Raw genomic sequence first — 57,671 nt, forward strand, 5'->3', positions numbered from 1 at the left:
CCAGCAGGTAACCTCCGAGACGACGCTTGACCTCGACTATTTCTCTGAGCGGAGCCTGATCACCCAGCATGCTGTAGATGCCTTCCACCAGGATAATCGCTTCGCGCGCGCGGTCGCCGAGCCGGACCATGCGCCGCTCCAGATCAGCGACATCGTTATGGCGAAAGCGGATGATCTCTGCACCACCCAGCTTGCAAGCGTCGTAGATGCTCGCGTGGCAATCGGCGTCAAGCAACACCACTTCGCGCGCGCTCGCCAGGGTCCCGATGACACCCAGATTGGCGACATAACCTGTGGAGAACACAATGACGGAACGCCGCCCGAGAAAATCGACAAGTTCCTCCTCCAGCGCGCTGTGTCCGGCGTAACTGCCATTGGCCATACGAGAACCGGTGGTGCCGGTCCCTTCAAGCTCCAGCGAGCGCTGCGCCGCCTTGATGCCGTCGGGATCGAATGTCAGCCCGAGATAATTATTGGTACCCGCCAGTATGACTCTCTTCCCCTGGATACTGCCCTCTGTCGGGGAGTACATCTCGTCGATGCGAATTCCAAAAGGATGCGAATCCGAGAGGCTGGCGCGTTCCGCCGCCAGTTTGCCGAACTTGTCAAACAGTCCCATCGGCATGCTCCATCAAGTTGAGAATCGCGTGGGACAGCTGTGCAGGCGTTCGCACATCCATCAGGATGTTGAGGTGGATCGAGATGTCGAATTCGTCCTCCAGCTCCATCAGCATGTCCATCACCTTTATCGACTCCATCCCCAGGTCCTGGGCCAAATCGGTATCCGGGTAGATTGGCGTCCCGGGAGGTGCAAGCCGCCCGATGAGCATTATCACCCGTTCGAGTATCGCTTCTTGTGTGATCATCGTGGGTTTCCTTGAGTTCAGTGGCTCTTTGCCCGCTCAGAACATGTGATTGCGCAACGCTTGCCTTAACAGTATCTGCGGCTCCCAGCCCAATGACGCGCTGATGCGCGCATTGCTGCAGGTCCAGTCCGGGTGCATCAGTTCATTGACTTTGCCGGGGGTCAGCATGGGTGCCCGGCGGGTGAACCGGGACAGCACCAGGTTCGCTCGTGCAAGGCCTTTCAGTACCCCGGCAGGCACTGCGGCTTGCCGTACCGGCGCATGGCGGATATCGCAAGCGATGCCGGCCAGGCTTGCCCAGTCGTACCCTTGCACCTGGCCATCACACAACTCAAAGGTCTGCGATTGCACGACAGGTGCGTCCAACCACTGCATGACGGCACTGACCAAATCGTCCACATGCAGAAAGCTGAACTGTGAATCGTCTCGACCGAGGGTTACCAGCCAGCCGCGCAAGAGCCAGTCGAACAGCGGACGCAACTCGCGGTCACCGGGACCGTATACGGCGGTCGGCCTGAAAATACACACGGGAATCGCTCCGGCAGCGGCCTTTACCTGGCGTTCGCCTTCGAATTTGGAAGCGGCGTACCAGGACAATGTCGGATGGCGCGCCGCAAGGGACGAGATCAGCAGAAAACGCTCGCAACTGCCGTTAAGGCGTGTCGCCTCCATCAAGTGTTTGCTGCCCTGCACGTTGACCGAGTCGAAATCCCGGGCAGCCCGGCCCCTGACCTTGCCAGCGCAGTGAATAACCGCATCTGCGCCCCGGGTAAGCTCGGCAAGGGCCGGCTCATCTTCCAGTGTTCCCTTGATCCACTTCGTTCCATCCTCTGCCGTACCGCTCCCGGAGCGAGCCAACGCTCGTACCTCCACGCCTCGGGCAACAAGTCGTTCGCGCAGGACGCTGCCGATGAAGCCAGTGGCGCCAGTCAGCGCAACCACGCGAGCGCTCACGTCGTCTCCAGTGCCGGACAGGGAAGAACAGCGTTGGCCTGGGCCATGAACCGTTCGAGGGCTTCGGCGCGAGAGGGTTTGCCCGAAGAGGTTCGTGGCAATGAATGAGGTGGCACAAGGTGTACGTCGGCAGCAAGGCCGAACTCACTGATGATCTTGGCCAGCAGTGTCCGGACCAATTGCTCGCGGATTTCCGGCTCACGGACCCGGCATTGAACCTGGACCACGACCTGAGGCTCATCATCGCCGGGCACGACAAACACGATGGCATCGCCAGGCCTCAGATCGGGTTCGGACTCCACCAGGTATTCGATATCCTGCGGCCAGATGTTTCGGCCCCGGACTATGAGCAAATCCTTGCGCCGGCCAGTGATATGCAGCTCGCCCCCGGACAGATAGCCCAGGTCACCGGTGTCGAGCCAGCCATCTTTCAAGGCTGCCTGGGTATTTTGGGGATCATTGAAATAACCCGACATGACGCTGGGCCCCCAGACGAATATCTGGCCTACCTCGCGCTCTGCGACCACTCGCCCCGCCGCGTTGCGAATTTCCACGCGATGCCCTGGCAATGGCGCACCACAATTGGTAAACGCACAGCTTCCCGGATCATCGGCAGCACATTTCTGCGCCCTGAGCTGATGTTCCAATGCCTGGCGAGCGACATGATCCACCAGCACCCCTGCCCCGCGGCGGGCGAAGCAGACGGCCAGGGTGCTCTCCGCCAGACCGTAGCAAGGCGTGAATGCAGCCGCATTGAATCCCGTGTCGAGAAAACAATCCGCGAAACGGCGTAACACCGATGCCCGAATGGGCTCCGCCCCAATCCCCGCGACACGCCAGCAGGAGAGATCCAATACGGCTTTATCCGGGTCCCGGACTCGCCGGGTGCAGAGGTCATAGCCAAACGGCGGGGCAACCGAAACATTCACCCGATTCTGGCTTATCAGTTTGAGCCATTGCCCGGGTCGCGTGGCGAAATCCCGGGTGTGCAAGTAGTCGACTGTCAATTGTGCCGCCATGGGCGCCAGGACAAAGCCCACCAGCCCCATGTCATGATAAAAGGGCAGCCATGACGCACATCGGTCCCCCGGACGAACGCCGATACCGTTCACGACGATGCCTCTGATGTTGGCCATCACCGCACGCTGGGTAATGATCACGCCACGAGGAAATCGGGTGCTGCCGGATGTGTATTGCAGGTAGGCGATGTCCTCCGGCAACACGCGGGGAAGCGTCTGCACGGGAGGCAAAGCGCTCAATTGCTGGACAGTCCCGACGAACGCCTGAAGCGAGGTCCCCAGCGCTTCCCGTGCATAGGGAAGCCATTCCTCCTGTCCGAGGACGGCTGCCGGCGTGCAATTGGCGAACAGTCCTTTCAGCTTTTCCACGTAGGAATGATGGCTTCCCAAACTGGATGGCACCAAAAGAGGAACGGCGATCAGGCCCGCGTATTGGCAAGCGAAAAACGACTCGATAAAGCTTTGGTGCGTATCGGCGATGAGTGCGACCCGATCACCCTTCTTCAACTTGAGCCCAAGTAGACGTTTAGCCAGCGCGACAGCATTGCTTTTGAGCTCAGCGTATTCAACCGCAGCAATCAAGTGGCAATGCCTGTCGTAGAAGTTCATCCCGGTCTGACCAGACGCGGCATAATCGAGTGCTTCCACTAGCGTGGAAAAGTCCGCGAGACGTTGAGTGAGTGCCTGTTTTGCAACGGTTGCAGACATAAGGAAACACCCATCCATTTAGCCCGAGTAAGGATAAGTCAAATAGCGGGTCGACCCCCTGCGCCAGTAAAACACTTGTCGTTTTACTGCCCCGTTGCCGTTTCCATGGAGTCCAAGCTCCAGGGATAACCGGCTCGCAGAAGATCTTTCGGCTTTTTCAAGTATTTACAAAGCCTAACGCAATACTAATCGGCATCTGGGTGATCGCAAATTTTTTCCCGGATGAGCGACGACCGGCGAACATCGCATGTAGCTGTAGCACCTCGTTCTCAAATGCGACAGCCATCGAAAAGTACAGGGTATTTAAGCCTTGGAGGCGCATTCACGCCAATATTTAGATCACGCGCGCCCGACGCCAAAAGTTCAGCTACGCTCTGACGGCAAATCCGAAGAGAAGCTAGTTCAACTGCTACCGACTTTTGGGCCAACGATGATCAATAAGAAGTTGCCAATCATTACGCGACCCGTCCTTACACGTTTGGAACTCAAGACATTCATCAGCTTCCCCGGCACTCTTTATCGCAACGATCCTTGCTGGATCGAGCCGATCCATTACGAGCGCCAGGAACTCCTTTCCAAAAAGAACCCGGCGTCGTCCCATTTAACGTGGCAGGCGTGGCTGGCCTGGTCGGGAACGGAAGTCGTGGGGCGTATCACGGCACAGATCGACAGCCTTCACCGGCAATTGCACGGCAATGATTCCGGGCACTTCGGGATGTTTGAAGCCGTGGATGACCCGGCCGTAGTCGACAGCCTGTTCGCGGCAGCTGAGGCCTGGTTGCGCGAACGTGGCGCCGCGCGTATCACCGGTCCGTTCAATCTGACCATTAACCAGGAAAGCGGGTTATTGGTGGAAGGATTCGATCATCCCCCCTCTGCGATGATGGGACACGGACAGCCCTACTATGATCAAAGGCTCACCGCCATCGGCTATCGGCAAGCCACGGACCTGCTGGCCTACTGGATGCGCACCGACCAATTGCACTTTCCGCCGGCCTTGTCGGCGATGATGGCGCGCGAGCGAAAGCGCGTGGTGGTCAGGCCTCTGGACACCCGTCAGTTCCGGCGCGACATGCGCATCCTGCGTGAAATATTCAATGACGCCTGGAGCCGTAATTGGGGGTTTGTACCTTTCACCGAATCCGAATTTTTCGAGCTTGGCAGCCAGTTGAGGTTGTTGGTCCCCAAAGACCTGTTGTACATCGCTGAAGTCGATGGCGACCCCTGCGCTTTTATCGTGGCCATCCCTAACATCAACGAGGCGATCGCCTCTCTCAAAGGACAATTGCTGCCCTTTGGCTGGCTGCGGCTGTTGTGGCGGCTTTATGGCAAGGGCACGCGCACCGCACGCGTGCCCCTGATGGGCGTCAAGCAGCGTTACCAGTTCAGCCGCTTGGGACCAACACTCGCCCTGCTGTTGATCGAAGCGCTCAAGCCACCCTTCGTCAAACGGGGCATTGAAGCGTTGGAGATGTCCTGGATCCTGGAGTCAAACGCGGTGATGCGCAAAATCCTCGTCCAGATCGGTGCCACCCCTTACAAGCGCTACCGGATCTATGAAAAGCACATCTGAGGCGAAACAATTCACTGCGCTGGTGCTGGCAGCGGACAGGGGCTCGGCCGATCCGGTTGCTGCAATGGCCGGGACCAGCTGCAAGGCCTTGGTGCCGGTGGCCGGAATACCCATGGTCTGTCGGGTGGTCGGGGCGTTGCAGGACAGCGAGTGGATTGATCGAATCGTACTGGTAGGTCCTGCGCAAAACTTACTCGCGCAAGATGCCTCAATGACGCAACTGCTCGACAGCGCCGGTGTCGGTTGGCTGGAACCCGCCAACTCGCCCAGTGTTAGCGCCGCACAAGCCCTGGCGCTTCAGCCCGCAGACAGACCGGTGTTGGTGACAACCGCGGACCACGCACTGCTTTGCCGGGAGATGGTCGACTACTTTCTACAGCACGCGGCCTCGGGGGGGCATGATTTTGTGGTGGCGGTGACGCCCCTGGACACGGTTCTGGCGCGCTTTCCAGGCACCCGGCGCACCGGCATCCGGCTGCGCGGCGGCCCGTATTGCGGCAGCAATTTGTTTGCGTTCATGACCGAGGACGCCCGCCGGCTCGCCAGCTTCTGGCAACGGGTCGAACAGGACCGCAAAAACCCTCGACGCGTCATTGCCGGTGCGCTGGGCTTTACAGGCGTTTTGCGCTACCTGATGGGCCGGTTGACCCTGGAACAAGCGCTACAACAGCTTTCCAGCAAGTTGGGGGTGAGTATCGGCGCGGTGATCATGCCCTTTGCGGAGGCCGCTATCGATGTCGATTCGCCGCTGGATTATCAAATGGTGGAGCGGTTTCATGCGCAGAAAAATCAGTCGATACCGAGCGGTTCCTGATGGATCTGGATGGCAACGCTCCGCGGTTTCGCGAGCGTTGGCAGGGTCCGGATTATGTTTCTGATCGAACGCTATGTGATCGCCGAGATCCGTCGACCGGTGTTGGTGATGGTCAGCATCCTGGTGTTCATCTTTGCCAGTTATTCCGCAGAGCGCTACCTGTCTGACGCGGTACAGGGAACCCTCGCTTTGCAGGCCGTGCTGCAAATGGTGTTCTACAAGGTACTGATTGCGCTGGAAATGCTGGTGCCGGTGGCGTTGTATGCCTCGGTGACCCTGGCGGTCGGGCGCCTGTGCCACGATTCCGAAATCATTGCGATATCGGCCTCGGGGGCAAACCCGCTGCGCATCTATCGGGCTGTCCTGTTATTGGCAATACCGATCTCGCTGGCGGTGGCCATGCTCTCGCTTTACGGGCGCCCCTGGGCCTATACGCAGGCCTATGTACTGGAACAGCAGTCGCGAACAGATCTGGACGTCAATCATCTGCAAGCGCAACGCTTCAACCTGAATAACGAAAACGGCAGGATGATTCTGGCAGAGCGGATCGATCGCACCGATGGCCGGCTCCACGATGTACTGATCTATGACCCGGGCGACTCGAAAACCCGTGTGTTTCGTTCCGCACAAGCGCGCATTCTGGATCCCGATCCAGACGATCCGGTCGTGGAACTGACGCAAGGCCATTCCTACTTGCTCAAGCACAGCACCTCAAAGGATATTTCAGAAAAATTCGAGCACATGCGGCTGCACTTGCTGCCCATCGAAAGGGCTGCCGAAGGTAAGCGCAAGGCGGCTCCCAACCAGGTGCTGGAGGCTTCCAGCGCACCGTTGGACAAGGCCGAACTGCAGTGGCGCCAGACGCGGGGCGTGAGCGCGACCATCCTTGCATTACTCGCCATTCCGTTGAGCCGCACCCGGCCCAGACAGGGACGATTCGCCACCCTGCTGCCCGTAACAGCCGCGTTCGCCCTGATTTATTACGCAGCGGACATCTGCAAGACAATGGTGGGCAACAGCACCTTGCCCCTGTACCCGGGGTTGTGGATCGTGCCGCTGTTGATGAGTCTGGCGCTGCTGATTTTCCTGGCGCGGGATCTGGCACTCTTTCGGTTCGGCCTGCGATGAAAATCCTCGATCGCTACATCACCCGTCATGTGTTCTTCGGTTTCGCCGCTGCCGCAGCGCTGTTGCTGCCGTTGTTCACCACCCTCGACCTGGTGGGCGAACTCGATGATGTGACTGCTGACGGCTACCGATTGAGCCAGGCCATCGAAGTCGTCTTCATGACCCTGCCCCGTCGTATCGTCGAGCTTGGCCCGTTCATCGCCCTGCTCGGCGGCATTGCCGCGCTCGGGCAGTTGGCCGCCACCCGGGAACTGACTGTCATGCGCGCCACTGGCCTGTCGATTGCCCGCATCGGGTTCACGGCGACGCTGGCCGGGCTCGCGCTGGCGTTGGCATGGGCGGCGCTGGATGAATGGGTGGCCTCTCCCCTGCAGCAAAATGGCCTGGAGTTGCGCAACGAAGCCATGTCCGCCGGTGCTCAGGCCAGCAACGACCAGGGAAGCGTCTGGGCTCGCCAGGACGACCAAATCGTGCGGGTGGGCAATCTTCAGCACAAACGGCTGCCGGTCAATATCGAAATCTTCCGGTTCGACAACGACCACTCACTGGTGTCCTACCTCTTTGCAGAGTCGGCGGACATACAGGACGCAGGCCAATGGCGTTTGAACAACGTCCAGGTCAAACAGTGGGATCAGGGCACCGAAACGACACAGCAACTCGATCATATGGTTTGGCATTCGATTTTTGGCGGAGCGCGACTGGGCGACATTACCCTGCCGACTGAAAGCCTGTCCGTGCGCCAACTCTATCGTTACATCGCCTACCTCAAAGGCTCGGGCCAGCCCTCGGCGCAATATGAAATGGCGATGTGGCAAAAACTCGGGCGGCCGATCCTGACCCTGGCGATGATCCTGTTCGCCATCCCGTTTGCCTTCGCACAACCGCGCTCACCCAACCTGGGGGCGCGGCTGGCGTTGGGTGCGCTGGTCGGGTTAATGGTCTATGTAAGTAATCAGATCATCGTAAACCTTGGTCTTCTGCTAAAGATGAACACACTGATCACTACCTTGGGGCCGGCACTGGTCTTGCTCGCGGTGGCGATCGGGATGGTGGGTTACATGGACCGGGGCAGTCGCTGAGACTGCCCACGCTATTTCAATGAACAGGGCGCTGAACAATGAAGACTCTCGTATACCTGATCTGTAGCAGCCCGGTGCGTCTGTGGGGCCTCACCTCCAGAGAACGAGTGGGCCGTATGCTCGCAAAGTTTCCCGACGCCCACCTCTGCGATGCAGGCGAGCCATTGCCGGCACAAGGCGAGGTCGTGCTGCTGCGCGAAGATTACCTTTACGATGATCGGGTGTTGCGGGGGTTGTTGAAAACGCCTGAGGTCGCCCTGCAAGACCCCAAGACCGGCGCCATCGTCGCCGCCCATGCCAGCGTGGAGCGACTCGCGCACCTGCCCAGCCTGGATACCGACGCCGTCGCCGGATTGCGTAAAGTGGTTCCCGCTACCGTGGCCACCGCCATGCAGACCCAACTGCGCAAGTTCGATCCTCCGTGGGTCGCGCAAATCACCGACAGCAATCAAGCGCACCTTGAAAAGTCGCTGTTCAACGGATCCTACAAAGGTGTCACCGACTTCATAACCCGAGCGATCTGGCCTGTCCCGGCGCGCTGGGCCACCGTCTGGTGCGTGCGGCTTGGGCTCAGCCCCAACCAGGTCACGGCAGCCAGCTATGTGCTGGCTATTCTGGCGGGTGTGCTGTTCTGGCACGGGCATTTCGGTGCGGGCCTGGTGGCCGGCTGGCTGATGACGTTTCTCGATACGGTCGACGGCAAACTGGCACGTGTCACTGTCACCTCCACCCGCTTCGGCAATATTTTCGACCATGGCCTGGACCTGATTCACCCGCCGCTCTGGTATATCGCCTGGGGAATGGGCTATGCGGCGACCTGGGACTCGGACATTCCGCTCAACCCCGTGCTCTGGGCCATTTTCCTGGGCTATGTCGCAGGTCGGTTGTGCGAAGGTGCGTTCAAGTTCGCCGCGCCCTTTTCAATGTTTCTGTGGCGCCCGTTCGACTCGCTCAACAGGCTTGTCACTGCGCGGCGTAATCCCAATCTACTGATACTGACCTGCTTGTGGGCGGTGGATGCCCATGACACTGGATTGATTTGGGTGGCCGTCTGGACCTGTGTTTCGACACTGGTGCTGGGGGTTCGCACAGTGTCCGCCATTGTCTTGAAACACCGGGGCCACCCGCCGCAGCCCTGGCTCAGCCGAATCGACATGGCCGCCGAGCGCGACCGCTTGATCGTGCGGATGTTTGCGCCACGCTCGGGTCTCAATGATGCGTGACGCTTGTCCGCGGCCGCAGAAAATCGGCATCTTGCTCAACCCTTGCAGCGGCACCCTGCGACGTGCCTTGCCCAGGTTTCGTCTGCTCGCCCGCGACGTCCCCGGCGCCTCTGTGCTCGAAGCCACCTCGGCCGATGAGATCGCCGATGCCGTGTGCGACTTCCAGCTCCAGGAGAGTGACCTGCTGGTCGTTGTGGGTGGCGACGGGACCTTGCAGGCCGCGATCTCCTTTCTGCTGAGCCAAGAACCTGCGTGCCTGCCAACCGTACTGGTCATTCCGGGTGGCACCACCAATATGAGCGCGATCGATCTGGGGGCGCGCCTGAGCGCCGAAAAGGCCTTGACGGGCTTATCCGCTTGGCTCGCCGGCGATGCAACCGCCGCAAAAGTCGTATCGCGTGCTGCGCTTCGCGTTGATAGCGGGTTGCAACATGCGGCGCAATTCGGAATGTTCTTCGGCGTCGGCGCAGTCGTGAACGGCGTGCGTTACTACCATCGAACGCTGCGGCCCAAGCGCGTACCCGGGGCGCTGGGGCCGACACTGGCCTTGGGTCGAATGCTGTTTTCTGCGCTGCACAACCTGCCACACGACCTGTTTTGCGCGTTGCCCGCCCGCCTGGGCACTCATCGTGGTGTCTGGGAACGTGACTGGCTGGTGGTGTTTGCCACCACCCTGGACCGTCTTCTTGCCGGAAGCAGACCCTATTGGGGCACCGAACCGCAGCCCATACATCTGACCGCCATCGCGCATCGGCCCCGGCGCCTGGCCCTGGTCCTGCCGCTCTTGCTCTGGGGCCGGGCCGTCTCGCTGATCAAGGAGCAAGATGGCTACTTCAGCCACAATTTCACCCGGATGGATCTCGGTGGCGCTGACGAATACGTGCTCGACGGTGAAATTTTTCCAGCACAAGGCACGATCACCCTGGCCGCCACGGCCCCGATCCGCTTCATGACCTTTTAGGACCCCTGAGAGCCGATGCGAGCCTTTGATTGCCTACCGCCGCCCGTGGCCTTGCTCGAACAGGTCAGGGCGCAATGCACGCAGCCGATGCCCGCTGATCTGGACGGCATCGCCCAGGCCGTGCATGCACGCCTGGGCGGTGCATTGGTTGGGTTGCTGGTCTACGGTTCTTGTCTGCGCAATGGCGATCTGAGTGATGGCATGGTCGATTTGTATGCGCTGGTTGACAGTTACGCGCGCGCTCATCCCAAACGCTTGCAGCAACTGGCCAATGCATGGCTTCCGCCTACGGTAGTCGTCATCAGCGCTGCAACGCCCGATGGCCGGATGCTCCACGCAAAATGCGCCATTCTCTCGCTGCAGGACTTCGAGACAGGCACTCGTTCGTGGTTCCAAAGCTACCTCTGGGGCCGTTTCGCCCAACCGTGCCGACTGGTTTATTTCAAGGACGGGGAAACGCAAAGGCGTATCCACTTTGCGTTGGCTCAAGCGGTGATGACGCTGCTGGGACGCTGCATCGCTCATTTACCGGATCAATTCGACAGTTTTACGCTTTGGGAACAATCCCTGTCGCTGACCTACCGGACCGAGTTGCGCCCGGAATCAGCCGATCGGCCCAGGCAGCTGGTCAGGCATGACATGAATTATTACTCGCGCATCACTCAAGCCGCAGCGCCTGCGGTGAAGCAAATGGCCGTCTGTGCGCACGCAACGGATCGCTATCGCAACCTCTGTCCGCCGGCAGCACGCCGCCGTCATGAGCGACTGTGGAAGTTGCGGCGGATTCAGGGACGAACCTTGAACGTGGCACGCTTGGTCAAATCGTTTTTCACCTTCGAAAACGGTGTCGACTACCTTGTCTGGAAGCTGGAGCGTCACTTGGGTGAGCCCATCGTCGTGACTCATCGGTTGCGTCGTTTTCCTCTGGTCTTTGGCTGGCCCCTGCTCTGGCGCCTGCTCAAAAGCCGCCGGCTACGCTAAGAAATGCGCCTTGCCGACTCGAACAACAGAGGGCGACCATGGATAGAGACAACGTACGCGTCAGCACCCCACCCACCAAGCGCAAACATCGCCCCAGCGTGGCGCTCGGTTTGTGGATCATCAAGCGCCTGGAAAAGAACATCCTGCGAAACTCCACGGTGGGCGACAGCCCTTTCTTCGAGCCCCGACAGTTTGCCTGGGTGACGGAGCTGGAAGCGAACTGGCCAAGCATTCTCAAGGAGCTCGAAGTCGTCCTGGATGACCGCGACCGGTTGCCCAATTTTCAAGACATTTCTAAAGATCAACGCAACATTACCCAGGACGACAAGTGGAAAACTTATTTCCTCTACGGCTATGGCTACAAGATGGACAAGAACTGCGCCCGCTGCCCTGACACCACGAGAATCGTCGAAGCCATACCGGGCATGTTTACCGCGTTCTTTTCGATCCTGGCCCCGGGCAAACATATTCCCCTGCACCGAGGCCCTTACAACGGGCTGCTGCGCGTGCACCTGGGGCTGGTGGTGCCTGAGCCCCGGGAACGATGCCGAATCCAGGTCGGCGATCAGATCCGCCATTGGGAAAGTGGCAAATGCCTGATATTCGATGACACCTACCGGCATCAAGTCTGGAACGATACGACCGGGACTCGCGTGGTTCTGTTTCTCGACGTCGAACGACCGCTCAATGCGCGGGGTACGTTGCTCAACAGGATTGTGCTCCGGCTGATTCGCTGGTCGCCGTTCATTCAGGACGCGCGCCGCAACCACCGTGCCTGGGAGCGTGGTCTTGAACCATAGCGACGCCCACGGGTCCCTCAGTAAGCACCCAGCACGCCCCGGCACAGAGGATTTCCAACAACGATGACCAGTCTTCTGCATATCTCCGACACGCATTTCGGCACGGAACTGCCCCTCGTCATGCAAGCCTTTGAATCGCACGTCAAGGCGCATGGCGCCGATCTGGTGCTGTTTTCAGGGGACATTACGCAACGCGCCAGACGCGCTCAGTTCGCCTCGGCGCAGGCATTCATCCAGCGCATCAAGGATTACGGAATACCTCAGGTGCTGACGATTCCCGGAAATCACGATATCCCCCTGTATAACCTGCTCGCGCGCGTGTTTTCACCCTATGGGAATTATCACCGGTACATCGACAGCAATCTGGCACCCATTTTCGAAAATGACGATGCATTGATCATCGGCTTGAACACAACGCATCCTTCACGGCGCAAGGCAGGCAAGGTCACTGCCCGACAAGTCGAGGAAGTGGCTGAGCGACTGCAGAGGTGCGATCGGCAAAAGTTGCGCATCGTTGTCGCTCATCAACCGTTCGGCGCTATCGTCGCGTCCGACCGGCGCAATTTGCAGATCGGTGCACGGGCTGCACTGGAGCGTTGGGCTTCGTCAGGGCTCGATGTGGTGATGGGAGGGCATATCCATCTGCCCTATGTGCTGGCACTCAGCACGCAATATGCCGGGCTGTCCAAGGAAATCTGGGGGGTGCAGGCCGGCACCACGCTCTCGTCACGCCTGCGTGGCAATGCCCCTAACTCATTCAATCGAATCCATCTGGATAAACTGACAAGGCAAGTTAACGTTGAGCGCTGGGAATACTCTTCCTTGCAAAGCGCATTCGAGCGCTGCGAAGAAATTCGCTGCGACTGTCTGTTGCCCGGGGTTGCGAGCGCAAATTAACGGGGTTGCGTCACCGTCAGGAACTCTCCTTCGCTTCCTCAGCGAGGGAGAAGGCCGTGCAATATTTGCGGCCCGCCCAAAACTCGACCATTGCCTGCGCAGCCTGGAGGTCGGCGGGAAAGTCCAGCTCATTCCAGTCCAGTCCTTCGATGGATTGCGCGAACACCTGCCCTGTCGTCGCTGCGAGGTAATTGATAATGCTCAAGTACCACATTTGCAGGGCTTCGGGACGGCGCATACTTTCTTCCAGCGCATTGCGAAACAACGGTCCTCCGCCCGCCTGGAAATGCATCATGCCGATGGATTCCCCGTCGACCTTATCGAGCGCAATCTGCTTGCTGACAGCACTGATCCGTTCACCGGCGAGCTGGATCTTCATATCGTCGCTGTCATAAGCCGACTTCTTGTCGATCGCGAGTGTAATCGGTCTGACAGGCGCCTCCAGCAGCCTCTCCAGCACCGGCTGTTCGAACAACGTATCGCCATTGAGCAAGATGAAATCATCATGCATGACATGGCGAGCCATCCAGCAACTGGCCAGATTGTCGGCGACCTCGAAGAACGGATTGTAGATCGTCGAGATGACGCCCGGCCCATAGCGCTCGTTCAGAACCTGTTCAACCTGGCCTGCCCCGTAGCCAATCACGGCGGTGATCCGGCTTATTCCGGCAGCCAACAACGCATCAATCTGCCATTCAATGACCCGCAGCCCGCCGACTTCGATCAGGCATTTGGGAGAATTCGCTGTATATGGAAGTAGCCGTCGTCCTTGTCCGGCACTCAAAATAATTGCGGTTGTACGGGTGCGTTGTTCGAATAACCCCATATTTCCAGGCTCCCCAAGTCCAGGATCTGAACCACTAGCACCCTTCGATCAGTGAGGGCGTGCTTGGTAGACTAGATCAATGATTGGACTGAGGACGCCCGCCCATCGGCTCAATTCAATCAGTATCGCGACGAAGTTTTATTCTCGACGCCTCGGATTTTCGCTCTATGCTTCTGAAAACCAATTTTCGGAGGAAACGCCCATGCGCTTGGAGGGTTCAGTACAGCCATCCTCAAGCATTGACACCCTCGACCCCATCGTCGAAACGAACAGTGGGCAACCCGTGGCGATTCCCCGCATCGAGCCGATAGTCCTGGCGGCCAGGGCCGGCGCACCGCAAGCCCCCGCCGTGCGTATATTCCTTGGGACCGAGCCTGCGCAGTACCGTGCCGAACGCATTTTTGTCTTTGCGCTGGCGCAAGTGCGAAACCCGGATCGGCGCTACGAAATTTACCGCATGACTGGCCTGCCCGGTTTCGATCAGACCGGCTGGCGTACCGGTTTCACTAATTATCGCTTCGCTATTCCGGACCTGGCCGGGCGCCACGGCCGCGCGTTGTACAACGACGTCGATCAGCTCTACACCGCCGACCCGGCCGAGCTGTTCGACCAACCGATGGGTGAACACGGCTATCTGGCGCTCGCGCCCAGAGAAACGGCAGTCATGCTCATCGATTGCGAGCGGATGCAGCGTTGCTGGAATATGAAAGCAGCCACCACGATCAGTAAGAAAAAGCTGCATGCGGCTGCGTCAGACATTCCGGGGAACTTCGGAATACTGGATGCCATCTGGCACGCCCGGGACCTGGAATACAAACACGGCGAATCCCGGTTGTTGCATTACACGACGCTGCATCTACAACCCTGGCGACCACTGCCTGCCCAATACAGCTATCAAATCCATCCCTATGCCGAAATTTTCCTCAGCCTTGAAGAAGCGGCAGACGCAACCGGGTATGAGCTCTACACGGCAGCCGAACCCAGTCCGCGATTCTTCCAGCTCAAGCGCGAAGCCACTGCACAACCGGCGCTGATGCCAGAGGATGTCATGCTGCGCAGCCGTAACCTGCAGTGTGCGAAGTTCGGGCTGATCGGGCCGTGGCAACAAACGCCGGCATTCGGCCCTGCTGTGCGGCAACTCGATGTGGAACAGCTGCGCCAGGTCGATTTACCTGCTCAGGATTTCATCGCTGCGCATGATCTTGAAAAGCTGGCGCCGGAAGACCTGCCCTGGGTCGTGGATCGCCTGTTCGCACTGGCCACGCGAATGCTCTACGTCAAGGCCAGGCTCAGTGGCGATGGCTCGATGATCAGTTCTGTCAGCGGTTGGCGCCGGCTTCTGCGACGTATCGCGCGGCGTTATCCCGATCGGTGCTGGCAGCTCGACTGCGTCGATGAAAAGGGGCACACGCAGCGCTTCGTCGCTGACTATGCGCTGCGGCTCAAGACCGCCGAAAGTCCTAAGGTATGGGTGCTGCTGAGCAATCATGCCGGTGACAATGCGCAGCTGATTGCCATGGCGGACGCCTTGGGCTGGCCTTACGAATGCAAACGGATCACCGTTCCACCGCGTTCTTATCTGCTCGACGCCCTGCTGGGAAGCAAGCTGCCCAGACGGCCAATTCCTGGCCTGAACGCACCTTGGCCAGACCTGGTCTTCAGTTCGGGGCGACGCAGCGCCCAGATTGCCCAATGGATCAAACATCGCTCCAAAGGCACGACACAACTGGTGCATGTCGGACGTGCCCAGGTTCCGTTGTGGCGATTCGACCTGGTCCTGTCCACCCCGCAATATGGGTTGGCCCTGGCGGATAACGTTGTCGACCTCCCTGCGCCATACATGAACCCGCGTGCTCTCGATCAGGCGCAACTGGAGCAATGGCGACAGCGATTCGCTGCACTGCCGCGCCCCTGGATCGCCGTACTCGTGGGAGCCAGCGCTTCCCCCTATTGCATGGACTCGGATGCACTGATTCGACTCGGCCGGGAAGCCAATGCAACGGTCAAAACCATGGGTGGCTCGATTTTGTTATCGACCAGCCCGCGCTCATCCGCAACGACCACCGATACCTTGCTGTCGGTCATTGACGTTCCATGCTGGTCGTATCGATTCGGTGAGACCCAAGACAATCCTTATCCTGCGTTTCTGGCCCTGGCCGATGGTTTTATCGTCACCGGCGACAGCCTTTCGATGCTGACGGAAGCTTGCATGACCGGACGCCCGGTCGCGGTTTTTCCGTTGCCGATCCAACGCAACCGCAAAGCCCGACTTCGCCACGCACTGGAACAGCGCCTGGGAGTGATTGACCGGACAACGGGGGTGCGTGGCACGCCCAAGCAGCAGGAGGGATTCAGCAGGTTCTATTTCAAACTCGTGTCGGGTGGCTTGATCAGGCGGGAACGCCAATTCGAACAGGCGCACCTCGCACTCGGCGTCATGCCCTTGTCACAAGGCCCTCTGCAGCCGCCGCTGCTGTCTCCACCAATGCTGCAAAGCGCCCGCGAACGAGCGATCAACGCCATTCGCGGCTTGATCATTGGCGAGCGGCCGTCTGGTCAAGGCCACTGAAGCGGAGGCAATTGTCCAATCACCCCCGCCTACGCAACCACTGCATAAACCCCTTCTTCTCGATGGCCTTCGGTTCTTCCTGGGTCATGGTGTGGGCGATCTGCAAGCGGAAATCCAGCAACGCCTTCATCGCTTCACCGATGTCATGGCGGGCCTCAACGCACGGCCTGAAGAATTCCTTGTCGATCCGGTACAGGTTGCAGAACGTCAGTGCGGCAAATTCCGCTGGCAGCGCCGTACCCGAGACGATCCCGCCTTCGCCAATCACTTCGCCGGGGCCCATGCGCCCGGCTTCGAACTTCACACCGGCGCGGCTCAAGGCCACCGTCACTACGCCCGATTCGATGATGTACAAGTGATCGCTGACCTGGTTGGCCGGCAAAATCACTTCACCTGGCTGAAAAATCTGCCGGGTCATGGCCTGGCTGACGTCGTCTTTTTCTTCCTCACTCAACGTTGTCGCGAAGATGCTCGCGTTATCCAGCAAGCCCCGGGCTTTTGATTGCACCGGGGGCAAACTGGTTTCGACAGTCGACAGCCAGTTGATACCGGCCGCCTGCAAATGCCGATACGCCAAATCGTAGAGCTGGTTGCGCACATTGCGCTTCTGATCCATCGACACCACGAAGCCGCTGACTTCGTACTCCACGCCATTGCTACCGGTACTCTTGATCGTCACTTTCGGTGCCGGTTTGGTCAACAGGATGCGGCAGCCTTGCGCCGCGCGTTCAAGGGCATCGAACACCCGGTTCGGGCGCACAAGGGGGCTGATCAGCAAGCTGATCGAGACCCCGAACATATCGCTGGGCCGACTGAAATTGGTGATCTTGGCCTTGGCCGCCATCGAGTTGGGGATCACGATCATGTTGCCCTGAGAGGTTTGCAGGAACGTGGCACGCCAGTCGATATCGGTGACCCGGCCTTCGGTGCCGTCGATGGCGATCCAGTCATCGATTTGATAAGGCTTGGTGGTGTTCAGGACGATCCCGGAGAACACATCGCTGAGGGTGCTTTGCAGGGCCAGACCGACAATGATCGCCAAGGCGCCGGACGTTGCCAGTACGCCCTTGACCGGCAGATTGAGCACATACGCCAGGGCGGCGATGACCGCTACCAGGAAAATCACTGCGCCGAGAAGATCCTGGAGCAAGCGCCCGGTGTGCCCTACCCGGTACATCATCACCGCACCGATGATGACTGTCAGGGTGCGTGCGCCGAACAACCACCACATGATCTGCAGCACGGTGGTCGCGAACTGCAGCGTCGCGTCATCGACCGCAGGCCCCGGCTCCCATGGGCTCAAGCCTTGATGGAACAACAGCGCGCTGTACAAGGTAAAAATCACCACCCGCGCAAGTACTTTCCAGTTGTACCGGTGGGAACCGACCACACGCCACATCACCATATCAATGAGGATCAGGAGCAGGCCGCCCATCAAGGGACTTTCAGAGAACAAGGACAACATCGGGCATCTCCCGCTCCAGCCAATGGTCGCCGCGCTACTGCGGACCTGTATCCGACCTTTGAAGGATAGTCAGGCCGGCCGAAAGAGGTCGGCGGATTGCGCGTGAACATGTGCCCCAAGGTGGCTTAGTGCAGTTTTTGTGGCTGCTCTGCGCCAGCCCTTTGCGCGCACCCAGCCGTCAGTCGGCGTGGCAAGTTCTGAACACTGACTTACACTGCGATACAGCCGCGTTCCAATGACTACTCAACGGATCGATGGGTCCCAAGGCAATCCGGTGATCTGGGTGACGCCAACATGAAAACGCTCATGGCCTGCTTGGCCGCTGTGTCCGCTGCCAGCGTTTGCCTGGTGACGGTCCCCTGCACCCAAGCCGCATCCTTTGCCACTAGTTACGATTGCACCAAGGCAACGGCTACGGTCGAGAAGCTGATCTGTCGCGACGCGCAACTGGCGCAGATGGATGTCGAATTGATGCGTCTTTATCGCCTGGCGCTGACGGATGAACATTCAGTTCCGCGCCCGGATAAAGTACTGATCGACCAGCAGTTCTGGGTCGATGCCCGTAACCAATGTGCCTCCAGGCCTGACCCCCGGTCATGCACGATCAGCAGTTATGCCCAGCGCGCGCACCAGCTGCGCCAAGGTTCGGCAATCGTCAGGACCAAAGACCCATACCGACTCACCGAAGGCCCTCTGGCATTTCGCTGTAACGGGCTGAACGCACTGGTTTCCGCGACTTTCTTCACCACCCAGCCAGGTGTCGTTTACCTGGCGTGGGCCAATAGCTCGATCACCTTGAACCAGGTGCCGAGTGACGTTGGTACTCAATACATTGGCAAGGATTTGCAGGGAACCTACAGTTTCCGGCAGGACGGCAGTGGCGTCCTGTTCCAGAAACCGGGCTCGGGAATATTGACCTGTACGGCTGAACCGACGGGCTGAAGTTCATGCCGGTGAATCGCGCACCCACTGCCAGAAAAGCTGATACCCGACCGCCAACACCACCGGACCAATGAACAAACCGATGATGCCGCTGGTGACCATGCCGCCCAAGGCGCCGATCAGTACCACCGGCATGGGTACGTCCACCCCACGCCCCAACAACAATGGCTTGAGGACGTTGTCCACCAGGCCGGCAACGAAGACGTAAATCGCAAAGATGATGGTGACCGTGCTGGGGCCTTCCGTGGCAAAGACATAGGCGATCACCGGCACGGTAATCAGCGTCGCGGGCAATTGCATGATCCCCAGCAACAGCACCGCCAGGGCCAGCAGGCCCGCACCCGGCACGCCCTTGAGGACAAAGCCGAGCCCGACCAGCAACATCTGAATGAAAGCGATACCGACGACACCCAGCGCCACGGCACGGATGGTTGCCGTGCATAAGGCGGCGACACTGGCGCCCTTCTCCGGCCCGTTGATGCGCGAGGCAATCTGCACAGAAGCACGGCTGCCGGCTTCGCCGTAGGCCATGAAAATCCCGGCAATGATCAGCGCGAAAATAAAGGTCAGAAAACCCATGCCCACACCGGCCAGTTTGCCCAGCAGGCCCAGGCTGACGCCCTTGATTTGCGGGATGTATTTGGCGGTTAGCCCGGGAAGGTCAGTTGCCGCTTGCTGCCATAGCGCAAACACCCGGTCACCCACCAGCGGCCATTGCGCCACGGATGCCGCTGGCGCCGGAATATGCACGCCCTCGTCCTTGACGACGCTGATGGCATTTTCCACTGAGTCGGCAATCGAGGTTCCCAGCAGGTAAATCGGCACCATCAGAATGATGATTGCCACGAGCACGATGAACGTCGCAATGCGCCCGTCCTTGTGCCCCAACGGGCCTCTGAGACGCTTTTGCAGCGGATACAACGTGATCGCCAGGATCACCGACCACAACATCAAATCGCGGAACGGCCTGAAAATCTCGAAACAGAACAACACCAGCACAACAATCAGTCCTGCGCGGATCAGGACATCCAGCAAGCCGCGGGACAAGGCCTTCTCTGAAAGCGGTAGGGGCACCATGGATATCTCCTGGCAGTGCACTGGAAAGATAGAGTGTCGGTATGCCCAGCATAGTTGCTCATCGGCAAATGTGATGAATGTATAACTGTCGATAATCAGCGCAGGAAAGTGGCGGAAGGTAGCCGGAGTCGAACCTGCCCGGGAACGGATGCCGTCCCCAACCGGGTTTGAAGCCCGGCCGCGCCACCGGGCGCGATTACCTTCCTCAATTCAGTGCCCGGTTCGCCGGGCCAGGGCGTTGTCCGGACGAATCTGGCGACGATCGCCAACGCGTCGCGTCAGGCCCAGACGATCGAAGTATTCGAGAATCTGAATGCTGCGCTTGCGGCCCAGCCCCACGGCATCACGAAATGCCGAGACCTGGATCACCGGATTCTCATCGGCCAGTTGCAACAGCATAGCCGCCAGGCGATGGAGCGTTGCGTCGGTGTAAAACAAGTCACGCACGATCTGATGCACCCGCCCAAGCCTGGCCATTTTGCGCAGCAGCAATCGCACGGCGGCTTCGTCGTGGCCCAGCTCGCGTATCCATGGCGGATCGAAACCCGCCGCGTCGAACAGCGGCTGCAATTGCAGCCACAGCGCTTCATCCGCCGCGCTCAGGCGCACCTGGTGGTCGGGCAAATGCAGCCACGGCCCACTCGCAGTGATGGCGCCATGGCTGAGTAGATGGTCGAGCAGGCTCATGAATGTCGAGCGGTCGAGGGCAAAACCGGCGAATCGACGCAAGCGATCGCGGTCCGGCCCCATTTGATCGGGTTCCATTTGATGAAAGCGTGTCAGGTGTTGCAACAGCTCATCCTGCAATGTCTGCCACCGGGTGGTGCTGAACAACACGGTAGACTGCCGTGATTCGATCAGGCGCACGTCATCGGGCAGTGACCAGTTCGCTCGAAGCTGGTTGAACTGGCGCTCCAGACGTTGCGGATCGAACCCGGTAGCGCTGTTGGCCAGTAACACCGGCAGGGCATCTTCCAGGCGATTACTCGCGGCCAACGCCTGCAACTGCGCCAGTCGCTCCGGGCTGCGGCGATGTCGGCTGGGGGCGAACGGGTCAAGTACGCGTCCACCGCCGAGGGTCCGTTGCGCGCTCTGGTCACGCACGATCAGTGGATCGCCCTTCACGGCTTGCACCGGCGAATTGAGCAGGATCTGCGCCAACATCCGCTCGCCCGGTGCCACGCTCGCGCCCTCCAGCAATGCCACACGCCCGGTAACGTCATGAGTGCCGATGTGTACGTGAACCGGCTGAAAATGCTCAAACGCGCGTGGCTCAGCGGGGAGTAACTGAAAGTCGATGTCCAGGCGCTGAGTCGGCGCGTACAGCCATTCTGACACCAGCCACTGACCGCGATGCATGTGCTCCAGCGCCAAGCGTTCGCCGCTGATGTTCAACGCGACACGCTGCCCGGCCACCGCCACATCGGCCGCCTGATTTTGCGCATGCAAGCCGCGCACGCGCACGGTTTTGCCGAGCGGGCCGAGTATCAATGTATCGCCCACCGCGACCTGGCCGGACACGGCCGTGCCGGTTACCACGATACCGGCGCCGGCGACACTGAATGCCCGGTCGATGGACAGCTGAAAACCACCGTCGAGTCCGTGTTGCGCGACCTGGTTTTGCGCTTGCAGCAGCGCCTCGCGCAAGGTATCTACGCCCTGCCCGGTGACGCTCGACAGCGCAATCAATGGCGCTGCCGCATAAGGCCCAGGTGCCAACAATGCGCTGACCTGCTCGCGCACGATGTTCACTCGGGAAGGTTCGACCCGGTCGCACTTGGTGATCGCCACAATGCAACGGGCGATGCCAAGCAGTTCGACGATGGCCAGATGTTCGCGGGTTTGCGGCATCACGCCGTCATCGGCAGCCACCACCAGCAACACCAGATCGATGCCCTGCGCCCCGGCCAGCATGTTGTGGGTGAAGCGCTCATGACCCGGCACATCAATGAAACCTGTCAGCGGTGCGCCGGGCACCAGCTCGGCGTAGAGATAGCCAAGGTCGATGGTCATGCCGCGCTCGCGCTCTTCCCGGCGCCGGTCGCCCGCCTGCCCGGTCAGGGCCTGGAGCAACGCAGTCTTGCCATGGTCGATGTGCCCCGCCGTGCCGACAATCACCCTGCCCGGTCCTCCACTTTCAATTGATCGAGCTGCGCCAGCCACGTCGGTTCATCATCGAGTTGCCGCAAGTCGAGCCACAGGGCGTCGTCATCGATGCGCCCAAGCACCGGAATCGGCAACGCCCGCAATGCAGATTCCAGCGCCATCAGCGAGCGTCCGCGCAGGCGCTTGCTGGTGTTCGGGCGCAGGCACAGCGCGGCGCTCGGTAATCTAGCCACCGGTTGGCTGCCGCTGCCGATCATCCCCAACGCTGCCGTCGCGCTGACATTCCAGCTTTCGCCCAATTGTTTGGCCAAGGCCGGTTGCAGGCGCTCGGACTGGGCGAGGATGTCGGCCTGTGGCCGGGTCAGCAAACGCAGACTTGGCAGACGTTCGGCCAGTCGATCCGGATTGCGGTACAAGCCGAGCACCGCTTCAAGGGCGGCCAGGGTCAGTTTGTCGACTCGCAACGCGCGTTTGAGCGGGTTTTTCTTGATTTTGCCAATCAGTTCCTTGCGCCCGACAATCAACCCGGCCTGCGGCCCGCCGAGCAATTTGTCACCGCTGAAGGTGACGATATCCGCACCATCGAGCAGCGCCTGGCGCACCGTCGGTTCAGCAGGCAACCCCCAGCGCGTCAGGTCCAGCAGGCTGCCACTGCCAAGGTCTTCGAGCAGCGGTAACCCATGCCGGTGCGCCAGTTGTGCGAGCTCGGCAGTCGGTACGCAAGCAGTGAAGCCCTGAATGCTGTAGTTGCTCGCGTGCACCCGCATGATCAAACCGCTGCGCGGGCCGATGGCGGCTTCATAGTCGCGGACATGGGTACGGTTGGTGGTGCCGACTTCATGCAGTTTTACCCCGGCGCGGGCCATGATGTCGGGAATGCGGAAGGCACCGCCGATTTCGATCAATTCACCCCGAGAGATGATGCCTTCCTTGCGCGCGCCCAGGCTGTTGAGGGTCAGCAGCACGGCGGCGGCATTGTTGTTGACCACCGTCACTGCTTCGGCACCGGTCAGTTCGCGGATCAAGCCTTCGATCAGATCGTCGCGGTCACCGCGTTTGCCACTGTTGAGGTCGAATTCCAGATTGAGCGGGTAGCGTGCGGCCATTTGTACTGCGTCAATCGCCTCTTGCGGTAACAACGCCCGCCCAAGGTTGGTATGCAATACGGTTCCGGTGAGGTTGAACACCCGCCGCACATGGCTGCGGTGTTGCACCTGCAGCCGTTCGCCCGCCCTGCCCGCCAACACTTCAGGACTGACTTCGATCGCTTGGAGCAAACCCTGTTGTACAGCTTCGCGCAATTCATCGAGCAATTGTCGCAACGTCGCCAGCAACGCGTCGCGCCCATAACGCTCGGCCAAAGGCTGAAACGCCGGATGACGCAACAGGCTGTCGATGGAAGGCAATCGCAGGTTGGCACTGGCACCGCTGGCGGACATCGGGCGCTCCTGAAATAGAAAGACCGTCGCGCCAGAGTGTAGACGCTGTGGTCATTCGTCTCCCGGAGCCAGTAACAGATTCGGTGCCAGGCGGTGATAGCCGTCCTGGGCCAGGCGCATGTCGAGCATCAGGCTGCTCAAATCCGCCGACAACGCTTCAGCGGCCGCATCGTTTTCCAGGTAGAGCAGTTTCAGGTAGCTGTTGCAGCTCGGGCACATTTCGGCGCGCAGCGGTGCCTGGTTGGCGGCGTGGCGATCGTCTTCAAGGCTGAGATATTCCAGGCCCTTGCTCTGCTCGCAATACACACATTTGACCCGCACAACGTGCCATTCACAGGCGCACAACGAGCAGACCAGATACCGCAGACCGTTGTGCTTGCCACGATTGCGAATCACCCCGGCCATGGCCGGCGAGCCGCAACACGGGCATTGGCTGAGGCTGTCGCCCGGTTTGAGCTGCAGGTTCGGCGTGCGGAGCAGCCAATGGCTCCAGGCCGCTTGCAGGGCAGCACCGAGAAACGGTACCAACGCTGCCGGCACCAGCGAATATTGGCCGCTGACCAGCGCCACGGCCCACGCACGACGCTGGCCCGGGCTGGCTGTGCGCAACGTGGCCAATGCATCGTTTACCGCCGGTTGCGCTGGCGGTACATAGCGTTGCAGCAAGGCGTCCAGATACGCTTGCCAGTCGTCCTCGCGAGTCAGGCTGTCGGCGGCGAACGGCGGCAATCCGTGGTGTCGGCAAAGCTCGATGCGTTGTGCGTCGAGTGGCTCGCCAAGCGGCGGATCGTCCAGGATCTGCTGTTGCACCCGACACAGGTCTGCGATCAAGCGTAAATAGTCGGCCAACGGATGACCCACAGCCAATTGCTCCAGGCGTGCTGCACGCAGGCTGAACAGGTTGTGCGGTGGAAGGTGCAGAAACGGCGGCGAACTGGCCGCCGCTTCGATTTCTCCGGGTTCAAGAATGGTTGGCAAGCGTCAGCCCTTTTTGGTGATCGGTCGCTCGGGAGGTACGTCGCGCGTCTCATCGTGAGTCACTTGGCGATACCAGAGTTCGTGGTGTTTCCTGGCCCAGGCACGACTGACCCAACCGTGCGTCATGGCGCTGACCGAACCCTTGATCCAGATGCCCGCATAAATGTGCACGATGATGCTCAGGATCAGCACAAAACCCGCCAGCGCATGCAGCAGCATGGCCCAGCGAATGCTGGTGATGCCGAAGTAGGCACTGAAATATGCACGCCAGATCACCAGGCCGCTGAACAGCAGCACCAGCATGCACAGCAGTAAAGTCCAGAACAGCAACTTCTGCCCGGCGTTGTATTTGCCCACCGGCGGTACTTCTTCCTCGTTGTTGGCCATCACCCGATTGATGCGCCTTAGCCACAGGCGATCATTGGCAATGAAGTAGTTGGAACGCCAGAAGCTGAACACCAGCCCAAGGAAAAACACGAACATCAATACGCCCATGAACGGATGCAGAATGCGAGTCCAGGGGCCACCGCCAAACAGATTGCTCAGCCAGTACAGCGCCGGGTGGAACAACGCCAGCCCGGACAGCCCGGCCATCAGGAACAGAATCGCCACCAGCCAGTGGTTGGTGCGCTGGTTGCTGGTGTAGCGCAGGATGGTCTTGTTCATGGCCTGCCCTCCCCGCGTGGGTCGTAGGTGTGCACCGCAGGATCGACCTGATGAACCGAAGTATCCGGCGGAACCGGGTGCTCATCCTCCTCAACCCGGTTCGGTCCGATGCGCACATAGTGGAAGAACCCGGCCAGCACCGCCGCGCCCATGGCCAGCAGCGCCAAGGGTTTGCTGATGCCTTTCCACAAGCCCACCAAGGGACTGATCGCCGGATGATCGGGTAAACCGGCATACAGCCTTGGTGTGTCGGCGTGATGCAGCACGTACATGACGTGCGTGCCGCCGACCCCTTCGGGATCGTACAAACCTGCATTGTCGAAACCACGACTTTTCAGGTCGACGATGCGTTCAGCCGCGTGTTCCTTCATGTCGTCCTTGGTACCGAACACAATGGCACCGGTTGGACAGGTTTTTACACAGGCCGGCTCAAGGCCAACCGAAACACGGTCCGAACACAGTGTGCATTTGTAGGCTTTGTGGTCTTTTTGCGAGATCCGCGGAATGTTGAACGGGCAACCGGTGATGCAGTAACCGCAGCCGATGCAATGGTCCTGGTCGAAATCGACGATACCATTGGCATGTTTGATGATCGCCCCTGGGCTGGGGCATGCCGCCAGGCAACCCGGTTCGGCGCAATGCATGCAACCGTCCTTGCGGATCAGCCATTCCAGGTTACCGGCATCGGTTTCATGCTCGGTGAAACGCATCAAGGTCCAGGTGTCGGCAGTCAGGTCATGGGGGTTGTCGTAGGTGCCGAGGTTGTGGCCGACCTCGTCGCGCAGCTCGTTCCACTCCGAGCATGCGACCTGGCAGGCCTTGCAGCCGATGCACTTGGTGGTATCGATCAGTTTGGCGACTTCCTCCACACCACGCACCGATGGCGCGGGCGTGGTGGTGGCCGAGCGGGCAATGATGTCTTGGCTGGCCATTTAGACTTTCTCCACGTTGACCAGGAATGACTTGGATTCCGGGGTCTGTGTGTTGCCATCGCCGAGGAACGGCACCAGGGTGTTGGTCAGGTAGCCGTGACGGGTCAGGCCGGTAAACCCCCAGTGCAGCGGGATGCCGATCTGATGCACGACCTGATTGTTGACCTGCAGCGGACGAATCCGCTTGGTCACCACCGCCACCGCTTCGATAAACCCGCGCTTGCTGCTGACCCGCACCCGATCACCGGCCACGATCCCCTTTTCCTTGGCCAGTACTTCGCCGATTTCCACAAACTGCTCAGGCTGGGTAATCGCATTGAGCTTGCAGTGCTTGCTCCAGAAGTGGAAATGCTCGGTCAACCGGTAACTGGTCGCGGCGTACGGGTAATCCTTGGCAACGCCGAGGGTATCCCACACCGAATCGAAGATCCGCGCTGCCGGGTTACTGGTGGCTTTTTTGTTGCTCGGGTGCAAAGGATTGATGCCGATCGGCGTTTCGAACGGTTCGTAGTGCTCGGGAAACGGGCCTTCGTTCATCTTGTCGACGGCGAAGAAACGCGCCACGCCCTCGGGGTTCATGATGAACGGATTCATCCCGGCTTCCGGTGGAACATCGGCCTTGTAGTCCGGCACATCGGTGCCGGCCCACGCTTTGCCGTTCCACCACACCAGGCGTTTGTGCGGATCCCACGGTTTGCCCTGCAAGTCCGCTGAAGCGCGGTTGTAGAGAATCCGCCGGTTCGCCGGCCAGGCCCACGCCCAACCCTGATGCTGATGCATGCCGAACGGGTCATTGTTGTCGCGACGAGCCATCTGATTGCCCAGCTCTGTCCAGCTGCCACAGAAAATCCAGCAACCGGACGCCGTGCTGCCATCGTCCTTGAGCTGACCAAAACCGGCCAGCTGGGCGTTGGCCTTGATGGCCGCGCCCGTGGCGTCGGTAATATCGGTGATGGCCGTGCCGTTGATTTCCCTGGCCAGTTCCTCGGGCGAAGGTTCGTCAGGGATCTTGTAAGGCCACGACAACTTGAGCAGCGGGTCGGGGAATTTGCCGCCATTGGCCTGGTAACGCTGACGCAACCGCAGAAACAGCTCACTCATGATCTGTACGTCGGTGCGTGCTTCGCCGGGACCGTCGGCACCTTTCCAGTGCCATTGCAGCCAGCGGCTGCTGTTGACCAGCGAACCGTCTTCTTCGGCGAAACAGGTGGTGGGCAGGCGTATCACTTCAGTTTGGATATCGGCGCTGTTGACGTCGTTGAACGGCCCGACTTTTTGCCAGAACTCAGATGTTTCAGTGGCCAGCGGGTCCATCACCACCAGCCATTTGAGCTTGGCCAGCGCAACCATCACCCGGTTTTTATCGGGCAGCGCGGCGATGGGGTTGAAGCCTTGGCACATGTAGCCGTTGACTTTGCCCTGACCCATCAGGTCAAACACCTTGAGGATGTCGTACTGAGGAATGTCCAGTTTCGGCAAGTAATCGAAAGCCCAGTTGTTCTCGACGGTGGCGTTGGCGCCGTACCAGGACTTCATCAAGCTCACATGGAACTTGCTGTAATGCTGCCAGTAAGACAACTGCCCCGGACGCAAGGGGACTTGCGTACGCTTGGTAATGTAGGCGGCGTAATCCTGTTCGGCGTCGCCCGGCAGGGTCAGATAACCGGGCAGTGAGTTGGACAGCAGCCCCAGGTCGGTCAGGCCCTGGATATTGGAGTGCCCGCGCAAGGCATTCACGCCCCCGCCCGGCATGCCGACGTTACCCAAAAGCAATTGCACCATCGCTGCGCTACGGATGATCTGGGCGCCAATCGAGTGCTGGGTCCAGCCCAAGGCATAGAGAATGGTCATGGTCTTGCCCGGTTGCGAGCAAGTGGCGATTTCCTCCCAGATTTTCTGCATGGCATCGACCGGCATGCCACAGATCTGGCTGGCCAGGTCGATGTTGTAACGGCTGTAGTGCTGCTTCATCAATTGATAGACGCAACGCGGGTCTTGCAGCGTCGGGTCGACCTTGACGAAACCGTCCTCACCGAGCTCGTAGCCCCAGCCGGATTTATCGGTGTACAGGCGCTTGTCGACATCGTAGCCACTGAAAATACCGTCCTCGAAGCCATACCCGGCTTTGACGATGAACGACACGTCGGTGTAGTTACGCACGTATTCGTGCTGGATCTTGTCCTCGGTCAGCAAGTAATTGATCAACCCGCCCATGAAGGCGATGTCGGTGCCGGTGCGAATCGGCGCGTAGTAATCGGCCACCGAGGCGGTCCGGGTAAAACGCGGATCGACCACGATCAAGCGCGCCTTGTTGTGCGCCTTGGCTTCGGTCACCCATTTAAAGCCGCACGGGTGCGCTTCTGCTGCGTTGCCGCCCATCACCAGAACCAGATTCGCGTTGGCGATATCGGTCCAGTGGTTGGTCATGGCACCACGGCCGTACGTCGGGGCAAGACTTGCCACCGTCGGGCCGTGTCAGACACGCGCCTGGTTATCGAACCCCAGCATGCCGAGACTGCGAATGACCTTGTGGGTGATGTAACCCGCCTCGTTGGACGCCGCCGATGCCGCAAGGAAACCGGTGGTCAGCCAGCGGTTGACCGTTTGGCCCTGGGCATTCTTCTCGATGAAATTGGCGTCGCGGTCGGCCTTCATCAGGTCCGCCACGCGGTCGAGTGCTTCGTCCCAGGAGACGCGGGTCCATTCCAAGCTGCCGGGTTTGCGTACCTGCGGATATTGCAGGCGCCCGGGGCTGTGAATGAAGTCCAGCAGGCCTGCGCCTTTTGGGGCAAAGGGTGCCGCGGTTGACCGGGTGGTCGGCGTCACCTTCTATGTGGATGATGTTTTGCGCGACATTTTTCGCTGCATCGCCCTGGCTGTACATGATCAACCCACAGCCGACCGAGCAGTACGGACAGGTGTTGCGGGTTTCTCGAGTGTGGGCAAGCTTGAAGTGGCGCACCTGCTCGGCGAAAGCGGCTGTCGGGGCCATGCCCAACGCGCCCAGGCTCGAACCAGCAAGGCCGATACCAGCGACCTTGAAGAACTGACGACGGCTGAGGTCCATCGTGCACTCCTGATCAGGTGGAAATCCGGTGCGTTGCCGGACTTTTCTGGACAATCACGGTGGCGGCAGTCTGGCTGCCGACACCTGAAATAGTAGACAAGGCTGTCGAAATCACCATGACAACCGACCGTCGGGCATTTGCGGACAACCACAGAACATTGTGGGAGCTGGCTTGCCAGCGATAGCGTCGTGTCATTCAACCATTTCGCCTTCTGACCGGCCCCCATCGCTGGCAAGCCAGCTCCCACAGGGGATGTGTTGCCGGGGATTGGCGCTTATCATGGCCGGCATGATTAACCAGCCTTTACGAGATTTGCGCATGACTTTCGATTTTGATCAGGTGTTCGACCGCCACCACACCGGCAGTACCAAGTGGAGCCGCTACCCGGCCGACGTGTTGCCGATGTGGGTTGCCGACATGGATTTCGCGGCACCACCAGTGATCGTCCAGGCCTTGCAAAAACGTCTGGAGCATCCGTTGCTTGGCTACAGCGTGGCTCAGGATGACCTGCGCGAAGCCATCGTTGCTGATTTGTGGAACAAGTACGCCTGGCGAGTCGAGCCGCAAGAGCTGATCTTCCTGCCGGGTGTCGAATCGGGCTTCAACATGGCCCTCAAGGCATTGGTGCAGCCGCAACAGAATGTTGTCGTGCAAGTGCCGAACTACCCGCCGCTGCGCCACGCGCCAGGGCATTGGGGCCTGAACAAGGTGGAGTTGAGTTTCGACCCGCAATCCGACGGCACCTACACCACGCCGTTGGCTGCCTTGAGCCAGTCGCTGCAAGGTGGTGGCGCCCTGCTGCTGAGCAACCCGCACAACCCATTGGGCAAAGCATTCCCTCGGGCCGAACTGCAAGCGATCGCCGACATCTGCCTGGAGCACGGTGCCTGGATCATCTCCGACGAAATCCACGCCGAACTGTGCTTCGACGGCCGCCAGCACATTCCGATGGCCTCCCTCAGCCCGCAAATCGCCCAGCGCACCATTACGCTGATGTCGGCGAGCAAGGCCTATAACATCGCCGGGCTGAAAACCTCGTTCATGATCATTCAGGATCGCCACCTGCGCGAAAAGGTTAACCATGCCCGCTGCGGCATGGTCGACAGCGTCAACCCGCTGGGCATGGAAGCCACGCGCGTCGCTTACAGCGAAGCCGGGCCATGGCTGGCCGCGCTGAAGGACTATTTGCAAAGCAATCGTGATTATCTGGTCGACGCCGTGCGCAGCCGCTTGCCGGGCATCAGCATGAACGTGCCGCAGAGCACTTATCTGGCCTGGATGGACTGCTCGGCGCTGGGGCTGGACAACCCACAGCAATTCTTCCTCGAACAGGCCAAGGTCGGTTTGAGCCCGGGCCTGGATTTCGGTGATGACGGCCGGCAGTTCGTGCGCTTGAATTTCGGCTGCCCGCGCTCGCTGCTCGAAGAAGGCATTGCGCGGATGGAGCGCAGTTTGCGCAACCTCAGGGCCTGACAAATCCCCCGGCAGGAGCGCACTTAAGGACGAACACTGTACCTGTGGCGAGGGAGCTCGCTCCCGCTCGGGCGCGAAGCGGCCCTGAAAAGGACTGCTGCGCAGCCCAACGGGAGCGAGCTCCCTCGCCACAGGATGCTAACGTTTTCCCACCATCAAAAATCCAACCGAACTCAAGCCAAAACGCCAGGGTCAACCCTTTGACTCCCCCGCCTGAGACCGGAGATTGATGATGAACGAATACCCAAAACCGCCCTTCCCGAAACAACAGCAACCCGTCCCTGGCTCCCAGCGCAAAATGGATCCGTACCCGGACTGTGGCGAGCAAAGCTATAAAGGCTCGGGACGCCTGAACGGCAAGATTGCCCTGATCACTGGTGGCGACAGCGGCATTGGCCGTGCGGTGGCGATAGCGTTTGCCCGTGAAGGCGCGGATGTGGCCATTGCCTACCTTGATGAACAGGAAGATGCCGAGGAAACCGCCCGTTGGGTCGAACAGGCTGGGCGCCAATGCCTGTTGCTACCCGGCGACCTGGCGCACAAAGTGCATTGCCAGGCACTGGTCGAAAAAACCGTCGAGCGCTTCGGACGCATCGATGTGCTGGTCAACAACGCCGCTTTCCAGATGACCCACGAAAACCTCGAAGACATTCCCGATGAAGAATGGGTGATGACCTTCGACGTCAACATCACGGCCATTTTCAGGATTTGCCAGGCAGCACTCAAACATATGCAGCCGGGCAGCTCGATCATCAACACCAGTTCGGTCAACTCGGACTTTCCTAACCCGACGCTGCTGGCGTACGCCACCACCAAGGGCGCGATTGCCAATTTTTCTGCCGGCCTTGCCCAGATGCTGGGACCGAAGAACATTCGGGTAAACAGCGTCGCGCCTGGGCCAATCTGGACGCCGCTGATCGTTTCGACCATGCCTGAAGACAAGGTGCAGGATTTTGGTGGCAATACCCCCCTTGGGCGCCCCGGGCAACCGGTTGAAGTCGCACCCATCTATGTGCTGTTGGCAAGCGACGAAGGCAGCTACATCACCGGCCAGCGCTTTGGCGTCACGGGTGGCAAGCCTATCCTCTGATGCCCGGCGATCCCGAAAAATGGAACCGGTCGACGCTTGCGGCGCTCAACACTCCATAGGCCCACCTCAGGCGGGCCTTTGGATATCAGGAGGTCGCCATGTCCGCACCTATCGTCAAGCTGTTTACTCAACCGAACTATGCGTGGACGGATATTCGCAAGGAAGAGGAAGCGCATCCACGTCATTATCTTGCACATTTGCTGTTGCTGGCTTTGATCCCCCCGGTGTGTCTGTTCATTGGGACCACCTACGTAGGCTGGAGCCTGGCGGAAAACGAAACGGTCAAGCTCAGCGCGGCCAGTGCGTTACAACTGTGCATACTGCTTTACGTCAGCATCCTCGTGGGCGTCGCCGTAATGGGCATGTTCATCAGCTGGATGTCGCGTACCTTCGACGCACGCCCGACTCTCAATCAATGCATCGGTTTTGCCGCCTACACCGTCACCCCGTTTTTCCTCGCCGGTATTGCGGGGCTGTACCCGAGCCGCTGGCTGGCCATCCTGGTGTTAGGCGCGGCGTCGATCTACTCGACCTTCCTGCTGTTCGTTGGCTTGCCGACGTTCATGCATGAGCGCAAGGAACAAGGCCTGCTCAACTCCGCTTGCGTCTGGGGCGTCGGGCTGTTGGTGCTGGTGACCATCCTGGTGGAAATGATCCTGCTGTGGTTCAACGTGCTTACGCCTGAGTATTTGCGCGCTACTGTCGGTTGAACACCGAAGCCATGAGCTTCATCATCTGGGTCGCCGTGCTGGGGGCCGTGCTGCTGACATTGGCACTCACCTCGTCGTACCTGCGGTGGATGCCGGTGACCACTTCGGCAGTGTGCCTGCTGCTGGGCGTGGCCATCGGGCCGGCAGGCCTCGGTTGGCTCAGGCTGGATATCAAGGACGCGTCGTTCTGGATGGAGCACCTGACGGAAGTCGCGGTGCTCTTTTCTTTGTTCGTCTGCGGGCTCAAGTTGCGGCTGCCGCTCAAGGATCGCAAATGGCGCGTGGCCTATGGGCTGGCGGGACCGGTGATGCTCCTGAGCATCACCGGCGTCTGCCTGATGCTGCATTTTATTTTCGATCTGGCGTGGGGACCTTCGCTGCTGATCGGCGCAATACTGGCGCCGACCGACCCGGTATTGGCATCGCTGGTTCAAGTCAATGATGCCAAGGATGACGATCCTGTCCGCTTCGGGCTTTCCGGCGAAGCTGGATTGAACGACGGGATCGCGTTTCCGTTTGTGATCCTCGGCCTGCTGTTTATTCAACAGGGTGAGGCCTCATCGGCGGCCTGGCTCGATGAATGGGCGCTCAAACGACTGTTGTGGGCAGTTCCCGCCGGTTTGCTGATCGGTTATTGCATGGGCCGTGGCATCGGCCGGCTGACCTTGTCGATGCGCATCAGAAACGCCGACAGTACAGTTTCCCCCAATGATTACCTGACTTTTGCCCTGATTGCACTGGCTTATGTCGCCGCCGAGTCGATTCACGGCTATGGGTTCCTATCGGTATTCGCTGCGGGCCTCGGCCTGCGTGGCGCGGAGGTCAAATCCACGGGAGATTCCCAACCACCGGCAGAGCATCTGGTCCAAGCGGTGGTCGGCCATCAGAACGTCGAGCCTGATGCTGCTCTGCATGGCGACGTGGAGCATCTGGAGGAAACGCAAGTCGCGGCCGGGATCATGATCGGCGACATGCTGTCCTTCGGCAGTCTGGTGGAACGTGCCATGGAAGTTTTTTTGGTGACGCTGCTCGGCGTGGTGTTGATGGCGCATTGGGATTGGCGCGCACTGGCCATCGCAGGGGTGTTGTTTTGCCTGATTCGTCCCATGAGTGTCGCGCTCATACCTTGGGGGAACCTGCTCGACGGTCGGCAACGACTGCTGATCGGCTGGTTCGGCATACGCGGGATCGGCAGCTTTTATTACCTGTTCTATGTCCTCAATCACGGGCTGAACCCAGCGGTGGCGACGCTATGCACTGACCTGACATTGTCCGTGGTCGCGCTTAGCATTTTGATCCACGGCATCAGCACCCAGCCGGTCCTTGCCCGTTATGAGCAGCGCAAAAAGCCAGTGGCAGGACCGCGAACTGCATGAGTCAATCTTCGAACTCATGCACCCTGCATGACTTCCATTTGCCAGCACTCAATCCTATGTCTTTGATGTTTCAGGTTTTTATAAATCAGTCAGAATCGGCACGACAAATGCTCCATTCCCATGAGCGACCTTCGGCATCGAGACCGTTTGCGCCCTACCCCATCCGTGACGATTTGAGAGACCTGACCATGAATGCCATCGACCTGTTGAAAGCCGACCATGAACGCGTAAAGGGCATTTTGAGCCAATTGAGCGAATCCACCGAGCGCGGCGTAAAAAAACGCACAGAGCTGCTTAACAAACTGGAAATGGAGATTTCCATTCACACCCGTCTCGAAGAAGAAATTCTGTATCCGGCGTACAAAAAAGCCGGCGGCAAAGAACAGGACGTCATGTATTACGAAGCCAAGGAAGAACACCGCACCGTTGATTCACTGGTTTTGCCGGATCTGAAACACACCGACCCGTCGACCCCTGAATTCGCCGGTCGCGTCAAAGTGGTCAAGGAGTTGCTGGAGCACCACATTGAAGAGGAAGAGACTGAAATGTTTCCTCAAGCGAAGAAATTGCTCGGCAAAGCTGAACTGGAAGAACTCGGAACACAAATGGAAACCCTGAAAACCCAGCTCAAAAAGCAATTCAGCGAATCGCACATGGCTGCCTGATGAGCCACGACACACACAGGCCTGGCTTTCGTCAGGCCTTTTTTTGCGCAGTTATTTCATTGCCGAGGCAATCGATTTCACCAGATTGAGCTGGGTGAACGGCTTTGAGAGCCGTGGCAGCCTGGCAGCGAAGCCTTCCAGTCGCTCGGCGTAGCCGGTAGCTAGAATGATCGGTATGTCGGGTTTCACAGCGCGAATCGCATCCGCCAGTTGTGCACCGTTCATTTCTGGCATTGCCATGTCGGTGATCACCAGATCAATGGTGGGATTGACCTCAAACAATTCAAGCCCCTGAGCACCTGACGTCGCGGTGATAACCCGATGGCCGAGGTCTTCGAGCAGCAGGCACGTGCTGGTCAGTACCAGGCTGTCGTCATCGACCACCAACACACACAACCGATGGGTCTCTGGCGTTTTGGCTGGGTCGGCAACCTGGACCGCTACCGCTCCCTCCGATGCGACGGGTAACCACAGTTCGGCTGTGGTGCCGTGATTCTTTTGGCTTTTGAGAATGAACCGCCCGCCCAGTTGCTCGACAAATCCATGGACCATCGACAAACCCAGCCCGGTGCCTTTGCCAAGCCCTTTGGTGGTGAAAAACGGATCCATCGCCGATCCCAGAGTGGCCTCATCCATGCCGTCCCCGGTGTCGCTGATGCTCAGGCAGACATAGCGCCCGTCATCGGGTAAAGGCCGGGGCTCATCCCGGGCATCGGCTTTACGGGCGCTGATGATGATCGTGCCGCCGTTGGGCATTGCATCACGGGCATTGGTGACCAGGTTGAGCACGGCCAGTTCCAGCTGATTGACATCCGCCATGACCGGTTCGATCTCTGGAGGAAAGCGGGTTTGCAGAACCACTGACGGCCCGAGCGAACTGCGCAGCAAGCCGGAAATGCCTTGCACCAGCACGGGAATTTCGACCGGCTCGGATTTCAGTTCCTGGCGTCTGGCAAATGCCAGCATCCTTTGAGTCAGTGAAACACCGCGCTGCGCGCCCTGGGTCGCATTGTCCAGCAGGCGAACGATTTTCGGATCATCGGCCAGGCGTTTGCGCACAATCTCCAGATTGCCAAGAATCACCGTGAGCAAATTGTTGAAGTCATGGGCAATCCCGCCGCTGAGCTGACCAATGGCTTGCATTTTCTGCGCCTGGAACAATGCCTCGCGGGTTTGCTCCAGGGCTTGTTGCGCCTGGGTGACTTCAGTGATGTCACGGGTAATCTTGGCAAACCCCAGCAAGGTGCCGGTTTCTCCCCAAATCGGATCGACCACCACGTGGGCCAGAAAACGCGTGCCGTCCTTGCGAACGCGCCAACCCTTGTTTTCGAATCGCCCTTCATTCGTAGCGATGCTCAGCGTGCGTAGCGGTTCTCCAGCCTCCCGGTCTTCGGGCGTGTAGAACATTGAAAAGTGCTGGCCGATGACTTCTTCCGGCAAATAGCCCTTGATGCGCTGGGCCCCCAGGTTCCAGTTGGTCACATGGCCGCGGGGATCGAGCATGTAGATGGCGTAATCGGTGACACTTTGCACCAGCAAGCGGAATTGCTGTTCGCTTTGCTTGAGGGTTTCTTCAGCCATTTTGCGATCGGTCAGGTCGCGGGTGATCTTGGCGAATCCCAGTAACTTGCCTGTTGGATCGAGAATCGGATCGATCACCACGTGAGACCAGAAATACGTGCCGTCCTTGCGTACGCGCCAGCCTTCACCTTCGAAACGCCCTTCTCGAATCGCCGTATCAAGGGCCTTTTGCGGCAACCCGGCACGGCGATCCTCTTCGGTGTAAAAACGCGAGAAGTGCTGACCAAGGATTTCGTCTTCGTCATACCCCTTGAAACGCCTGGCACCGGCGTTCCAGCTGGTGATGATGCCTTCGGGATCAATCATGTAGATCGCATAATCAACCACCGCATCGATCAACAAACGAAGTCGCTTGTCCTCGAATCCGTCGGTATTGGTTCGATCTTCGCTCATTGACCCCTCACCCGTTTATGCTTGCTTTGAAGTATGCGACAAACCGCAGGATTGGAAAGCTCCAGTATTTGCGTCATATAGACGCCACGCGGATTTTACCGGTACACGTACTTTTCGATATAGGTATACAGGTCGTTATATACAAAATCCGGCACTTGCCTGGCGTGGGCTCCAGTCTTGAGCAATGCCAAATGGCAGTCTTTCACCATTTCGTTACGCTCCGCCATGGTGTAGACCTTCTTGTCGATGATGGCTTGGTACTCGCTGTAGGTGTATGCCTTTGTCGACTCGCTGACGTTGAGATTGTCCCTGGCATCTCTAGTGTAGGTACTGTGAGCCCGCAAAGTGCGCTCGTTCAAGGTCCCCAATCCGCGTTCATACAAAAGGATCTGTGAACCGCTATGCACTTTGGCGATGGCCTCAAACGCAAGAAGGATGGCCTGCGCGTTACTCATGCTGGCCGTGAGGGACGAATAGCTGACAAAGCGTTCCAGCTCCTCGTTTTCAAGACTTTTGAGTGCCCTCTTGATGCTGGACACGTGCGCAAACGCCTGGTTGCAACCGACGACATGGGCTTCCAGACGATAGCCATTAGCGATGGACGACAAATCGGAAAAGCGGATGTCATCGAAGGCGCATTCCATGATGAGGTTGTATTTGCGTGTGAGAGCCTCGATAAAGATTTTGCCGCTGAGTTCTCGAACAAACTTCTCTGTGTGGGCATACGCATGCAGGACCCCTTCCTTGATCATGTCCGCGTATTGAGGGTGCTTTTCTCGATACTCGGGCAAGTAAAGCCGAACATAATTGGCGTATTGCCCTGAAGGCAGCAGTTCCTTTTCAAGCAGATAGGTTTTACCTGAGCCCTGTAATCCTGCGGTGACCAACAGTTTGGGCGGGGTTTCGGCGGTTTTACCGGCGAACAGTGTGGCCGTGATTTCGTTGAGTGCTTTGGACACGTCTGCAGGCGTATGGGCGTACTTTGGTGTTTCTGACATGGCTTGATTTCCTTATCAAAGAACCGGGTGAGAGTGATACCCGGTCATTTCAATAAAGTGTGCTTTCGGTGATTGTTCAAATCGTCGTTTGCTTCAAGGTATGTCAATGTTTTTAAAGGTAAAAAATCCTACTGGCCGGGGTGAAAAAGCGTTGGTTCCACAGACCACCATCGCGGCAGCAATTGCTTGACCTTGCCCTCGCCAAAGCGGTCATCGATCAACATCACCACGCCTTGATCCTGTTGTGTGCGAATCACCCGGCCTGCGGCCTGGACCACTTTTTGTACGCCAGGAAACAGGTACGTGTAGTCGTAACCGGCACCAAATATCGCCGCCATGCGCCGTTTCATTTGCTCATTGACGGGATTGAGCTGTGCCAGCCCAAGGGTGGCGATGAACGCGCCGATCAGGCGTGCCCCCGGCAAATCGATGCCCTCGCCAAACGCCCCGCCCAGTACGGCAAAGCCGACACCCTGGCCATCTGCGGTGAATTGATCGAGAAATTGCTGGCGTTGTTCCTCTGTCATCCCGCGCGATTGCGACCACAGATTGATCTGCGGATGGCGTTCGGCCAATAGCTGTGCAACTTGCTGCAGGTAATCGAAGCTGCTGAAAAAAGCCAGGTAATTGCCCGGGCGCTGGCTGAACTGCCGGGCAATCAATTCAACGATCGGTGCGAGTGACGCCTGACGATGAACAAAACGGGTGGAGATGCGGTTGACGATGTGCACCTGCAATTGATCGGCATGAAACGGCGATTCAACATCAATGCACACGGTGCTCGCCGGTGTTCCCAGCAAGTCGGCGTAATAGTGCCTGGGGCTGAGCGTCGCGGAAAACAGCACGGTGCTACGCGCTGCCGTCAAACGGGGGCCGATGAACCCCGCCGGCACCACGTTGCGCAGACAGAGTTGCGAGAGGTTGCGTTTGCGATCGAGATCACGCTTGCTGATGTCGAACAGGTACTGCTCGTCAAAGAGTTCGCCCACACGGCAAAACTGCAGCATGTCGAAGTAAAAGCTCTGTAGCGCGCTGTCCAGCCCCTGCGGGTGATCGTTCAGAAAGTCGCCGATGCTTGCGCTGCAGGATGACAACGCCTGGAGCAACTTTTCCGGAGGTTTGTCATAAGCCTGATAGACGCCGAGTTGCTGGCTATGCAGGGCGTTCCATTCACGGTTCACCCGTTGCAGTGGCTTTTTCAATGCTTCGGGGGCGGTTTTACGCACGCCATTGAGCGTCGCCTGGTCGAGGCTGGCGCTGTACATCTGACGACCGCGCTCCACCAGGTTGTGGGCTTCGTCCACCAATACCGCGACTTTCAATTGGTTGGCCTGGCATAGCCCGAACAACAACGCGCTGAAATCGAAGTAATAGTTGTAGTCGGCCACCACGACGTCGGCCCAGCGCGCCATTTCCTGGCTCAAGTAGTAAGGACACACCTGGTGCGCCAGGGCGACCTCACGCAGCGCATTCTGATCCAGCAGACGCAACTCACTGGCAGCTTGCCGTGCCGCGGGCAGGCGATCATAAAAACCCCGCGCCAGCGGACAGGATTCGCCGTGACAGGCGCTGCCTGGATGCTCGCAAGCCTTGTCCCGGGCGATCATTTCCAGGACGCGCAAGGGTGGCGCATCGGCGCTGTCGAGAATCACCTGCGCGGCATCCAGGGCCAGTTTGCGCCCCGGCGTTTTTGCCGTCAGGAAGAACACTTTGTCCAGTTGCTGCGGCGCCAGGGCCTTGAGCATCGGAAACAAAGTGCCGACGGTCTTGCCGATCCCTGTCGGTGCCTGGGCCATCAGGCAACGGCCGGTGCTGACTGCCTTGAACACGGACTCGGCAAGATGTCGCTGGCCCGGGCGGAAACCGGCATGGGGGAATTGCAATTGCTGGGCGGCGCCATTACGTGCTTCGCGATGAGCCTCTTCCTGTTCAGCCCAGTGCAGAAACAGGCGGCAATGTTGCTCGAAGAACACTTGCAGTTGCCCGGCGCTGAAAGACTCGACCAGACAGGTTTCCTTTTCGCTGACGATATCGAAATACACCAGCGCCAGATTGATCTTCTCAAGCGCCAGTTTCTGGCACATCAACCAGCCGTAGACCTTCGCTTGAGCCCAATGCAGTTGACGGTGGTTGGCCGGTTGCTTGTTCAAGTCGCCCCGGTAGGTTTTGACTTCTTCCAGGCAGTTCTGCGTCGGATCGTAGCCGTCCGCCCTGCCCTTGACCTTCAGGCTTTTGAACAACCCTTCAAGCGCGACTTCACTCTGGTAACCCTCGCTGCGCCGGGACGCTACCGTGCGATGGCCGACAATGCCTTCCAGCGCTGTCGGCGACGGTGTGAAGCGCAGGTCAAGGTCACCGACCTTGGCGGTAAATTCACACAGCGCCCGCACGGCAATGCTGTAGCTCAAGCGGCTTGCTCCGCCCATTGCACATAGCAAACGGCAATCGGCATGCCGTGCTCATGACAGAACTCCAGCCAGCGCAGCTGGTTATCCTGCAAGCGATCCCCTGGCCCTTTGACTTCGATCATGCGGTAGGTTTTTTGCTGCGGCCAGAACTGGATCAAGTCGGGCATGCCCGCGCGATTGGCCTTGATGTCGAGCAACAATCGATTGAACCAGTGCTTGAGGTGTTCCGCCGGCAAACAATCCAGTGCCTGCTCCAGCAACGCTTCGTTGAGCGCTCCCCAGAACACGAACGGCGACTGCACCCCCCATTTTTCGCTAAAGCGTTCTCGGATGGTCTGCCGATAACGCCCGTCATCGAGTTCTGACAGGCACGCCTGGAACAGCTCTGCGCGGCGCTCATGGAAATCCTCGTTGAGCAGGTCCACCGGGCCACGCTGGAACGGGTGGAAGAAAGCCCCGGGCAACGGCGCGAAAATCGCCGGCCAGCACAACAGACCGAATAACGAGTTGATCAGCGTGTTTTCCACATAGTGGACCGGTGCCTCATCCTGCGTGAGGTGCGCCTGCACGTAATGCTCCACCGACAACGCCAGGTCCGTGCGTGGCAATTGCAGGTCCAGGCGCAGCATTTGCCGGGGTGATGCGCGTTTCATTGGCGGCCCGCCGAGCTTGCGCCGCAGCCTTGGCAGCATCCGCAGCAGCACTTGTTGCTCGGCGGCACTTTCCGGTGCCTGTTCGGCCTGGGTGGCCAACGCCAGTGCCAATTCGAATTCACCGCAGCGCTCGAGTACGCGGATCAACCGCAACCGCGCGCCGGGATATCTGCACTGGCGATACAGCGTCAGCGCAGAGGCGAAATCGGCGATGCGCTCGCAATGCTGAGCGATCTGGAACAGCAGTTTCTCGCGGCGCCGTTGCAGCCATGGGTTGCTCAATGTCAGCCCGTTGACCTGTCCGATAACATCCCCCAGCGCTTCACCGGCCTCGAACAGTTGCTGGCAATGGTGCAGGAACATGCAGGCATCCACGTCTTCGCGGCTGCGCAGGCCTCGCGAGTCGGCGCAAAAGTCGACTTTTTCATAGGTAAAGATACCCAGGTCCGCCAGTACGAACTCGGACCAATCCTGGAAAAGATTGCCAAAAAACATCAAGCGCAGGCGATCACACAAGCCCATGATCGTCAGGCTGAACAACTGGTCGTCCAGCGTCGGGCACCATTGCCTGAAGGTGCGAGCCTCGGGAAACTGCTCGCTCAGTGCCGGTAGCCAGTCAGTCTTTTTTCCTTTTGGCTGATCAATGGCCGTACCCAGACATTGGAGAATTTCGGCTTTGAGCAACACCTCGAACAGCGTCTCCACCGCCAGGGGCATTTGTTGATCAACCCACGCCAATGCCAGCAACGGGCTGGCAGCGGCGGCGATGTCGCCAATTTCGGGGTAATGCAATTTACCCGGTCTGAAGTGAATGCCCTTGCGCATGATCAGGCGGACCAGCAAGGCCCGGGACTCGCGAGGTAACCCTTTGAAGTCGGTAATGAAGCGCTGTTCCTCGTCAGCCAGCACATCGGCATAGCGATGTTCAAGCCAATCAATGACTTGCATGAAGTTGTTCAAGTAGTAGAACGGATCGTCGAGGGGTTTTGCTGTCACGGGGAATGGGAGCCATGGGAACGAATACTGGTTATGCGTACAGATACCAGCAACGGCCTGCCCGGTGCAAACGGAAAAGGATAAGCGGCGGCGCTGTCAGGTATTTTTTCCGGCGCGCAGAACTTTCCGCCGATCCACGGCACCAACCGCGTTACAGGCACTGTCTAAAGCAACAGTCGGTCTTTTTTGTGGGAGTGTGAGTTATGAATATCAAGACTTTGGGTATGTCCGTGGCGATAGCGGCCTCATTGGCACTCGCCGGTTGTTCTACCCCAACGGTGGTTACCTTGCAGAACGGCACCCAATATTTGACCAAGGACATGCCGAAAACCAAAACCAAGGACGGCTTCTACGAGTTCGAGGATATTTCCGGGGCGAAGGTCAAGGTCAGGTCTGACGAGGTGTCCACCATTCGCAAGGAAGACTGACCGGTGGGGTTCACCTGGTGCGAGCTGCTCACGATGGCGGCGTATCGGGCACCAACAATGTCGAATGTACCGGCCTCATCGCCAGCAGGCTGGCAATGAGGCCTTCAGGTGCTGCCGTCTGACGAATCAGCTACCGGTACGGATCTTGTTCCATAGCCGTGTCCGAATCCGGTCGATGTTCAGTGGCATGGCTTCCAGGGCGAACAATTTGCCCATCATTTCCGGGCTCGGGTAGACCTTGGTGTCATTCTTGATGGCCGGGTCGATCAGGCTGTCTGCCTGTTCATTGCCATTGGCGTAATGCACGTGGTTACTGATACTGGCCATGACGTCGGGGCGCAGCAGGTAATTCATGAACGCATAACCGGCCTTTTCGTCCGGAGCATCTACAGGCATGGCAACCATGTCGAACCAGATCGCTGCGCCTTCCTTGGGAATCGAGTAGCCGATGTCGACACCATTTTTGGCTTCCCTGGCGCGGTTTTCCGCTTGCAGGATGTCGCCCGAGAAGCCGACAGCCACGCAAATGTCACCGTTGGCCAGGTCACTGGTGTATTTGGACGAGTGGAAGTAACTGACATAAGGGCGAATCTTCATCAGCAAGGCCTCGGCCTTTTTGTAGTCTTCCGGACTTTTGCTGTGATGCGGCAGGCCTAGATAATTCAGCGCCGCTGGCAACAATTCGGGGCCGTTGTCGAGGATGGCCACGCCGCATTTTTGCAGCTTTTGCATGTTTTCCGGTTTGAAAATCAGGTCCCAGGAATCCACCGGTGCATTATCACCGAGCACCGCTTTGACCTTGGCAATGTTGTAGCCGATGCCAGTGCTGCCCCACAGGTACGGGAAGCCGTGCTCATTACCCGGATCGTTGGTTTGCAGTGCCTTGAGCAGCAACGGATTGAGATTCTTCCAGTTCGGCAACTGGCTCTTGTCGAGTTTTTTCAGCGCTCCGCCTTCGATTTGCCGCGCCATGAAGTGGTTCGAAGGAAACACCACGTCGTAACCGGATTTGCCGGTCATCAGCTTGCCATCAAGGGTTTCGTTGCTGTCATAGACGTCGTAGGTGAATGCAATGCCGGTTTCTTTCTGGAAGTTTTTCGTAGTGTCCGGCGCTATGTAGTCCGACCAGTTGTAGATTTTGACCGTTTCAGCCGCCTGGCTGATGGATGCGACCAGCATCAGCGGGGCCAGTGTCAGTGTCTTTCGGATCATGAGCGATTCCTGTATGGGTTTGTTTTTGTTGGCAGGCAATCAAAGGATCAGCTTTTGTTTTTTTAAGAGCTCAAAAAATCAAAACGTAGGTCTTGCGCACGGTTTCCTGGATATCCCAGATACCGAGGCTGTTGGCGGGCAACATCAGTGCATCGCCGGCTTGTATGTGCAGGGTTTCGCCATCGTCCGGGGTGAAGGTGCAGCGGCCCTGGATGAAATGGCAGAATTCCTGGGCAACGATCTGCCGCCGCCAGCGACCGGGGGTGCATTCCCAGACGCCGGTTTCGACGCCGTCGTCGCGCTCGACACTGGTGGTCGAGGCCACCGCCACAGGCGTGCCGAGCGGCACGGCGACCGGGTTCGACTCCTCGAGTTGCAGGGTTTCGGTGTTCTTGAATTGCGTGATGCTCATGGGAATACCTGTGGTTGTAGAACGCGTCGGTTACTGCATGAAACCTTCCATGAACCCCGCCACTCCACTGGCGAGCTTGCGCCGCCAAGGCGCGGTGGCCGGGTTGGCGAGGGTCTGGTCTTCGTGGACAAAGCTGCGGATGATCGCGTTGTAGCCGAGCCAGCGGCAGGGCTCGGGCTCCCAGGCCCGCAGTGCATCAAGGCTACGTTGGGGAATGACCCATGGCTGCCGGACCTGCTCGGTGTCGCGTTGCAGGATCAGGTCAGCCAACGTCCGCCCGCCCAGGTTGCTGGCACCCACGCCCTCCCCGCCATAACCGCCGGACAAGGCGATGCCACTGGCCTGATCGCACAGCATGTGCGGTTTGAACCGCCGCGACATGCCAAGATTGCCGCCCCAGCCATGGGTGATCTGGACGTTCTTGAGTTGCGGGAACAACTCACCGAACAGATAGCGGCGCAGTTCGATTTCACTGCGGGTCAGGTCAAAGTTGTGGCGCAACTTGCCAGCAAACTGGTAACCACCGCGGGCACCGAAAACCAGGCGGTTGTCTGCGGTACGCTGGCCGTAAGTGACCTGGCGGCTGCTTTCACTGAACGCCTGGCCGCGGCTCAGGCCGATTTCGTCCCAGGTCGCAGCGGACAAAGGTTCGGTGGCGACGATCAAGCTTTGTACCGGCAGTTGATAGCGACCTAACGGTGGTAACGTTACCGAATAGCCTTCTACCGCTGGCACTATCCAACGGCTGCGCACCGATGCTTTCGCCGTGCGCAGGCTGCCGGACTGCCATTGGGTCACCGGGCTGTTCTCGTAGATCCGCACACCCATGCGCTCCACCGTCCGCGCCAGGCCGCGTACCAGTTTGGCTGGGTGAATGGTCGCGACATGCGGGGCGTAGATGCCGCCGTAGGGTTTGGCGACACGGATCTGCTGCGCCAATTGTTCAGGGCTGAGCCAACGGTAATCGCGCTCGTTGAGTCCCTGCTGGTAGAGCTTGTCCAGGTATAGGCGCAGGTTGGCTTCCTGTTCCGGGTAGCGGGCAGCGCAGTACAGCACTCCACCTTTGCGATAATCGCAGTCGATGCCCTCACGTTCCAGGACGATTTCCACTTCATCGGGAATACTGTGCAATAAGTCGTATGACGCCCGGCGCTGTTCAGGTGACAGCTCGGCAAGCAGCCGGTCCTCCCCCAACAGATTGCCCATCAACCAGCCGCCATTGCGTCCCGAAGCACCAAAACCGGCGGTTTGCGCCTCGATAATGGCGATGTTCAGGCCAGGTGCCTGACGCTTGAGGTAGTAGGCCGTCCAGAGTCCGGTATACCCGGCGCCGATGATCGCTACATCGATGTCCAGATCCTGTTCCAGCGCCGGACGCGCCAGCAACGGCTCGTCGAGTTGGTCCATCCACAAACTGATAGTGCGCCACGCCGGCATGCAAGACTCCGCCAATCAAACTTCGTTGGCGCTGATCCTAGTGCGTGAGCTCAAGCGTTGTCTTGCGCGCGTGCACGCAAAGAAATTTGTTTGGCATACGCCTTGGGTGACAGCCCGGTGTGTTGACGGAAACAGCTGTAGAACGCCGACAACGAATTGAACCCGGCAGCGAACGCCAGTTCGTCGATGCGCAGCGGTGGTGCGGCGTTGTCCAGCGCCGCGAGAAGATGTTGCAGGCGCGCCTGGTTGACGTAGCGATAGAAGCTCTGCCCCAACACCTGATTAAGCAAATAGGAAATCTGGTTGCGACTGTACCCGCACTCCTTTGCCACCCGTTGCAGGTCGAGTTCAGGGTCGAGATAGGGTTGCTGGCGCTGGAAATACTGTTGCAGATCCTCGGCCATGAAACTCAACTGCCGTGGTGACAAGCCCAGGCGACTGACCGCCGGCCGCTGGCTGCTGCTTTTACCGGTGGGCTGTTCACGCACCACAGAGGCGTATTCGTTGACCCGCCAGATCAGCCCGTCCTTGACGGTAATCGCTTCACTGGCGCGAAACGACACCAACCCTTCGCCGCCACGCAGGGTGATGCGGTACTGAATGAACGCCGTGTTGCCGTCCAGCCGAATGCGGTCCGAATGTTCCAGCGCCTCATCCGGATCGCGGGGCATGCTGCTGCGCACGTATTCGCGCAAGTGCTCAAGGCCAATCACGCGGGTCTGAAAAAAGTCGTTGTACTGGATCTCGGGATGGTAAAGCGCCATGACCCCGTCGAGATCCCGGTGTTTCCAACGCAGGTGATAACGCATGACCGTCTCGGCCGTGGCCTGGGTTTGCTGCGGGCCATCATCCTCGGCGTGCATAAAGGTCTCGACGTGAAAAAGCCGAGCTTGCCCAACTTCGGCTTCTGCATCAATGGTTAAACGGATAGCGGTATATTTGCGAAAACGTTTGCGCCAAAAGGCGTGAATAAAAAATGCGAAGCAATTGCCAAACGACCTGAAAAATCCACATTTTTTTCACATTCAGGTGCTACTTTTAAAGTCTGTCATCGGTAGAGCCAATGAAGGCTCTTCCCTCCTAACGTGAGCTAAAGGAAGCGCTCGATGAAGAAGGTGGGCAACACATGAATAAAGGGTTCAGCAAGGTCACTTTTCCAAACGCCTGCCAGCTGATGCGCTGGCATTTTCATCCCATGGGTTTCGAGGCCAGCATGGATGCCCCGGGCAGCATGATTGCCCGTTTGTTTGATCGAGCAACCGGCGAGACCATGATCGCCATTGCCGGTATTCCGTGTGCGACGGTGATGAATGCAGCCGATGTGGAGCGAATCATCGAAGCCGTGGAGGATGAGCTTGAGGCGTTCATTCCCCCGGTAGCCCTCAGGAGCTATGCCTGAAGGCCTGAAAGTCATAAAAAAGCCCACTTCACGTGTAATCCTGTTCACTTAAATGAGCATTAGCATCCTGTGGCGAGAGAGCTCGCTCCCTCGCCACAGGTACAGTGTTCGTCCTTAAGTGAACAGCATTACACTCCCGGTGGGCTTTTTGTTGAGTGTAATCCAAAGACTCACGCCACAGTCTTGCCCTGGCGATGATCAGCAAAGAATGCCTTGCCCTTACCGATCCGGTCGGACGCCTTGGGCATGTTTGCAGCCTGATTGTCCGCCGTATCGACATACCAGTAGCAATGACTCACTGCCCGGGTAATGCCCACGTAGGCCAGGCGCAGGATTTCGTCTTTCTGCGCATTGTCGTACGGCTCGTTATCACCAGCCTTGCCCAGGCCGGCCATGCGGTACACCTGATTCTTGTAGGGAGAACTGGTCAAGTGCTGACAGTCGCCAAGCAGGAAAACCGCGTCCGCCTGCAGACCCTTGGCGCTGTGATAAGTCAGCTGTTTCAAGCGCCTTGCTTCATACGGCAAGCTAGAATCAAGATTAACTACAGACTGAATATGCTCTTCTATCAATGACTTATCGCCGCTTTTTCGATAAAGCATCAAGATTGAATCGCCCTTCCTGTAATGTTCCATCAGCTTTTGAGCCAGGCCTTGGTCGTCCCGGTCCAGCACGTTGACTGGCAGTAACGGCTTTGGCTCACCGCTGGCCTTGGCCTTCTTGCCAGCAATCGCCGGAGCGGCGCGCACGATGTGTTCGGCAGCGTCGATGATGTGTTGATGGCTGCGGTAATTGTCGCTGAGCATGACTTTGGTGGTGCTCGGGGACGAGAAAGACTGGTTGAACTCCATGAAATAACTTGGCGAACTGCCGCGCCACCCATAAATCGACTGCCAATCATCCCCCACGCAAAGCAAAGACGAGCGTTGCGCGCCGCGCCCTACATGCATGGCCGGACCGCGACTGCGGATTTCTGCCAGGCTGGCACGAATCCACGACACGATCTGCGGTGAGACATCCTGGAATTCATCGATCATCAAATGCGACAGCGGCCTTAGCAACTCATCGCTGAGCAACTTGAGATTCTCCGGCGAGTGCTCGCTGAACAGCGCGAACATCCGGTTGTAGGTCATGATCGGCGGTTTCTGGTCGAGCAAATGATCTTCCAGTGCACGCCAGTACAGACTCAAGGCCTCAAAGAAGAACCGGTCCGGGTCATCCTTGCCGAAGCTCATCTGGCCCACGGCGGTCGGTACGTCCAGGCCCAGGTTCTCGATAAACCCGGCAGCAGCGACAAAACAGTCGAGCAACGGTGCAGAAGCGAGTTCACCCTTGACCTTGTAATCGAAGCCTGGCCCGGCACTGGCCTCTCCTGCCAGCGACGCCAGAACACGTTTCGACGATTCATAACTATCCAACCATATCAAAGGCTTACGGCAGAAAGCTTGAAACAGGGTGCGCTTTACAGCCCATTCCGCGCGCACGCTCAACTTTGCATTGGGACGCGTCAGTTGAGGGTTTTCCCGAGGATCGAAACCCAGCACAACCCAGGCATCCAGCGACGGAATGTAGCCGTGACAATGAAATCTCGAACCGTTGATATCGAACGTCTGGCGATTGGGCTCGATACCTTTGATCGGCCAGGCTTTGGCGCGAAACCACAGGTCTTCGATCATGTCGCAAAGTTCTTCATCGCGCTTGGCGGCCAGTTCGGTCACGGCCATGCGCTTCTGCACATCCGGGTGATCGCGCTCCAGCTCCTTGAGCTGCAAGGCATGGCGCGACAGCGGCTTGATCAACTCGCGAAAGCGTTCGTCGCGGGTATGCAAGGCGTGATAACAGGCATTGAGTTGCTGGCGCTGGGCATCGTTGATGCGCAAGTCGAACGGATTGCTGTCCACCTCTTCCTCAGAACCTTGTATCCGGTGGCTGAGGTTCTCGAAGGCCTGCAAGCGCTCAAAACCCGGCAGGCTGCGCACCATGGGCAGAATCCGCGAGTGGAAAGTACGCACCAGATCGCGTGCTTCCTTGAAGCTGAGCGCCCGCCCCCAAAGGGCAAACAGCTCGATCAGCTTGTTGATGAAGTCTTTGCGCGATTCGCGGGTGAAGGTCACGACTGTCATCGAACTCAGCTCGAAGCCCAGGTATTGCGTCAGCAACACAATACGCAGGACCAGCGTTGTCGACTTGCCCGCACCCGCGCCGGCGATTACCGAGGTAGACGGCGTATCGCTGAAAATCATCTTCCACTGAGCGGTGCTGGGTTGCGCATGCGGCGGCAGCAGTCGTGCGACGTCCGCCTTCATGCGTTTTTTCAGTTCGGCGGTCAACGGCAGGCGCCAATCATCGAACAAATGATCATCAATGTTGGGCGGCCTGTGTTCAGTGCTGCGTGAGTCACGAATCAGCAATACCTGTCGGCCTTCTTCCAGCCCTTCCAGTTTGCCTTCCTTGTAGCCGTAGTCCACCCCGGCAATATGCCCGCTGCGAAAACCGTCCGCCTGGCCGTACAACCACGAAGCACGGTGCTGTGCACGCAAGCGGGTCAAGCCATGGCCAAAAAACCGGGCGGCCAGGCGCTTGAGCAGCGGCATCTCGGCCAAAGGGCGAAGTTCAGGTGGAAGATCGGGGGTGTGTTGCGCCACGCGGACGGACTCCATGGTCTGAGACTGTTGACGGCTATGGTGTCTGCATTTGCCGATGAGTTCTAGTGAAATGCTTGTAGCTCATTGGCTTATACGATGAAGTGAAGGCCGAATGACAATATTTCGAAGGGTATTTATATCGATACATTCGATTGTTATGAGGCATTTTTTACGCTTTTTATCGATTGTTGCCTGTTGGATGATGGCCGTCATCAACCACCGGTCTCGCTTCATGGCTCATGCATCAGGCCCATGACGAACCTTTCAGGAGACGATCATGCTTGAACTCAGACCTTTCAACTCGCTGGGTGGCGCTCACCACGGCTGGCTGGATGCACATCATCACTTTTCGTTCGCCGAATACCACGACCCAAAACGCATGAACTGGGGCAACCTGCGGGTGTGGAACGATGATGTAATCGCCCCCGGTACCGGCTTCCCGCAGCATCCACATCGGGACATGGAAATCATCACTTACGTGCGTGAAGGTGCAATCACCCACCAGGACAACCTGGGCAACAAGGGCCGCACTGAGGCCGGTGACGTCCAGGTCATGAGCGCTGGTACCGGTATTGCCCACAGTGAATACAATCTGGAAGCGACACCGACCAGGATTTTCCAGATCTGGATCATTCCGAATGAATCCGGGCTGGCACCGTCCTGGGGCGCCAAGCCGTTTCCCAAAGGCCAGCGCGAAGGTTTTGTGACGTTGGCCAGCGGCAAGGACGGCGATGATCAGAGCCTGCGCATTCGCGCCGATGCCCGGTTGGTGGCGGCGAATCTGAAAGCGGGTGAAACCGCGGAATATCGGCTGGACAGCGGTCGTCGCGCGTATCTGGTTCCGGCCACCGGCGTCATTGAAGTCAATGGCTTGCGTGCACAGGCTCGCGACGGCATTGCAGTTGCCGACGAGCAGGTACTGCAAGTAACAGCCGTCGAGGACAGCGAGATTGTGCTGGTGGATCTGGCTTGATTGGGTAATTGCGACGTACAAAAAAGGGGTGGCCAGAACGGTCACCCCTTTTCTATAGGCCGTCTATCAATTTGTGGCGAGGGAGCTTGCTCCCGCTCGGCTGCGCAGCAGTCGTAAATACAACGAATGCGCACTGTCAGGAACAGCGCCATGGGGGCCGCTTCGCCGCCCAGCGGGAGCTTGCTCCCTCGCCACCAACGCCCATCACTTACTTCGTGGAAATAGCGCCATCCACCAACGTCTGCGCTTCGGCCACCAACTGCTTGAGATGGTCGTCGCTGACAAAGCTTTCCGCATAGATTTTGTAGATGTCTTCGGTACCCGACGGACGCGCAGCGAACCAACCGTTCTCGGTCATGACCTTCAAGCCGCCAATCGCCTGGTCGTTACCGGGCGCATGGCTGAGAATGCTCTGGATGGGCTCGCCCGCCAACTCGGTAGAGGTCACCTGTGCCGGCGACAGCTTGCTCAGCAAAGCTTTTTGCTCCGGGTTGGCCTTGGCGTCAACCCGCACGGAGAAAGGTTCTCCCAGTTCATCGGTCAAGGCTCGATAGGCCTGGCTCGGGTCGCGACCGGTGCGGGCGGTCATTTCAGCGGCCAACAATGCCGGGATCAGCCCGTCCTTGTCGGTACTCCAGACGCCACCGTCCTTGCGCAGGAACGATGCTCCGGCGCTTTCTTCACCACCGAAGCCCAGCGAACCATCGAACAAGCCATCGGCAAACCACTTGAAGCCGACCGGCACTTCGTACAGGCGACGCCCCAGACGCTTGGCCACGCGATCGATCAGCCCGCTGCTGACCACCGTTTTGCCTACGGCAGCGTCGGCGCGCCATTGCGGCCGGTTCTGGAACAGATAATCAATGGACACCGCCAAATAATTGTTCGGCGCCAGCAAGCCACCGGACGGCGTAACAATGCCATGACGGTCGTGATCCGGGTCGCAGGCGAATGCCACGTCGAAGCGTTCCTTGAGGCCGATCAGACCTTGCATGGCATGCGTGGACGATGGGTCCATGCGAATCTGGCCGTCCCAGTCGACGGTCATGAAGCGGAACGTCGGATCAACCTGTTTGTTCACCACGTCCAGGTCCAGGCGGTAATGCTCGGCAATCGCCGACCAGTAGCGCACCCCTGCTCCGCCCAGCGGATCGACACCCAGACGCAGTTTGGCATCACGGATCGCATCGAAATCGATGACGTTGATCAGGTCGGCAACGTAGGTGTTCACATAATCGTGGCGATGGGTGGTGCTGGCCTTCAGCGCTTGCTCGTAACTGATGCGCTTGACCCCGGCGAGCTTGTTGCCCAGCAGTTCGTTGGCTTTGGCTTCGATCCACTTGGTGATGTGGGTATCGGCTGGGCCACCGTTGGTGGGGTTGTATTTGTAACCCCCGCTTTGCGGCGGGTTATGCGACGGGGTGATGACGATGCCGTCAGCCAGGCCCGAGGTGCGTCCACGGTTGTAGCAAAGAATCGCGTGGGAAATCGCCGGCGTCGGGGTGTATTCGTCGCCTTCGGCAATCATAACCGTCACACCGTTGGCCGCCAGCACCTCCAGGGCGCTGGCGCCTGCTGGAGTGGACAGCGCATGGGTGTCGATACCGACGAACAGCGGGCCGTCGATGCCTTGCGCCTCGCGATACAGACAGATTGCCTGGCTGATGGCCAGAACGTGCCATTCGTTGAAACTCAGGTCGAAGGAGCTGCCTCGGTGCCCGGACGTGCCAAAAGCCACGCGTTGGGTCGAAATGGCGGCATCTGGCTGGCCGGTGTAATACGCCGTAACCAGTCGCGGGATATCGACCAACAATTCTGCCGGTGCCGGTTTGCCCGCATATTGACTGAGTGTCATGCAAAAACCTCTGGAATAGAGTGGTTCAGGAATTGGAACGCAGTTTACTGGCAGTTTGACCGTCGCGCGACGTTATCGATCCCGTGCAGGATCGAGCTCAGTGTTATAAAAGTCGAGCATTGCACCAGACAGGGTGTTGCGTTCATTCGATCGACTCCATTCGCAGCGCATCCGCCAGCAGACCCAAGGCGTTCGCCAGATCCTGTTCAGCAACCACGCTATGACTCAATCGCAGATGCTGTGCATGTAACCCCTGGAGGCTGAACAGTTCTCCCGGCGCTATGACCACATGTTGCTTGAGCAGGCGCTGGAATACCCGGCGCACGTTGACCTGCCGTAACGGACGCACCCAGATCGTTGCACCTCCTTGTGGCTCGACGAAATGCAGGGCATCGGCCAAGCGTTCTTGCAATAACTGAATGATCTGCACCTTGCCGTCCTTGAGCCGACGCCGCAGCAATTGCAGGTGTTGGTCGATGCGTCCGTTGCTGTACAAGCGGGCAATGGCTTTCTGGCGAATCGCGGACAGGCGGAAAGCGCGCAGCAGGAAATGGCGTTGCAGCTCCACGCGCAAATGGCGCGAAAGTAGATAACCAAAGGGCGCTTCCGGCCCCATTATTTTTTCGAAAGTAGAAAATACGATCAGACGTTCCGGGGCCAGCCACTCGCGAAATCGCGGGCCGCCGGGTTCGAATTCGAGCTCACCGTAGCAGTCGTTCTCCAACACCCAACAGTCATGCTGCTTCAATAACTGCGCAATGGCCTCACGGTTGCCCTCGGACGCCTGGCTGCCACTGGGCGTATTCATGCCGGACGAAAGCATCACCAGGCACACCGGTTCAGTTTCCAGCAGTGTCTTGAGAAGGTCATGATTCAGGCCGCCGTCGGTCATCACCGGCCACTCGATGACCCGGACGCCTGCCGCATCCAACAACCGCAGAATCCCCCAGTCACACGGTGACTCGACCACCACCGTCGCCTCCTTGAGGCCCAGCACGACGATCAGGATTTCCAGCACACCACGAAGGTCCGCCCCGATGTAGACATCTTCAGCGTGCCAGCACCGCACCGGCGAAGTGGTGTAGCGCGCAGCCAATGCCATGCGCAACTCCAGTTCGCCGCAGGGTTGCGAGTGTGCCTGCGGCTGGCGCGGATACTGACGAAGCAACTCTCTTTCCAGCAGCAGCAACGGACTGTCTATGGGCTGCAGCATTGCCGGATCGTCTGTACTCAGTACCAGCATGCCTGGACGGCGGGCGTTGACGTAAACGCTTTCGAGCAAGTCATTCCCGCTGTAGAGCGTATTCGCAGCAGGCACCGGCTGCGCGAAATATCCTGACTTGGCCTCTGAGTAAACCCGGCCTTCCTTTTCCAGTAGCGCGTAGGCGTACTGAATGGTCGAGATCGACACATTCAGCCGCACTGCCAGTTGCCGCAATGAAGGCAGGCGAACCCGCGCATCATTGGCTGTTTCGCCGATGAGGTGGGTCAGGTATCGATATACCGCCTGATAGGCAAAGTCGGTAGTACGCGGTCCTTTCATGGACAAGGACCGCGGGCCTGGCAATGACGGCTCACCTTCAACCACCGGCGGACGACTCACCCGGCACGGATGGGTGATAGTCGACCGGATCAGCAACGGCATCGCCGATCACCGGTTCGGCTACCCTGCCCTCCAGTACCGCCACCGACTTCATGCGATAAAGGTCGCAGACGAGATTCACCGGCAGACCACTGACGTCGGTGAGCCATTGCTTGATCTGGTCGGCAACTTGTTGCCCCTGCATGGCCCGATGCAGATCAGGCAATGCCACCATCATGCCTGGGTGGCACTGGCGCAGGAATCGCTCGAGTGTTGCGCCGTTGTCGACAAAAGGCGCAAACAAGAGGCACACCAACTGGGCTTCATTCAAACCCAGGCTTCGTTGCAATTCGGTTGCAGTCCTTGTCCGCTGCTCTGCCAGTGTCACTGGCCGGCCAAAGGTTTCCATCGCCTGTTCGCACAAGCGTTCCGGCAGTTGTTTACGGCGCATCATCACCAACGCCCGTTGCAGGTATTCGCCAATCCCCTCTTCATAGGTACGACCTTGCACGAAGCAGGCATCCAACCCGCGCACGTGGGCGCAAACCGGGAGACTGCTGTAGTCATTGTCACAGAGGTGAGCCGCCAGTTCGTCCGCCTGGAATCCGAGAAATTCGGTAAGCAGCGGCCATCGTTCTTCCAGATTGCTGACCAGCAAATCGTGAATATCAATCAATGTCGCGCGGCGGCAGATTTCAAAATCCTCTGCGGGACGCCAGGGTTGATAACCCGGTTGCGAGTAAAACCGTTGGTAGCCTTGAGCGCCCAGGTCGTCGAGCAGCCGGAACAATCCCTCATAGCCCGGCTCGGGATGCCTGGACATATCGTGCCCGGCCTTGGTGGCAGCCCGTTTCAGGCCTTCGATAAATCGCCTCTGCTGGCGCGGCGTATCGTGGCTGATCAGGGCGTCGACGCCATGGCTCCAACGGGTGATTTGACCGCAGAACTCGCCGGTGGCCAGGTAGCCGTTGTCCCACAGGTCAAGCGGCCCGTCCATGGGCCGCACGTGCCCGATCATCAGCAGGTTGGTGCGTTCGGACTCACGGCCTGCCGCAGACAACGGGGCCACGGGATCGAACGCTACAACCTCGCGGTTATCCACCATCAGAACTTCAACCCGCGGGTCATCGTAGACGAACAAGGCGCTGTAGCTGCGATGAATGTTTTCCAGGGCTGCCTCGCTGGAACTGCCAAGGCGCAGGGTTGCCACGCGCAACTGGAACGTTGCCGGCGCTCGACTGGCGATGGTCAGCTGTGCGGCCCGCAGCAATGCCAGGGAGTAGCAACTGTCACGGGAGCCGGTTTGAATGGCCAATACTTTGAAGTCACCGATCTGCTCCATGCCGCCGGCGGCCACGCCCAGGCGTTGAATCAACAACTGCAATGCCGTGCGTTCGGCCCGGGAAAAGAAACTCAGCAATCGTTGCAGCACTTGTTGATAGACATTGCTCATGGCTTGTTCATGGATATTGGTCATCTATATGTACCTGATACTCGTAGTTCAATATCGCGCACACAGCAGGACGCGGCGCAGGAGGTTGGCCTGAACAGGGTTTGGATACTGGTTATATTGGTAAATGCTAGCACTTAAATGTTCATGTCGACATTTGAGTGCATCGGAGGCTGCGCAGGCCTTGCATCCTGTCGATCAGCCGTGGAGCCCGTATTAACGGGGGCTCACTCCATGCCTTTCGACGTCCTAGGAAATATCCGACAGAGTCCCACAGACATTTAACACAGGAAATAAAGAAAGAAGTAGCCAATAAATTTCCAGCAACTACCGAGACGATCGTTAATGGTTGAATATTTATCAGCAGTGCACATTGAAAAGTATCAGCCTGATACCGGCTCATAGCTCATTCCTTGAGATGAAAGTAATCATTCAATTATCAGGGCTTAGATGCTGATTAGAAGCTACAGATTGAGAGCAAAAACCAGTTCAGTTGCTGAACTGCTCCACTGACAGATCAATGGAAGGTCTCATGTAGGAAAGTACTGAAAGCAAAGAGTCCGTGAAGGCACGGACTCTTTGAGTGGATCAGGCTGGCTCGACCTGGAGCGCAACCCTTTCCCGGCAGGGGCATTCGTCCATGTAGCGGTGAGCCTCGACAAACTCGGCAAACGGAAAGACCCGAGTCTTGAGCGGCAGCACCACGCGGTCGGCGGTCAACTGGTTGATGTCACGCAAGGCCCGTTGCAGTGCAACCTGATCCTGGATGATGCCCAGTTCCGGCTTGCCGGTGAAGTTACCGATACAGTGCACGAAGAACTGAATATTTTTCTGAAACGCTGCGCAAGCCGGGAATGGTGTCTGGTTCCCGCCTTGCAGGCCGTACAGAACCAGGCTGCCACGTGGCGCAAGAACGTCGCCAAGCAGTGACATCTGTGGGCCGCCCAGACCATCGAACACCACATCCACGCCGCGATTGTCAGTGATTTTGTTGATCCGCATCAGCAGATCTTCTTCCTCGGTGACAATCACTTTCTCGGCGCCCAACGACAGCAGGTATTCACGTTCATCCGCCGACTTGGTGGCCGCGATCACCCGCACACCCAAGGCCTTGCCCAACTGGACAAACGAAGGGCCTGCGCAATGGCTGGCGTCAGTGACCAGGGCAAACTGCCCGGGTTTGACCCGTGCCAGATCCGAGTAGGCAAAGTAGGCGATCAATAAAGGCGTGTAATGCACGCTGGCTTCAATCGGGCTGAGCACGTCCGGGTAGCGGGTCAGCGACGTGCGTGGCAGCACAATCAATTCGCCGTAGACCGGGTAATCGTTCGGGCTTTGAGCCGGGAAACTGGCGACCTTGTCACCCACGGCCAGATCATCGACACCCTCACCGACAGCCGTGACGACACCGGCCATTTCCTGGCCAAGGCCGGCAGGCAATTGAGCACGGGAAGACGCCAGGTTTTGCCGCCAGAGTGTGTCGTACCAACTGATGCCAATGGCCTCGACGCGCACCTGCACTTCACCCGGTGCAGGCAGAGCGGCCGCATGCTCTTCGCATTTGAGCACCTCGGCTGGACCAAATTTGTGAAACCGGATCGTGCGGGACATCGCAAACCTCGCCAAATGAACCTCTAATGCCATGAACTCTAGCTGGGCTTTCAACCCAACACTATCTGTGGCTATTAATAGTCGACATGCTTGTCATTGATTCCGCATCAGCGGCAACATCGTCAAATGTCGTAAGAAACTGAAGCAGCCTTTGTAGGAAAACTGAATTACTCGGTGCAGAGTACCAGCCTTTCCCCGTAATATTCCTGCTGGCCATTGTTCTCATATGGCCGCCCACGTCAAGTTTACTGACTCTGCCTGGACTCCAGATGAATCGTAATGACCTGCGTCGTGTCGACCTCAACCTGTTGATCGTATTCGAAACCCTGATGCACGAGCGCAGCGTGACCCGCGCTGCGGAGAAGCTTTTCCTTGGTCAGCCAGCCATCAGTGCGGCGCTTTCGCGCTTGCGTGGGTTGTTCGATGATCCGTTGTTTGTGCGCACTGGCCGCAGCATGGAGCCGTCTGCCCGGGCCGTGGAGATCTTCGCCCTGCTTTCCCCGGCGCTGGATTCCATTTCCACCGCCGTCAGCCGAGCCGCCGAGTTTGACCCGGCCACCAGCACTGCGGTGTTCCGCATCGGTCTTTCCGACGATGTCGAGTTTGCCCTGCTGCCGATGCTGCTCAAGCGCCTGCGGGCCGAATCTCCGGGGATTGTGCTGGTGGTCCGGCGGGTCAATTACATCCTGATGCCGGGATTGTTGGCCTCCGGCGAAATCTCCATTGGCGTCAGCTACACCACCGACTTGCCGGCGAATGCCAAGCGTAAAGTCCTGCGCCGCAGTTCGCCCAAGCTGCTGCGTGCCGATACCGTGCCGGGCCCCTTGAGCCTGGATGACTTCTGCGCGCGGCCTCATGCTCTGGTGTCATTCGCCGGCGACCTCAGCGGCTTTATCGATGAAGAGCTGGAAAAACTGGGACGCAAGCGCCATGTCGTGCTCGCGGTGCCGCAGTTCAACGGGTTGAGCACGCTGCTGAGCGGAACTGACATCGTCGCCACCGTTCCGGACTACACGGCAGAAGCCCTCACGGCCGCGGGTGGTGTACGTGCGGAGGAACCGCCGTTGCCGGTGCGCAGCTTTGAATTGCATATGGCGTGGCGCGGGTCACAGGATAATGATCCGGGTGAGCGCTGGTTGCGATCGCGGATTCAGATGTTTTTCGGGGACCCGGATAGTCTTTAAGTGTAGTCGGGCAGGCTCCTAATCTGATTATTTTGCCTTTCCACACACTATGGACCACGGTGTAACCGA

General features: G+C 58.7%; 46 protein-coding genes, 1 tRNA gene and 1 pseudogene (2 of these 48 running past the window's edge). 20 read left to right on the forward strand and 28 right to left on the reverse strand.

Going from position 1 to position 57,671, the window contains the following annotated elements; translation table 11 throughout:
- The 4 genes in view from D8U18_RS05470 to D8U18_RS05485 are tightly spaced (at most 36 nt apart) and all read right to left on the reverse strand, a layout consistent with a single transcriptional unit that may run on beyond the window.
- Positions 1 to 619, reverse strand: the 5' portion of a protein-coding gene (locus D8U18_RS05470; RefSeq protein WP_131107226.1) for an aminotransferase class I/II-fold pyridoxal phosphate-dependent enzyme. 578 nt of this gene lie to the left of the window's left edge; the window shows 619 of its 1,197 coding nt (coding positions 1-619); it begins with the start codon at positions 617 to 619; its stop codon lies off the left edge, out of view.
- Complete coding sequence (locus tag D8U18_RS05475; protein WP_056855353.1) at positions 606 to 866, reverse strand: acyl carrier protein; 261 nt, start codon at positions 864 to 866, stop codon at positions 606 to 608. The genes D8U18_RS05470 and D8U18_RS05475 overlap by 14 nt, the downstream gene beginning before the upstream one ends.
- 36 nt (positions 867 to 902) lie before the next feature.
- Positions 903 to 1,820, reverse strand: a complete 918-nt coding sequence (locus D8U18_RS05480) for an NAD(P)-dependent oxidoreductase (protein WP_177434995.1) — start codon at positions 1,818 to 1,820, stop codon at positions 903 to 905.
- Entirely contained in the window at positions 1,817 to 3,547 is a 1,731-nt protein-coding gene (locus D8U18_RS05485; protein WP_131107227.1) for a fatty acyl-AMP ligase, read from the reverse strand. The genes D8U18_RS05480 and D8U18_RS05485 overlap by 4 nt, the downstream gene beginning before the upstream one ends.
- 430 nt (positions 3,548 to 3,977) lie before the next feature.
- Between D8U18_RS05485 and D8U18_RS05490 the strand changes: the two genes are divergently transcribed.
- The 9 genes from D8U18_RS05490 to D8U18_RS05530 all read left to right on the forward strand — a co-directional run bounded on the left by D8U18_RS05490 (position 3,978) and on the right by D8U18_RS05530 (position 13,003).
- Entirely contained in the window at positions 3,978 to 5,120 is a 1,143-nt protein-coding gene (locus D8U18_RS05490) for a hypothetical protein (RefSeq protein ID WP_056855356.1), read from the forward strand.
- Positions 5,104 to 5,934: a nucleotidyltransferase family protein gene (locus D8U18_RS05495; RefSeq protein ID WP_130904848.1), complete on the forward strand. Its 831-nt coding sequence runs from the start codon at positions 5,104 to 5,106 to the stop codon at positions 5,932 to 5,934. Before D8U18_RS05490 ends, D8U18_RS05495 begins: the two co-directional genes overlap by 17 nt.
- A gap of 54 nt (positions 5,935 to 5,988) precedes the next feature.
- Positions 5,989 to 7,062 carry an LPS export ABC transporter permease LptF gene (lptF, locus tag D8U18_RS05500; RefSeq protein ID WP_056855358.1) on the forward strand — a complete coding sequence of 358 codons (1,074 nt, stop codon included), beginning with the start codon at positions 5,989 to 5,991 and terminating at the stop codon, positions 7,060 to 7,062.
- Positions 7,059 to 8,141 carry an LPS export ABC transporter permease LptG gene (gene lptG, locus D8U18_RS05505; protein WP_131107228.1) on the forward strand — a complete coding sequence of 361 codons (1,083 nt, stop codon included), beginning with the start codon at positions 7,059 to 7,061 and terminating at the stop codon, positions 8,139 to 8,141. Before lptF ends, lptG begins: the two co-directional genes overlap by 4 nt.
- Before the next feature lie 116 nt (positions 8,142 to 8,257).
- The gene (locus D8U18_RS05510; protein ID WP_241664294.1) at positions 8,258 to 9,364 is read left to right on the forward strand and encodes a CDP-alcohol phosphatidyltransferase family protein; all 1,107 of its coding nucleotides are present in this window, start codon (positions 8,258 to 8,260) and stop codon (positions 9,362 to 9,364) included.
- The gene (locus D8U18_RS05515) at positions 9,354 to 10,325 is read left to right on the forward strand and encodes an acylglycerol kinase family protein (RefSeq protein WP_241664295.1); all 972 of its coding nucleotides are present in this window, start codon (positions 9,354 to 9,356) and stop codon (positions 10,323 to 10,325) included. The genes D8U18_RS05510 and D8U18_RS05515 overlap by 11 nt, the downstream gene beginning before the upstream one ends.
- 87 nt (positions 10,326 to 10,412) lie before the next feature.
- The gene (locus D8U18_RS05520; protein ID WP_241664296.1) at positions 10,413 to 11,306 is read left to right on the forward strand and encodes a hypothetical protein; all 894 of its coding nucleotides are present in this window, start codon (positions 10,413 to 10,415) and stop codon (positions 11,304 to 11,306) included.
- A 38-nt stretch (positions 11,307 to 11,344) separates the two neighbouring features.
- Positions 11,345 to 12,106 carry an aspartyl/asparaginyl beta-hydroxylase domain-containing protein gene (locus D8U18_RS05525; protein ID WP_131107230.1) on the forward strand — a complete coding sequence of 254 codons (762 nt, stop codon included), beginning with the start codon at positions 11,345 to 11,347 and terminating at the stop codon, positions 12,104 to 12,106.
- A 63-nt stretch (positions 12,107 to 12,169) separates the two neighbouring features.
- On the forward strand, positions 12,170 to 13,003 hold the full coding sequence (locus tag D8U18_RS05530) for a metallophosphoesterase (RefSeq protein ID WP_131107231.1): 834 nt from the start codon (positions 12,170 to 12,172) through the stop codon (positions 13,001 to 13,003).
- Positions 13,004 to 13,019: 16 nt separating this feature from the next.
- Here the strand turns inward: D8U18_RS05530 and D8U18_RS05535 are convergent, their stop codons facing one another.
- On the reverse strand, positions 13,020 to 13,829 hold the full coding sequence (locus tag D8U18_RS05535; RefSeq protein WP_177434996.1) for a phosphocholine cytidylyltransferase family protein: 810 nt from the start codon (positions 13,827 to 13,829) through the stop codon (positions 13,020 to 13,022).
- Between the two features lie 283 nt (positions 13,830 to 14,112).
- On the opposite strand from D8U18_RS05535, the gene D8U18_RS05540 reads away from it, so the two are divergent.
- On the forward strand, positions 14,113 to 16,398 hold the full coding sequence (locus tag D8U18_RS05540; protein WP_241664297.1) for an ELM1/GtrOC1 family putative glycosyltransferase: 2,286 nt from the start codon (positions 14,113 to 14,115) through the stop codon (positions 16,396 to 16,398).
- Between the two features lie 19 nt (positions 16,399 to 16,417).
- Here the strand turns inward: D8U18_RS05540 and D8U18_RS05545 are convergent, their stop codons facing one another.
- Entirely contained in the window at positions 16,418 to 17,863 is a 1,446-nt protein-coding gene (locus D8U18_RS05545) for a mechanosensitive ion channel family protein (protein ID WP_131107233.1), read from the reverse strand.
- A 294-nt stretch (positions 17,864 to 18,157) separates the two neighbouring features.
- Here D8U18_RS05545 and D8U18_RS05550 point away from each other — a divergent pair, with 294 nt between their 5' ends.
- Positions 18,158 to 18,805, forward strand: a complete 648-nt coding sequence (locus D8U18_RS05550) for an MliC family protein (protein ID WP_056855367.1) — start codon at positions 18,158 to 18,160, stop codon at positions 18,803 to 18,805.
- 3 nt (positions 18,806 to 18,808) lie between these two features.
- Here the strand turns inward: D8U18_RS05550 and D8U18_RS05555 are convergent, their stop codons facing one another.
- The 8 genes and pseudogenes from D8U18_RS05555 to fdnG all read right to left on the reverse strand — a co-directional run bounded on the left by D8U18_RS05555 (position 18,809) and on the right by fdnG (position 29,070).
- Positions 18,809 to 19,882, reverse strand: a complete 1,074-nt coding sequence (locus D8U18_RS05555; RefSeq protein ID WP_056855368.1) for an AI-2E family transporter — start codon at positions 19,880 to 19,882, stop codon at positions 18,809 to 18,811.
- A 109-nt stretch (positions 19,883 to 19,991) separates the two neighbouring features.
- Positions 19,992 to 20,087: transfer RNA gene (locus tag D8U18_RS05560), tRNA-Sec, on the reverse strand.
- A gap of 5 nt (positions 20,088 to 20,092) precedes the next feature.
- The gene (selB, locus tag D8U18_RS05565) at positions 20,093 to 22,000 is read right to left on the reverse strand and encodes a selenocysteine-specific translation elongation factor (protein ID WP_131107234.1); all 1,908 of its coding nucleotides are present in this window, start codon (positions 21,998 to 22,000) and stop codon (positions 20,093 to 20,095) included.
- Positions 21,997 to 23,427 carry an L-seryl-tRNA(Sec) selenium transferase gene (gene selA / locus D8U18_RS05570; RefSeq protein ID WP_131107235.1) on the reverse strand — a complete coding sequence of 477 codons (1,431 nt, stop codon included), beginning with the start codon at positions 23,425 to 23,427 and terminating at the stop codon, positions 21,997 to 21,999. The genes selB and selA overlap by 4 nt, the downstream gene beginning before the upstream one ends.
- Before the next feature lie 51 nt (positions 23,428 to 23,478).
- Positions 23,479 to 24,405: a formate dehydrogenase accessory protein FdhE gene (fdhE, locus tag D8U18_RS05575; protein WP_131107236.1), complete on the reverse strand. Its 927-nt coding sequence runs from the start codon at positions 24,403 to 24,405 to the stop codon at positions 23,479 to 23,481.
- A 3-nt stretch (positions 24,406 to 24,408) separates the two neighbouring features.
- The gene (locus tag D8U18_RS05580; protein ID WP_131107237.1) at positions 24,409 to 25,071 is read right to left on the reverse strand and encodes a formate dehydrogenase subunit gamma; all 663 of its coding nucleotides are present in this window, start codon (positions 25,069 to 25,071) and stop codon (positions 24,409 to 24,411) included.
- On the reverse strand, positions 25,068 to 26,003 hold the full coding sequence (gene fdxH / locus D8U18_RS05585; protein WP_131107238.1) for a formate dehydrogenase subunit beta: 936 nt from the start codon (positions 26,001 to 26,003) through the stop codon (positions 25,068 to 25,070). Before fdxH ends, D8U18_RS05580 begins: the two co-directional genes overlap by 4 nt.
- Positions 26,004 to 29,070: pseudogene (fdnG, locus tag D8U18_RS05590) on the reverse strand (formate dehydrogenase-N subunit alpha).
- Positions 29,071 to 29,389: 319 nt separating this feature from the next.
- On the opposite strand from fdnG, the gene D8U18_RS05600 reads away from it, so the two are divergent.
- From D8U18_RS05600 to D8U18_RS05625, 5 genes are all read left to right on the forward strand, one after another.
- Positions 29,390 to 30,544 (forward strand): PatB family C-S lyase, encoded by a 1,155-nt coding sequence (locus D8U18_RS05600; RefSeq protein WP_131107239.1) that lies wholly within the window; start codon positions 29,390 to 29,392, stop codon positions 30,542 to 30,544.
- A 232-nt stretch (positions 30,545 to 30,776) separates the two neighbouring features.
- A complete protein-coding gene (locus D8U18_RS05610) occupies positions 30,777 to 31,634 on the forward strand; it encodes an SDR family oxidoreductase (RefSeq protein WP_131107240.1) in 858 nt (285 codons plus the stop codon).
- 98 nt (positions 31,635 to 31,732) lie between these two features.
- On the forward strand, positions 31,733 to 32,344 hold the full coding sequence (locus tag D8U18_RS05615) for a Yip1 family protein (RefSeq protein WP_131107241.1): 612 nt from the start codon (positions 31,733 to 31,735) through the stop codon (positions 32,342 to 32,344).
- 11 nt (positions 32,345 to 32,355) lie between these two features.
- Positions 32,356 to 33,720, forward strand: a complete 1,365-nt coding sequence (locus tag D8U18_RS05620) for a sodium:proton antiporter (protein WP_131107242.1) — start codon at positions 32,356 to 32,358, stop codon at positions 33,718 to 33,720.
- A 188-nt stretch (positions 33,721 to 33,908) separates the two neighbouring features.
- Entirely contained in the window at positions 33,909 to 34,385 is a 477-nt protein-coding gene (locus D8U18_RS05625) for a hemerythrin domain-containing protein (RefSeq protein ID WP_056855379.1), read from the forward strand.
- Between the two features lie 51 nt (positions 34,386 to 34,436).
- On the opposite strand, the gene D8U18_RS05630 is transcribed toward D8U18_RS05625, so the two are convergent.
- From D8U18_RS05630 to D8U18_RS05645, 4 genes are all read right to left on the reverse strand, one after another.
- Entirely contained in the window at positions 34,437 to 36,359 is a 1,923-nt protein-coding gene (locus D8U18_RS05630) for a PAS domain-containing sensor histidine kinase (protein ID WP_131107243.1), read from the reverse strand.
- Between the two features lie 95 nt (positions 36,360 to 36,454).
- A complete protein-coding gene (locus D8U18_RS05635; protein WP_131107244.1) occupies positions 36,455 to 37,357 on the reverse strand; it encodes a zeta toxin family protein in 903 nt (300 codons plus the stop codon).
- Positions 37,358 to 37,485: 128 nt separating this feature from the next.
- A complete protein-coding gene (locus D8U18_RS05640; protein WP_130931764.1) occupies positions 37,486 to 39,765 on the reverse strand; it encodes an ATP-dependent DNA helicase in 2,280 nt (759 codons plus the stop codon).
- On the reverse strand, positions 39,762 to 41,414 hold the full coding sequence (locus D8U18_RS05645) for a VRR-NUC domain-containing protein (RefSeq protein ID WP_277752464.1): 1,653 nt from the start codon (positions 41,412 to 41,414) through the stop codon (positions 39,762 to 39,764). The genes D8U18_RS05640 and D8U18_RS05645 overlap by 4 nt, the downstream gene beginning before the upstream one ends.
- 203 nt (positions 41,415 to 41,617) lie before the next feature.
- On the opposite strand from D8U18_RS05645, the gene D8U18_RS05650 reads away from it, so the two are divergent.
- Positions 41,618 to 41,842, forward strand: coding sequence for a YgdI/YgdR family lipoprotein (locus D8U18_RS05650; protein ID WP_130904878.1), 225 nt, complete (start codon positions 41,618 to 41,620; stop codon positions 41,840 to 41,842).
- A gap of 126 nt (positions 41,843 to 41,968) precedes the next feature.
- Here D8U18_RS05650 and D8U18_RS05655 read toward each other — a convergent pair whose 3' ends face one another.
- From D8U18_RS05655 to D8U18_RS05670, 4 genes are all read right to left on the reverse strand, one after another.
- A complete protein-coding gene (locus D8U18_RS05655; protein ID WP_131107245.1) occupies positions 41,969 to 43,054 on the reverse strand; it encodes a polyamine ABC transporter substrate-binding protein in 1,086 nt (361 codons plus the stop codon).
- Between the two features lie 70 nt (positions 43,055 to 43,124).
- On the reverse strand, positions 43,125 to 43,466 hold the full coding sequence (locus tag D8U18_RS05660; protein ID WP_131107246.1) for a cupin domain-containing protein: 342 nt from the start codon (positions 43,464 to 43,466) through the stop codon (positions 43,125 to 43,127).
- Positions 43,467 to 43,496: 30 nt separating this feature from the next.
- The gene (locus tag D8U18_RS05665; RefSeq protein WP_131107247.1) at positions 43,497 to 44,903 is read right to left on the reverse strand and encodes an FAD-dependent oxidoreductase; all 1,407 of its coding nucleotides are present in this window, start codon (positions 44,901 to 44,903) and stop codon (positions 43,497 to 43,499) included.
- Positions 44,904 to 44,953: 50 nt separating this feature from the next.
- A complete protein-coding gene (locus D8U18_RS05670) occupies positions 44,954 to 45,766 on the reverse strand; it encodes a nuclear transport factor 2 family protein (protein WP_131107248.1) in 813 nt (270 codons plus the stop codon).
- 263 nt (positions 45,767 to 46,029) lie between these two features.
- Between D8U18_RS05670 and D8U18_RS05675 the strand changes: the two genes are divergently transcribed.
- The gene (locus D8U18_RS05675) at positions 46,030 to 46,302 is read left to right on the forward strand and encodes a DUF1652 domain-containing protein (protein WP_034148820.1); all 273 of its coding nucleotides are present in this window, start codon (positions 46,030 to 46,032) and stop codon (positions 46,300 to 46,302) included.
- A gap of 170 nt (positions 46,303 to 46,472) precedes the next feature.
- Here the strand turns inward: D8U18_RS05675 and D8U18_RS05680 are convergent, their stop codons facing one another.
- Positions 46,473 to 48,947 (reverse strand): UvrD-helicase domain-containing protein, encoded by a 2,475-nt coding sequence (locus D8U18_RS05680; protein ID WP_131107249.1) that lies wholly within the window; start codon positions 48,945 to 48,947, stop codon positions 46,473 to 46,475.
- A gap of 277 nt (positions 48,948 to 49,224) precedes the next feature.
- Between D8U18_RS05680 and D8U18_RS05685 the strand changes: the two genes are divergently transcribed.
- The gene (locus D8U18_RS05685; RefSeq protein WP_056855389.1) at positions 49,225 to 49,920 is read left to right on the forward strand and encodes a pirin family protein; all 696 of its coding nucleotides are present in this window, start codon (positions 49,225 to 49,227) and stop codon (positions 49,918 to 49,920) included.
- Positions 49,921 to 50,128: 208 nt separating this feature from the next.
- Here D8U18_RS05685 and pgm read toward each other — a convergent pair whose 3' ends face one another.
- From pgm to D8U18_RS05705, 4 genes are all read right to left on the reverse strand, one after another.
- Complete coding sequence (gene pgm, locus D8U18_RS05690; protein ID WP_131107250.1) at positions 50,129 to 51,775, reverse strand: phosphoglucomutase (alpha-D-glucose-1,6-bisphosphate-dependent); 1,647 nt, start codon at positions 51,773 to 51,775, stop codon at positions 50,129 to 50,131.
- 142 nt (positions 51,776 to 51,917) lie between these two features.
- Complete coding sequence (locus tag D8U18_RS05695; RefSeq protein WP_131107251.1) at positions 51,918 to 53,318, reverse strand: PLP-dependent aminotransferase family protein; 1,401 nt, start codon at positions 53,316 to 53,318, stop codon at positions 51,918 to 51,920.
- A 37-nt stretch (positions 53,319 to 53,355) separates the two neighbouring features.
- Complete coding sequence (locus tag D8U18_RS05700; RefSeq protein WP_241664298.1) at positions 53,356 to 54,834, reverse strand: hypothetical protein; 1,479 nt, start codon at positions 54,832 to 54,834, stop codon at positions 53,356 to 53,358.
- 561 nt (positions 54,835 to 55,395) lie between these two features.
- Positions 55,396 to 56,418 (reverse strand): zinc-dependent alcohol dehydrogenase family protein, encoded by a 1,023-nt coding sequence (locus tag D8U18_RS05705; protein WP_056855393.1) that lies wholly within the window; start codon positions 56,416 to 56,418, stop codon positions 55,396 to 55,398.
- A 269-nt stretch (positions 56,419 to 56,687) separates the two neighbouring features.
- Between D8U18_RS05705 and D8U18_RS05710 the strand changes: the two genes are divergently transcribed.
- On the forward strand, positions 56,688 to 57,602 hold the full coding sequence (locus D8U18_RS05710) for a LysR family transcriptional regulator (protein WP_056855394.1): 915 nt from the start codon (positions 56,688 to 56,690) through the stop codon (positions 57,600 to 57,602).
- A gap of 47 nt (positions 57,603 to 57,649) precedes the next feature.
- Here the strand turns inward: D8U18_RS05710 and D8U18_RS05715 are convergent, their stop codons facing one another.
- Positions 57,650 to 57,671, reverse strand: partial view of a type II toxin-antitoxin system HipA family toxin gene (locus D8U18_RS05715; RefSeq protein WP_131107252.1) — the end only. It continues 1,247 nt past the right edge of the window; 22 of the gene's 1,269 nt are visible here — the last part of the coding sequence; the start codon falls outside the window, past its right edge; the stop codon is at positions 57,650 to 57,652.

Source organism: Pseudomonas sp. Sample_10, assembly GCF_004321495.1.
Taxonomy (GTDB): domain Bacteria; phylum Pseudomonadota; class Gammaproteobacteria; order Pseudomonadales; family Pseudomonadaceae; genus Aquipseudomonas.

What these genes read in the sequence shown, in the direction of transcription:
- D8U18_RS05475 (WP_056855353.1), bottom strand. Translation starts at nt 866, where the DNA reads ATGATCACACAAGAAGCGATACTCGAACGGGTGATAATGCTCATCGGG.
- D8U18_RS05485 (WP_131107227.1), bottom strand. Translation starts at nt 3,547, where the DNA reads ATGTCTGCAACCGTTGCAAAACAGGCACTCACTCAACGTCTCGCGGAC.
- D8U18_RS05490 (WP_056855356.1), top strand. Translation starts at nt 3,978, where the DNA reads ATGATCAATAAGAAGTTGCCAATCATTACGCGACCCGTCCTTACACGT.
- D8U18_RS05495 (WP_130904848.1), top strand. Translation starts at nt 5,104, where the DNA reads ATGAAAAGCACATCTGAGGCGAAACAATTCACTGCGCTGGTGCTGGCA.
- lptF (WP_056855358.1), top strand. Translation starts at nt 5,989, where the DNA reads ATGTTTCTGATCGAACGCTATGTGATCGCCGAGATCCGTCGACCGGTG.
- lptG (WP_131107228.1), top strand. Translation starts at nt 7,059, where the DNA reads ATGAAAATCCTCGATCGCTACATCACCCGTCATGTGTTCTTCGGTTTC.
- D8U18_RS05510 (WP_241664294.1), top strand. Translation starts at nt 8,258, where the DNA reads ATGCTCGCAAAGTTTCCCGACGCCCACCTCTGCGATGCAGGCGAGCCA.
- D8U18_RS05515 (WP_241664295.1), top strand. Translation starts at nt 9,354, where the DNA reads ATGATGCGTGACGCTTGTCCGCGGCCGCAGAAAATCGGCATCTTGCTC.
- D8U18_RS05520 (WP_241664296.1), top strand. Translation starts at nt 10,413, where the DNA reads ATGCCCGCTGATCTGGACGGCATCGCCCAGGCCGTGCATGCACGCCTG.
- D8U18_RS05525 (WP_131107230.1), top strand. Translation starts at nt 11,345, where the DNA reads ATGGATAGAGACAACGTACGCGTCAGCACCCCACCCACCAAGCGCAAA.
- D8U18_RS05530 (WP_131107231.1), top strand. Translation starts at nt 12,170, where the DNA reads ATGACCAGTCTTCTGCATATCTCCGACACGCATTTCGGCACGGAACTG.
- D8U18_RS05535 (WP_177434996.1), bottom strand. Translation starts at nt 13,829, where the DNA reads ATGGGGTTATTCGAACAACGCACCCGTACAACCGCAATTATTTTGAGT.
- D8U18_RS05545 (WP_131107233.1), bottom strand. Translation starts at nt 17,863, where the DNA reads ATGTTGTCCTTGTTCTCTGAAAGTCCCTTGATGGGCGGCCTGCTCCTG.
- D8U18_RS05550 (WP_056855367.1), top strand. Translation starts at nt 18,158, where the DNA reads ATGAAAACGCTCATGGCCTGCTTGGCCGCTGTGTCCGCTGCCAGCGTT.
- D8U18_RS05555 (WP_056855368.1), bottom strand. Translation starts at nt 19,882, where the DNA reads ATGGTGCCCCTACCGCTTTCAGAGAAGGCCTTGTCCCGCGGCTTGCTG.
- selA (WP_131107235.1), bottom strand. Translation starts at nt 23,427, where the DNA reads ATGTCCGCCAGCGGTGCCAGTGCCAACCTGCGATTGCCTTCCATCGAC.
- D8U18_RS05580 (WP_131107237.1), bottom strand. Translation starts at nt 25,071, where the DNA reads ATGAACAAGACCATCCTGCGCTACACCAGCAACCAGCGCACCAACCAC.
- fdxH (WP_131107238.1), bottom strand. Translation starts at nt 26,003, where the DNA reads ATGGCCAGCCAAGACATCATTGCCCGCTCGGCCACCACCACGCCCGCG.
- D8U18_RS05600 (WP_131107239.1), top strand. Translation starts at nt 29,390, where the DNA reads ATGACTTTCGATTTTGATCAGGTGTTCGACCGCCACCACACCGGCAGT.
- D8U18_RS05610 (WP_131107240.1), top strand. Translation starts at nt 30,777, where the DNA reads ATGAACGAATACCCAAAACCGCCCTTCCCGAAACAACAGCAACCCGTC.
- D8U18_RS05615 (WP_131107241.1), top strand. Translation starts at nt 31,733, where the DNA reads ATGTCCGCACCTATCGTCAAGCTGTTTACTCAACCGAACTATGCGTGG.
- D8U18_RS05620 (WP_131107242.1), top strand. Translation starts at nt 32,356, where the DNA reads ATGAGCTTCATCATCTGGGTCGCCGTGCTGGGGGCCGTGCTGCTGACA.
- D8U18_RS05625 (WP_056855379.1), top strand. Translation starts at nt 33,909, where the DNA reads ATGAATGCCATCGACCTGTTGAAAGCCGACCATGAACGCGTAAAGGGC.
- D8U18_RS05630 (WP_131107243.1), bottom strand. Translation starts at nt 36,359, where the DNA reads ATGAGCGAAGATCGAACCAATACCGACGGATTCGAGGACAAGCGACTT.
- D8U18_RS05635 (WP_131107244.1), bottom strand. Translation starts at nt 37,357, where the DNA reads ATGTCAGAAACACCAAAGTACGCCCATACGCCTGCAGACGTGTCCAAA.
- D8U18_RS05650 (WP_130904878.1), top strand. Translation starts at nt 41,618, where the DNA reads ATGAATATCAAGACTTTGGGTATGTCCGTGGCGATAGCGGCCTCATTG.
- D8U18_RS05655 (WP_131107245.1), bottom strand. Translation starts at nt 43,054, where the DNA reads ATGATCCGAAAGACACTGACACTGGCCCCGCTGATGCTGGTCGCATCC.
- D8U18_RS05660 (WP_131107246.1), bottom strand. Translation starts at nt 43,466, where the DNA reads ATGAGCATCACGCAATTCAAGAACACCGAAACCCTGCAACTCGAGGAG.
- D8U18_RS05665 (WP_131107247.1), bottom strand. Translation starts at nt 44,903, where the DNA reads ATGCCGGCGTGGCGCACTATCAGTTTGTGGATGGACCAACTCGACGAG.
- D8U18_RS05670 (WP_131107248.1), bottom strand. Translation starts at nt 45,766, where the DNA reads ATGCACGCCGAGGATGATGGCCCGCAGCAAACCCAGGCCACGGCCGAG.
- D8U18_RS05675 (WP_034148820.1), top strand. Translation starts at nt 46,030, where the DNA reads ATGAATAAAGGGTTCAGCAAGGTCACTTTTCCAAACGCCTGCCAGCTG.
- D8U18_RS05685 (WP_056855389.1), top strand. Translation starts at nt 49,225, where the DNA reads ATGCTTGAACTCAGACCTTTCAACTCGCTGGGTGGCGCTCACCACGGC.
- pgm (WP_131107250.1), bottom strand. Translation starts at nt 51,775, where the DNA reads ATGACACTCAGTCAATATGCGGGCAAACCGGCACCGGCAGAATTGTTG.
- D8U18_RS05695 (WP_131107251.1), bottom strand. Translation starts at nt 53,318, where the DNA reads ATGAAAGGACCGCGTACTACCGACTTTGCCTATCAGGCGGTATATCGA.
- D8U18_RS05700 (WP_241664298.1), bottom strand. Translation starts at nt 54,834, where the DNA reads ATGACCAATATCCATGAACAAGCCATGAGCAATGTCTATCAACAAGTG.
- D8U18_RS05705 (WP_056855393.1), bottom strand. Translation starts at nt 56,418, where the DNA reads ATGTCCCGCACGATCCGGTTTCACAAATTTGGTCCAGCCGAGGTGCTC.
- D8U18_RS05710 (WP_056855394.1), top strand. Translation starts at nt 56,688, where the DNA reads ATGAATCGTAATGACCTGCGTCGTGTCGACCTCAACCTGTTGATCGTA.